The organism is uncultured Microbulbifer sp., assembly GCF_947504145.1.
Lineage (GTDB): Bacteria > Pseudomonadota > Gammaproteobacteria > Pseudomonadales > Cellvibrionaceae > Microbulbifer.
In genome coordinates this window covers 230,687-287,953 of sequence record NZ_CANNGQ010000001.1, presented here as the reverse complement: position 1 = coordinate 287,953, position 57,267 = coordinate 230,687, and the positions used below count along the sequence as shown (strand labels likewise).

Annotated in this window: 55 protein-coding genes and 4 tRNA genes (2 of these 59 only partly in view); 21 read left to right on the top strand and 38 right to left on the bottom strand. The window is 56.9% G+C overall.

From position 1 onward, the window contains the following. Positions 1–1,166, top strand: partial view of a serine/threonine-protein kinase gene (locus Q1A74_RS01290; RefSeq protein WP_299591653.1) — the 3' end only. 1,627 nt of this gene lie to the left of the window's left edge; the window shows 1,166 of its 2,793 coding nt (coding positions 1,628–2,793); the start codon falls outside the window, past its left edge; the stop codon is at positions 1,164–1,166. Between the two features lie 16 nt (positions 1,167–1,182). On the opposite strand, the gene Q1A74_RS01285 is transcribed toward Q1A74_RS01290, so the two are convergent. The 10 genes from Q1A74_RS01285 to msrB all read right to left on the bottom strand — a co-directional run bounded on the left by Q1A74_RS01285 (position 1,183) and on the right by msrB (position 6,951). Further along, a complete protein-coding gene (locus Q1A74_RS01285; RefSeq protein ID WP_299591650.1) occupies positions 1,183–2,007 on the bottom strand; it encodes a hypothetical protein in 825 nt (274 codons plus the stop codon). A gap of 173 nt (positions 2,008–2,180) precedes the next feature. Further along, positions 2,181–3,011 carry an NADPH-dependent 7-cyano-7-deazaguanine reductase QueF gene (gene queF, locus Q1A74_RS01280; RefSeq protein WP_299591647.1) on the bottom strand — a complete coding sequence of 277 codons (831 nt, stop codon included), beginning with the start codon at positions 3,009–3,011 and terminating at the stop codon, positions 2,181–2,183. Positions 3,012–3,088: 77 nt separating this feature from the next. After that, positions 3,089–3,862 (bottom strand): ABC transporter permease, encoded by a 774-nt coding sequence (locus Q1A74_RS01275; RefSeq protein WP_299591644.1) that lies wholly within the window; start codon positions 3,860–3,862, stop codon positions 3,089–3,091. Continuing rightward, positions 3,859–4,824 (bottom strand): ABC transporter ATP-binding protein, encoded by a 966-nt coding sequence (locus tag Q1A74_RS01270; protein ID WP_299591641.1) that lies wholly within the window; start codon positions 4,822–4,824, stop codon positions 3,859–3,861. Before Q1A74_RS01270 ends, Q1A74_RS01275 begins: the two co-directional genes overlap by 4 nt. A 162-nt stretch (positions 4,825–4,986) precedes the next feature. After that, positions 4,987–5,062 (bottom strand) — tRNA-Gly (locus Q1A74_RS01265). 76 nt (positions 5,063–5,138) lie between these two features. After that, positions 5,139–5,214 (bottom strand) — tRNA-Glu (locus Q1A74_RS01260). A gap of 8 nt (positions 5,215–5,222) precedes the next feature. Continuing rightward, positions 5,223–5,298 (bottom strand) — tRNA-Gly (locus tag Q1A74_RS01255). A 2-nt stretch (positions 5,299–5,300) separates the two neighbouring features. After that, a tRNA-Glu gene (locus Q1A74_RS01250) sits at positions 5,301–5,376 on the bottom strand. A 219-nt stretch (positions 5,377–5,595) separates the two neighbouring features. Beyond that, entirely contained in the window at positions 5,596–6,471 is an 876-nt protein-coding gene (locus tag Q1A74_RS01245; RefSeq protein WP_299591639.1) for a DUF1499 domain-containing protein, read from the bottom strand. A 78-nt stretch (positions 6,472–6,549) separates the two neighbouring features. Continuing rightward, positions 6,550–6,951, bottom strand: coding sequence for a peptide-methionine (R)-S-oxide reductase MsrB (gene msrB, locus Q1A74_RS01240; protein ID WP_299591636.1), 402 nt, complete (start codon positions 6,949–6,951; stop codon positions 6,550–6,552). A 284-nt stretch (positions 6,952–7,235) separates the two neighbouring features. Here msrB and Q1A74_RS01235 point away from each other — a divergent pair, with 284 nt between their 5' ends. Together Q1A74_RS01235 and Q1A74_RS01230 are read left to right on the top strand one after the other, a co-directional pair. After that, entirely contained in the window at positions 7,236–8,450 is a 1,215-nt protein-coding gene (locus Q1A74_RS01235) for a pyridoxal phosphate-dependent aminotransferase (protein ID WP_299591633.1), read from the top strand. A 93-nt stretch (positions 8,451–8,543) separates the two neighbouring features. Next, positions 8,544–8,939, top strand: a complete 396-nt coding sequence (locus tag Q1A74_RS01230) for a hypothetical protein (RefSeq protein WP_299591630.1) — start codon at positions 8,544–8,546, stop codon at positions 8,937–8,939. Between the two features lie 10 nt (positions 8,940–8,949). Here the strand turns inward: Q1A74_RS01230 and Q1A74_RS01225 are convergent, their stop codons facing one another. The 5 genes from Q1A74_RS01225 to Q1A74_RS01205 are packed head-to-tail and all read right to left on the bottom strand — an operon-like array spanning position 8,950 to position 13,707. Beyond that, complete coding sequence (locus Q1A74_RS01225) at positions 8,950–9,906, bottom strand: class I SAM-dependent methyltransferase (protein WP_299591627.1); 957 nt, start codon at positions 9,904–9,906, stop codon at positions 8,950–8,952. A 21-nt stretch (positions 9,907–9,927) separates the two neighbouring features. Then, entirely contained in the window at positions 9,928–11,115 is a 1,188-nt protein-coding gene (locus Q1A74_RS01220; RefSeq protein WP_299591624.1) for an ATP-NAD kinase family protein, read from the bottom strand. Then, entirely contained in the window at positions 11,112–12,230 is a 1,119-nt protein-coding gene (locus Q1A74_RS01215; RefSeq protein ID WP_299591621.1) for a 4-phosphoerythronate dehydrogenase, read from the bottom strand. Before Q1A74_RS01215 ends, Q1A74_RS01220 begins: the two co-directional genes overlap by 4 nt. Next, positions 12,227–13,159, bottom strand: a complete 933-nt coding sequence (locus Q1A74_RS01210) for a 5'-3' exonuclease H3TH domain-containing protein (RefSeq protein WP_299591618.1) — start codon at positions 13,157–13,159, stop codon at positions 12,227–12,229. The genes Q1A74_RS01215 and Q1A74_RS01210 overlap by 4 nt, the downstream gene beginning before the upstream one ends. Next, positions 13,156–13,707 carry an elongation factor P hydroxylase gene (locus Q1A74_RS01205; RefSeq protein ID WP_299591615.1) on the bottom strand — a complete coding sequence of 184 codons (552 nt, stop codon included), beginning with the start codon at positions 13,705–13,707 and terminating at the stop codon, positions 13,156–13,158. The genes Q1A74_RS01210 and Q1A74_RS01205 overlap by 4 nt, the downstream gene beginning before the upstream one ends. A gap of 625 nt (positions 13,708–14,332) precedes the next feature. Here Q1A74_RS01205 and Q1A74_RS01200 point away from each other — a divergent pair. Continuing rightward, entirely contained in the window at positions 14,333–15,019 is a 687-nt protein-coding gene (locus tag Q1A74_RS01200; protein ID WP_299591612.1) for a hypothetical protein, read from the top strand. A 106-nt stretch (positions 15,020–15,125) separates the two neighbouring features. Here the strand turns inward: Q1A74_RS01200 and tusA are convergent, their stop codons facing one another. After that, positions 15,126–15,356, bottom strand: coding sequence for a sulfurtransferase TusA (gene tusA, locus Q1A74_RS01195; protein WP_299591609.1), 231 nt, complete (start codon positions 15,354–15,356; stop codon positions 15,126–15,128). Positions 15,357–15,552: 196 nt separating this feature from the next. Between tusA and Q1A74_RS01190 the strand changes: the two genes are divergently transcribed. Continuing rightward, entirely contained in the window at positions 15,553–15,837 is a 285-nt protein-coding gene (locus Q1A74_RS01190; RefSeq protein WP_299591606.1) for an antibiotic biosynthesis monooxygenase, read from the top strand. Here the strand turns inward: Q1A74_RS01190 and Q1A74_RS01185 are convergent. From Q1A74_RS01185 to Q1A74_RS01175, 3 genes are all read right to left on the bottom strand, one after another. Beyond that, positions 15,815–16,465: an alpha/beta family hydrolase gene (locus tag Q1A74_RS01185; protein ID WP_299591603.1), complete on the bottom strand. Its 651-nt coding sequence runs from the start codon at positions 16,463–16,465 to the stop codon at positions 15,815–15,817. The two genes, Q1A74_RS01190 and Q1A74_RS01185, sit on opposite strands and share 23 nt — an antisense overlap. Beyond that, positions 16,465–16,710: a YheU family protein gene (locus tag Q1A74_RS01180; RefSeq protein WP_299591601.1), complete on the bottom strand. Its 246-nt coding sequence runs from the start codon at positions 16,708–16,710 to the stop codon at positions 16,465–16,467. The genes Q1A74_RS01185 and Q1A74_RS01180 overlap by 1 nt, the downstream gene beginning before the upstream one ends. Positions 16,711–16,773: 63 nt before the next feature. After that, positions 16,774–17,580: a methyltransferase gene (locus Q1A74_RS01175; RefSeq protein ID WP_299591600.1), complete on the bottom strand. Its 807-nt coding sequence runs from the start codon at positions 17,578–17,580 to the stop codon at positions 16,774–16,776. 187 nt (positions 17,581–17,767) lie between these two features. On the opposite strand from Q1A74_RS01175, the gene Q1A74_RS01170 reads away from it, so the two are divergent. From Q1A74_RS01170 to mnmC, 4 genes are all read left to right on the top strand, one after another. Continuing rightward, positions 17,768–18,298, top strand: coding sequence for an ACT domain-containing protein (locus tag Q1A74_RS01170; RefSeq protein WP_299591598.1), 531 nt, complete (start codon positions 17,768–17,770; stop codon positions 18,296–18,298). Between the two features lie 215 nt (positions 18,299–18,513). Continuing rightward, a complete protein-coding gene (trmL, locus tag Q1A74_RS01165) occupies positions 18,514–18,981 on the top strand; it encodes a tRNA (uridine(34)/cytosine(34)/5-carboxymethylaminomethyluridine(34)-2'-O)-methyltransferase TrmL (RefSeq protein WP_299591596.1) in 468 nt (155 codons plus the stop codon). 18 nt (positions 18,982–18,999) lie between these two features. Then, complete coding sequence (gene fldB, locus Q1A74_RS01160) at positions 19,000–19,521, top strand: flavodoxin FldB (RefSeq protein ID WP_299591593.1); 522 nt, start codon at positions 19,000–19,002, stop codon at positions 19,519–19,521. A gap of 23 nt (positions 19,522–19,544) precedes the next feature. Beyond that, positions 19,545–21,575, top strand: coding sequence for a bifunctional tRNA (5-methylaminomethyl-2-thiouridine)(34)-methyltransferase MnmD/FAD-dependent 5-carboxymethylaminomethyl-2-thiouridine(34) oxidoreductase MnmC (gene mnmC / locus Q1A74_RS01155; RefSeq protein ID WP_299591591.1), 2,031 nt, complete (start codon positions 19,545–19,547; stop codon positions 21,573–21,575). Here the strand turns inward: mnmC and Q1A74_RS01150 are convergent. Next, positions 21,572–22,201 (bottom strand): DUF502 domain-containing protein, encoded by a 630-nt coding sequence (locus tag Q1A74_RS01150; RefSeq protein ID WP_299591589.1) that lies wholly within the window; start codon positions 22,199–22,201, stop codon positions 21,572–21,574. The genes mnmC and Q1A74_RS01150 overlap by 4 nt on opposite strands. Positions 22,202–22,253: 52 nt before the next feature. Here Q1A74_RS01150 and Q1A74_RS01145 point away from each other — a divergent pair, with 52 nt between their 5' ends. Beyond that, positions 22,254–23,048, top strand: a complete 795-nt coding sequence (locus Q1A74_RS01145; RefSeq protein WP_299591587.1) for a glutaminyl-peptide cyclotransferase — start codon at positions 22,254–22,256, stop codon at positions 23,046–23,048. 34 nt (positions 23,049–23,082) lie between these two features. On the opposite strand, the gene Q1A74_RS01140 is transcribed toward Q1A74_RS01145, so the two are convergent. Further along, on the bottom strand, positions 23,083–23,529 hold the full coding sequence (locus Q1A74_RS01140; protein WP_299591585.1) for a hypothetical protein: 447 nt from the start codon (positions 23,527–23,529) through the stop codon (positions 23,083–23,085). Between the two features lie 169 nt (positions 23,530–23,698). On the opposite strand from Q1A74_RS01140, the gene recQ reads away from it, so the two are divergent. From recQ to Q1A74_RS01120, 4 genes are all read left to right on the top strand, one after another. Next, positions 23,699–25,540 carry a DNA helicase RecQ gene (gene recQ, locus Q1A74_RS01135; RefSeq protein WP_299591583.1) on the top strand — a complete coding sequence of 614 codons (1,842 nt, stop codon included), beginning with the start codon at positions 23,699–23,701 and terminating at the stop codon, positions 25,538–25,540. A 251-nt stretch (positions 25,541–25,791) separates the two neighbouring features. Then, positions 25,792–27,126 (top strand): aspartate aminotransferase family protein, encoded by a 1,335-nt coding sequence (locus Q1A74_RS01130; protein ID WP_299591581.1) that lies wholly within the window; start codon positions 25,792–25,794, stop codon positions 27,124–27,126. Between the two features lie 110 nt (positions 27,127–27,236). After that, the gene (locus tag Q1A74_RS01125; protein WP_299591579.1) at positions 27,237–28,733 is read left to right on the top strand and encodes a CoA-acylating methylmalonate-semialdehyde dehydrogenase; all 1,497 of its coding nucleotides are present in this window, start codon (positions 27,237–27,239) and stop codon (positions 28,731–28,733) included. A gap of 218 nt (positions 28,734–28,951) precedes the next feature. Then, positions 28,952–30,340, top strand: a complete 1,389-nt coding sequence (locus Q1A74_RS01120; protein ID WP_299591577.1) for a serine hydrolase — start codon at positions 28,952–28,954, stop codon at positions 30,338–30,340. Positions 30,341–30,361: 21 nt separating this feature from the next. Here the strand turns inward: Q1A74_RS01120 and Q1A74_RS01115 are convergent, their stop codons facing one another. Then, a complete protein-coding gene (locus Q1A74_RS01115) occupies positions 30,362–31,285 on the bottom strand; it encodes a DUF533 domain-containing protein (protein ID WP_299591575.1) in 924 nt (307 codons plus the stop codon). A gap of 239 nt (positions 31,286–31,524) precedes the next feature. Here Q1A74_RS01115 and Q1A74_RS01110 point away from each other — a divergent pair, with 239 nt between their 5' ends. Next, positions 31,525–32,508, top strand: a complete 984-nt coding sequence (locus Q1A74_RS01110; RefSeq protein WP_299591573.1) for a calcium/sodium antiporter — start codon at positions 31,525–31,527, stop codon at positions 32,506–32,508. A gap of 26 nt (positions 32,509–32,534) precedes the next feature. On the opposite strand, the gene Q1A74_RS01105 is transcribed toward Q1A74_RS01110, so the two are convergent. The 9 genes from Q1A74_RS01105 to Q1A74_RS01065 all read right to left on the bottom strand — a co-directional run bounded on the left by Q1A74_RS01105 (position 32,535) and on the right by Q1A74_RS01065 (position 42,999). Beyond that, the gene (locus tag Q1A74_RS01105; protein ID WP_299591571.1) at positions 32,535–32,843 is read right to left on the bottom strand and encodes a chaperone modulator CbpM; all 309 of its coding nucleotides are present in this window, start codon (positions 32,841–32,843) and stop codon (positions 32,535–32,537) included. A 23-nt stretch (positions 32,844–32,866) separates the two neighbouring features. After that, on the bottom strand, positions 32,867–33,838 hold the full coding sequence (locus Q1A74_RS01100; RefSeq protein WP_299591569.1) for a DnaJ C-terminal domain-containing protein: 972 nt from the start codon (positions 33,836–33,838) through the stop codon (positions 32,867–32,869). 114 nt (positions 33,839–33,952) lie between these two features. Beyond that, on the bottom strand, positions 33,953–34,705 hold the full coding sequence (locus Q1A74_RS01095; protein WP_299591567.1) for an OmpW family outer membrane protein: 753 nt from the start codon (positions 34,703–34,705) through the stop codon (positions 33,953–33,955). A 422-nt stretch (positions 34,706–35,127) separates the two neighbouring features. After that, a complete protein-coding gene (locus tag Q1A74_RS01090) occupies positions 35,128–36,501 on the bottom strand; it encodes a hypothetical protein (RefSeq protein ID WP_299591565.1) in 1,374 nt (457 codons plus the stop codon). Between the two features lie 108 nt (positions 36,502–36,609). After that, entirely contained in the window at positions 36,610–37,047 is a 438-nt protein-coding gene (locus Q1A74_RS01085; RefSeq protein WP_299591563.1) for an ion channel, read from the bottom strand. Positions 37,048–37,049: 2 nt separating this feature from the next. Further along, positions 37,050–37,478, bottom strand: coding sequence for a tRNA adenosine(34) deaminase TadA (gene tadA / locus Q1A74_RS01080; protein WP_367275363.1), 429 nt, complete (start codon positions 37,476–37,478; stop codon positions 37,050–37,052). Positions 37,479–37,508: 30 nt separating this feature from the next. Continuing rightward, positions 37,509–38,327 carry a 23S rRNA (guanine(745)-N(1))-methyltransferase gene (rlmA, locus tag Q1A74_RS01075; protein ID WP_299591559.1) on the bottom strand — a complete coding sequence of 273 codons (819 nt, stop codon included), beginning with the start codon at positions 38,325–38,327 and terminating at the stop codon, positions 37,509–37,511. Continuing rightward, positions 38,324–39,952: a GMC family oxidoreductase gene (locus tag Q1A74_RS01070; protein WP_299591557.1), complete on the bottom strand. Its 1,629-nt coding sequence runs from the start codon at positions 39,950–39,952 to the stop codon at positions 38,324–38,326. The genes rlmA and Q1A74_RS01070 overlap by 4 nt, the downstream gene beginning before the upstream one ends. A 341-nt stretch (positions 39,953–40,293) precedes the next feature. Beyond that, a complete protein-coding gene (locus tag Q1A74_RS01065) occupies positions 40,294–42,999 on the bottom strand; it encodes a family 20 glycosylhydrolase (protein WP_299591555.1) in 2,706 nt (901 codons plus the stop codon). 536 nt (positions 43,000–43,535) lie between these two features. Here Q1A74_RS01065 and Q1A74_RS01060 point away from each other — a divergent pair. Both Q1A74_RS01060 and Q1A74_RS01055 read left to right on the top strand, forming a co-directional pair. Continuing rightward, a complete protein-coding gene (locus tag Q1A74_RS01060; RefSeq protein ID WP_299591553.1) occupies positions 43,536–44,036 on the top strand; it encodes a hypothetical protein in 501 nt (166 codons plus the stop codon). Positions 44,037–44,139: 103 nt separating this feature from the next. Continuing rightward, positions 44,140–44,640, top strand: a complete 501-nt coding sequence (locus tag Q1A74_RS01055) for an RDD family protein (protein ID WP_299591551.1) — start codon at positions 44,140–44,142, stop codon at positions 44,638–44,640. A 183-nt stretch (positions 44,641–44,823) separates the two neighbouring features. Here the strand turns inward: Q1A74_RS01055 and lptG are convergent, their stop codons facing one another. Together lptG and lptF are read right to left on the bottom strand one after the other, a co-directional pair. Continuing rightward, positions 44,824–45,885 (bottom strand): LPS export ABC transporter permease LptG, encoded by a 1,062-nt coding sequence (gene lptG / locus Q1A74_RS01050; protein WP_299591549.1) that lies wholly within the window; start codon positions 45,883–45,885, stop codon positions 44,824–44,826. Then, positions 45,872–47,017, bottom strand: coding sequence for an LPS export ABC transporter permease LptF (gene lptF / locus Q1A74_RS01045; RefSeq protein ID WP_299591547.1), 1,146 nt, complete (start codon positions 47,015–47,017; stop codon positions 45,872–45,874). Before lptF ends, lptG begins: the two co-directional genes overlap by 14 nt. 253 nt (positions 47,018–47,270) lie before the next feature. Between lptF and Q1A74_RS01040 the strand changes: the two genes are divergently transcribed. Next, positions 47,271–48,740, top strand: a complete 1,470-nt coding sequence (locus Q1A74_RS01040; protein WP_299591545.1) for a leucyl aminopeptidase — start codon at positions 47,271–47,273, stop codon at positions 48,738–48,740. Positions 48,741–48,943: 203 nt separating this feature from the next. Next, on the top strand, positions 48,944–49,408 hold the full coding sequence (locus tag Q1A74_RS01035; RefSeq protein WP_299591543.1) for a DNA polymerase III subunit chi: 465 nt from the start codon (positions 48,944–48,946) through the stop codon (positions 49,406–49,408). Between the two features lie 122 nt (positions 49,409–49,530). Here the strand turns inward: Q1A74_RS01035 and Q1A74_RS01030 are convergent, their stop codons facing one another. From Q1A74_RS01030 to Q1A74_RS01015, 4 genes are all read right to left on the bottom strand, one after another. Beyond that, on the bottom strand, positions 49,531–49,896 hold the full coding sequence (locus Q1A74_RS01030; protein WP_299591541.1) for a hypothetical protein: 366 nt from the start codon (positions 49,894–49,896) through the stop codon (positions 49,531–49,533). 91 nt (positions 49,897–49,987) lie between these two features. After that, entirely contained in the window at positions 49,988–50,797 is an 810-nt protein-coding gene (locus Q1A74_RS01025; protein WP_299591539.1) for a hypothetical protein, read from the bottom strand. After that, positions 50,797–51,906: a hypothetical protein gene (locus Q1A74_RS01020; RefSeq protein WP_299591537.1), complete on the bottom strand. Its 1,110-nt coding sequence runs from the start codon at positions 51,904–51,906 to the stop codon at positions 50,797–50,799. The genes Q1A74_RS01025 and Q1A74_RS01020 overlap by 1 nt, the downstream gene beginning before the upstream one ends. A gap of 461 nt (positions 51,907–52,367) precedes the next feature. Continuing rightward, a complete protein-coding gene (locus Q1A74_RS01015; protein WP_299591535.1) occupies positions 52,368–52,913 on the bottom strand; it encodes a recombinase family protein in 546 nt (181 codons plus the stop codon). A 521-nt stretch (positions 52,914–53,434) separates the two neighbouring features. On the opposite strand from Q1A74_RS01015, the gene Q1A74_RS01010 reads away from it, so the two are divergent. Both Q1A74_RS01010 and Q1A74_RS01005 read left to right on the top strand, forming a co-directional pair. Next, the gene (locus Q1A74_RS01010; protein ID WP_299591533.1) at positions 53,435–54,769 is read left to right on the top strand and encodes a DNA cytosine methyltransferase; all 1,335 of its coding nucleotides are present in this window, start codon (positions 53,435–53,437) and stop codon (positions 54,767–54,769) included. Further along, positions 54,762–55,568, top strand: a complete 807-nt coding sequence (locus Q1A74_RS01005) for a hypothetical protein (protein ID WP_299591531.1) — start codon at positions 54,762–54,764, stop codon at positions 55,566–55,568. Before Q1A74_RS01010 ends, Q1A74_RS01005 begins: the two co-directional genes overlap by 8 nt. A 672-nt stretch (positions 55,569–56,240) precedes the next feature. Here the strand turns inward: Q1A74_RS01005 and Q1A74_RS01000 are convergent. After that, a protein-coding gene (locus Q1A74_RS01000; RefSeq protein WP_299591530.1) for a DUF6538 domain-containing protein crosses the window boundary here: on the bottom strand, positions 56,241–57,267 show its 3' portion. Its footprint extends 272 nt past the window's final position; the window shows 1,027 of its 1,299 coding nt (coding positions 273–1,299); the start codon falls outside the window, past its right edge; the stop codon is at positions 56,241–56,243.

Genomic DNA, 57,267 nt, shown 5'->3' with positions numbered 1-57,267 from the left:
TCGAAAACGCGGCCAGCGCCCTCTCTCACGCAAGCCGAGTGTTACATCAGTTTCCGAACCAACACCTTGCCGCCCTGGCTCTTTATAGAGAGGGAGAGCTTGAGTCCAAAGCGGGCAACCCAGACCGCGCTATCCACTTGTTAACGGAAGCTCAAAACACTTGGGAGCGGCTGCCTGACAAAGGAGGGAAACTCGGAATCGGCACTCGTCACAGCCTGTCTGGCGTATATTTTAACAAGGCCGAATTTAAGCAAGCAGCTCGCCTGGCGGAAACCGTATTATCAGATCGAATCGCGCTACTTGGGGAGTCACACCCGGAGACACTGAATAGTTACAGGCAACTCGCCAGATGCTATATGCGCACAGGTCGCTCGAATGAAGCACTCGAACAGTTAGAGCACGCCTACGAGGTCGGAAAACAGATATTCACCCCTGGCAACGAACTGTTCAGGAATATCGCAAGCCAGTACGCGCGCCTCGTGCGCCGCTTTGGTCACCACCAGTTCGCGATCGAGCTACTGAGCGAACTCATTCAGGGCGAAGCGCAATCACCAGAATCTACCGCACAGCTGCTCAACCATCGAGGGTTTACATACTTTGAAATGGGGTTGTACGCAGAGTCTCGAGAAGATTTGGAAAAAGCCAATGCAATCTTCGAGAAAATATACCCGGACGACTCTGAAGCAACCTATCTGCCTCGAGCGAACTTGGGGGAAGCGATGGCTGCTACAGGTGACCTTGAAGAAGGCATACGCATGATCAACGTTGTCATTGAGGAAAATATCGCTCAATTCGGCGAAAACGACTACGGTGTAGCCGCATGGAACCTGAAACTCGCCCGCATCGCACTGCAAGAGAAAGAACTGGAAAAAGCCCGCAGGTTAACCGATAAATCCCGGACCATTTACCTAAACACGTTTCCCCGTCACGCTCCCATCGTGCTTGAAACTGACCAGGCTGATGTAAACATTTCCATCGCTCAGGGCGACTTGCAGCGTGCGATTTCGCAATGTAAAACTCTCATTGAAAGCCTGAGAAAAACATTTCCCGAAGACGCACCAGTAATCGCCAAATACCAAACCCTACTGACTGAGCTGCGCGAACAAAACAAAAATTCCAGCCCGGGTTCGGTCGTAAACGCTGCGGTATTGCAGACCTCAACCTGAGCCCTCTCCTGCTCCGCTAGCCCACCAGGTACTTCTGCGTTTGCGGATAGTCTGACTGAAAGCGGACCAGCTGGCCGTCCGCCCGAATTTTCACCATCACCTGGCCGGCATCGCTGGTCGCCACCCAGATTTTATTCCGGTCCGTCGACTCTACCGTCTTGATGGCACCGGTATCGCGATCGAACTCTCCAGCCCGGACCGGGTAGTTATTCTGTTCCGCACAGGCATTGATCACCCGGGAGAGTGCCGCCGGCCAACGCCAGCTTTTACCGTGAAAATCACTGGGCACACGATACTGAAATCGCATATGTTGCGAATAGATGCCGGCATTCAGAATCAGAACTTCAAGCAACTGCCCCGCTGCCAGCGACTGACCGCCGATCGTCGTCATCTGTACAGGGTCTAGCCGTTCGATACTCGCGGTAAAATTCCCCTCCGGGCCCCATATCCAGTTCAGGCACGAAGAGCCGCTTGCGCGCAGAGAGCCATCCGCCTGGCGCTCCCCGGCGGAAATCGGGATATTTTTCTGGGTGTTGATCGCACTGGCGAGGTCGAGCGCGTATTCATATTGGTTCTGGTAACCCGCGCTTACCACATACTCCACCGAGCCGTACCCCACCGAGCCGCCCTGCTCCCCACCGCAATTGGCACCAGCAACGTTGACGCGCAGCAGGGTGCCCTCCCGCAGCTCGGCGCCGTCACTGATAGCGCGGGTTTTAATCTGCAGTAGCCTGTTGCTGTGTACGTCAGACCTGCCCCGCTTACGGCCGCGGTAACCCTGCGCCTGTATGGTCGCAGCCACCCGCTCTTGACCAAAATCCAATGTATTTGCGTTTTCCATCCGTACTATTCCAATTTGCGCTCAATGGCGGAAACAACGGCGATTCTGATGCATAGAGCGCCAATATTTCTCGAGCCGATAGAGTTAGTAACGGGATACGGATGCGAATCCCCTCATGGCGAGGGGATTATTTTGCAAATCTTTTCGTCTGTAGCGTTGCGCCAGTGCCGGCACTACTGCCGGGCGAAGCGTCCGGGAAAGTCGATTTCGCCGGTGGAGGTTCTTAAAGGGTTGATGTCCAGTCCGCCGCGACGGGTGTAGCGGGCGCAAACGGTCAGCTGTTTAAAGTCGGCCAGCTGCTGCAGATCGCAGTAGATGCGCTCCACGCAGTGCTCGTGGAAGTCCTGATGCTCACGGAAAGAGATGATGTAGGCCAGCAGGGAAGCGCGGTCAAGCGCCGGGCCGCGGTATGCAATGGAAACAGTCGCCCAGTCAGGCTGCCCCGTTACCGGGCAATTGCTGCGCAGCAGGTGGCTGTACAGGGTTTCTTCCACTGCATTTCCCCCTTCTGCCAGTTTCAGTAATCCGGCATCCGGCTGGTAGCTGCGCGCTTCAATATCCAGCTGGTCCACGCAAATCCCTTCAGGTGTATGTACCGCCAGCTGCGGGTCTTCCACATCAAACAGGGAAACCGCCACGTCACTACCGGCGGCAGCGCTCAGGTCTTTTTCAAGCGTTGCACGCACGGCATCTGCCGAGGCGAACTCGGTCTGGTTCAGGGAATTCAGATACAACTTGAAAGACTTGGACTCGATCATGGACGGACTGGAGGCCGCAAATCGGAAACGGGCCACGGCCACCCGGGGGACGCCTTTCGGATTGAGCCAGGACAGCTCAAAGCCCCACCACTCGTCTGCGCCGCTAAACGGCAGCGCCTGCCCATCCAGCCCCAGTTGCGCGCGGGACACCGAGCGTGGGATTGGGTGCAGTAACTGCGGGTTGTAGGTGGATTCGTAGTGTGTTTCCTTGCCCAGAGGCAGATTCTTCCAGTCTTCTCGATGCATGTTTTCACTCAAGCTTTTTACTCGCCTGCCGGGCAGGCTCCTGCGAAGCACCCTGTAGGCGAACCGTTAATATCCAATCAGTGACGCAGACGCTTGCCGTGACTCATCAGATGCAGCGCCCAGGCCGACAGCAGCGCAATAAACACCAGCACCCCGGCAAACGCCCAGCCAACGCTGATATCGGAAACTCCGAGCACGCCGTAGCGGAAAGCATTGACCATATACAGGATCGGGTTGAGCTTCGACAGCCCCTGCCAGAACGGAGACAACAGCTCGATGGAATAAAACACACCGCCGAGATAGGTCAGCGGCGTCAACACAAAGGTGGGAATGATCGAGATATCGTCAAAGCTGTTGGCAAAAATCGCATTGATAAACCCCGCCAACGCAAACAGCGTGGAGGTCAAGAACACGATCAGCACCGTGAGGCCGACATGCTGGATGGTCAGTGAGGTGAACACCAGCGCGATGATGGTTACGACCAACCCCACGATCAGGCCACGCGCCACGCCGCCGAGCACATAACCGGCCATCACTACCCAGTTGGGTGTGGGAGACACGAGCAACTCTTCCACACTGCGCTGGAACTTGGCACTGTAAAACGAGGACACCACATTGCCGTAGGAGTTGGTGATCACGGCCATCATGATCAGGCCGGGCACCACAAATTCCATATAGGAGTAGCCGCCCATTTCACCGATGCGACTGCCGATCAGCGAGCCAAAGATTACAAAATAGAGAGACATGGTGATTACCGGTGGCACCAGTGTCTGCGGCCAGATACGGGTAAAGCGGCGCACTTCCCGGCGGAAGATGGTAGAAAACGCAGTCCAGATCAATTGCGGGCTCACGACTGTACCTCCTTGCTTTCACCGCGGTCATCGTCGGCCTTCTGTTTCTTGTTCTCCGCCAGGAGGGAGACAAACAGCTCCTCCAGACGGTTGGCGCGGTTGCGCATACTGGTTACGGATATGTTCTGCGCGGTCAGGAGGGTAAACAGTTCACTGAGGGATTGCCCCTTCTCCACGGTCACCTCCAGGCTGTGCTCGTCCACCAGCCGGCCTTCAAAGCTGCCAAAATCCGGGGCGGCACTCAGGGACTCGCGAGTATCGAGAATAAATACCTCCCGGCTCAGGGTTTTGATCAGGGACTTGATCGACGTGTTCTCGACGATTTCTCCCTTATCGATAATCGCAATATTGCGACACAGACTCTCTGCCTCTTCCAGGTAGTGAGTGGTCAGAATAATGGTGGTGCCCTGGGCGTTGATCTCCTGCAGGAACTCCCACATGGAGCGGCGCAGTTCGATATCCACACCGGCGGTAGGCTCATCCAGAATCAGCAGCTTCGGCTCGTGGATCAGTGCGCGGGCAATCATTAGCCTGCGCTTCATGCCACCGGACAGCATACGGGCCTGGGTACTGCGTTTGTCCCACAGCCCCAGTTTGCGCAGGTACTTTTCCGTGCGCTCCTCCGCCAGCTTGCGCGGCATACCGTAAAAGCCGCCCTGGGTGCACACAATATCGAACACTTTTTCGAACTGGCTGAAATTAAACTCCTGCGGCACCACGCCCAGCGCCTGCTTGGCTTTGGGGAAGTCCTTGTCGATATCGATACCAAAAATCGACACACTGCCGCCGGTCTTGCGTACCAGGGAGCAGAGGATACCGATAGTGGTGGACTTGCCGGCACCGTTGGGGCCCAGCAGGGCGAAGAAATCACCGGGCTGCACCTCGAAACTGATGCCTTTCAGCGCCTGGAAGCCATTGTCGTAGGTTTTCTGCAAATCGCGTATGGATAGAGCGGCTGTCATACTTTCCACTATGTTCGCTGGAGGAAGGCGCTATTCAACGCCCTTGAGAGGCACAATTCAACCGGGGCTGGCAGGATGGATTGCCCATGTCGCCGGATTGCGCGCAGCGCCGCCAGCCAAACGACAGACAAAAAAAAGCCGCTCATTGAGCGGCTTTAATTTTGGAGCGGGAAACCGGGTTCGAACCGGCGACCTCAACCTTGGCAAGGTTGCGCTCTACCAACTGAGCTATTCCCGCGAAATTAGACCAGACCGAAAGTAAATCTTCCGGCCTGGTAATGCAAGGTCGTCGTTACGTTGCGACCTTGCAGTATTGGCATCCCCAAGGGGAGTCGAACCCCTGTTACCGCCGTGAAAGGGCGGTGTCCTAGGCCTCTAGACGATGGGGACATAGGAACTGGAGCGGGAAACCGGGTTCGAACCGGCGACCTCAACCTTGGCAAGGTTGCGCTCTACCAACTGAGCTATTCCCGCGATGGCATCCCCAAGGGGAGTCGAACCCCTGTTACCGCCGTGAAAGGGCGGTGTCCTAGGCCTCTAGACGATGGGGACCCAGAATCCTTCTTTGGCGCCGCTGAGTGCTTGTGAAAGTTCAGCAGTGCGTCAGAAGTGGGGCGCATTCTATGGACAGGCCGGGGGGCTGTCAACACCCGATTTAAAACTTTTCCTTAAATTTTTCCTTTCCATACAGGCACTTACATAACAGTGGACAAAATGGCCTGCGGCCGATAGCGATTTCCCCGCTCGCCCTCCCCGGCATCTATACAAGAATTACTGCGCCAGCTGGGTACGCGCCTCCAACTGACGCATGAATTCGCGAATTCTCGCGGCGTTACTGCCAAAATCGCGCTCGCCGGATCGGGACGCAGAGCGCATATCAATCACGGTATTCCCTTGAGCCTTGACTGGTTTATCCCCTGTTGCGCTCGATGATGTACGCGGCTTCTGATCGCCAGACGCGGTCTTGGACTGCTTGCCATCGCTATCTGCGCTAGCACTGTCAGTACTTTCGGGCCGGATTCTCACCACCACATCCTGGGTAATCCCCAGCAGTGGGGTGCGCACCACCGCTTCCAGGCGCCCCTGCCCCGCCTTTACCGCTATAACCCGCCAGCCAAGGTCCCGTGCCACGGCTTCTGCGGCGGCCATTACCTGATCCGCGGGAACGGGCAATACCAGAGTCTGGATGTCCCGGTACATGGGGGCCTCTTTCTGCACTGCCGCCGCAGCCGCCCCGGGGTAATCGGGGCTGTGATCGCTACTTTCCCGCAGCGACAGCAGCAGATCAAACTGAGGAGGGTCCGACAGGTCTGTCGTAATATCGTACAGCGCCGGTGTATTCAGGCTCTGCTGGCCCACCGTAAACAGGGGCAGTGCCACCGGGATTAGCCCCATGACCATGGCCCAGAGGGCCGCAGTGCGCGCCTCGCTGTGGCGGCGAACCAGCCCCCACAGGAACACCAGCATCGAAAAGAGCGCCACCGCCACCATGGCCAGCCCCAATGCGCCAAACACGGTAAAGGCGGCATCCAGGCCCAGCACCCCGGTGCGCACCGCCACCACCCCAAGGCCGATTGCGCCAAGCAAAAGCCACTGGACCCGGTACAACCAACGGCCCCAGTGGCGGGGACGGCCCGATCGAATCATCTCCGCTCTCCACAATTACCCTTCACACGCTCGCGCATGGCACACAAATGGTGACCGCCGTGCTCCGATACGTATCGGTCAGTCAGTGCCTTCTTCCGGATCGTGTTTTACCGACAGTGAATTAACACAATAGCGCAAGCCGGTGTCGGTCGGTCCATCGGGGAATACGTGGCCGAGGTGACAACCGCAGTTGGCGCACACAATTTCCGTGCGCTGCATCCCCAGGCTGCTATCCACCCGCTCTTCGACGACGCCCTGCTGTGCCGCGGCGTCGAAACTCGGCCAGCCACAGCCGGCGTCGAACTTGGATTCCGCATTGAACAGCGCCTCGCCACAACAGCGGCAGCGATACTTGCCATCCTCAAAGGTATCCCAGTATTCACCGGTAAACGGCCGCTCGGTCCCCGCCTCCCGGCAAACGCGATATTCCTCTTCGGTAAGGCGCTCGCGCCAGTAGTTATCGTCTTTTTCTTTTGACATACTGTGACTCCTTTTTTTGCCTGATAAGTCAGTATCCAGTGGCACTACCCTGCCCGGCACAACGCTTAGCGGCAGCACCCTCGCTACCCACGGTGTATTTCCCATCGCGCCCGGTTCACCCAAACCCCGCCCGGTGGTCAAACCCGATTCAGAAACTGGAAGCAAAGCCTACTAGACAACGGGCCCCGGTTAGAAGAATTTGCCTGCTGGCAAGCCTCTGTAAGGAAAAAACCTTGCAAGGCCATCCAGTTTACCGTTGAAACGCCTATTGAAAGAACACAGCAATGAAGGATATTCACAAGTCGGAAAAACTCCACGGCGTCTGTTACGAGATTCGCGGACCGGTGATGGAGCAGGCATCGCGCCTGGAAGAAGAAGGCCACCGGATCATGAAGCTGAACATCGGCAACCCGGCCCCCTTCGGCTTCGACGCACCGGATGAAATCCTTCAGGATGTGATTTACAACCTGTCTCAGGCGCAGGGCTATGTGGAATCTAAAGGACTGTTTGCCGCGCGCAAGGCCATCATGCACGAGTGCCAGGTCCTCGGTGTGCCCGGAGTAGAAATCGATGATATCTACCTGGGGAACGGGGTCTCCGAACTGATTTCCATGTCCACCCAGGCCCTGTTGAACACCGGTGACGAAATGTTGTTGCCGATGCCCAACTACCCCCTGTGGATGGCGGCAACCAACCTCACCGGTGCCAAACCGGTGCTCTACCGCTGCGACGAGCAGGCGGGCTGGCTGCCGGATATTGACGACATCAAATCCAAAATCACCCCACGCACCCGTGGCATCGTGGTGATCAACCCCAACAACCCCACCGGCGCGGTCTACCCGAAAGAACTGCTGCAGCAGATCGTTGAAGTGGCACGCCAGCACAACCTTGTGATTTTTGCCGACGAGATCTACAGCAAGATCCTGTACGACGACGCTGTATTCACGCCCATGGGCACCCTTGCCGACGATGTGTTGTGCCTGAGCTTTAACGGCCTGTCCAAGTCCTACCGCCTGGCCGGGTTTCGCTCCGGCTGGATGATTATCAGTGGGGCCAAGCACCGCGCGCGGGGATTTATCGAAGGCATGGATATCCTGTCTTCCATGCGCCTGTGCGGCAATGTGCCGGCGATGTTTGCAGTGCAAACAGCGCTCGGCGGCTACCAGAGCATCAAGGACCTGGTGCTGCCCGGCGGGCGCCTGCGCCAGCAGCGCGATCTCGCCTACCGAATGCTGAACGACATTCCCGGGGTGAGCTGTGTAAAACCCCAGGGCGCTATTTACCTGTTCCCGCGTATTGATCTGGACCGCCACAAAATCGACAACGATGAGAAATTCGTACTCGACTTCCTGCGCCAGGAAAAAATCCTGCTGGTACAGGGCAGCGCCTTCCACTGGGACGCGCCGGATCACCTGCGGATCGTATTCCTGCCCCGCGCCGACGACCTGTCGCACGCAGTAAATCGCCTGGGCAATTTCCTGGAACGCTACTCAAAATAGTTAAAAACAAATAACTATTGAGTGAATTTGCGTAAGTTGCGTGAACGGCATGCATTGCGTGAACTGAAAGAAAAGCAGTACCGAGACTAAGAGATGCTGGACGATTTACACATCCACGATTTCTACCGCGACGCGGGGCGCATACTGCTGGCACTGTTCCAGCAGTTCCCCGCGCCGGCCACGATTTATGTGGAAGATATTGCGGGCCCGGATACGCCGGACGAATTCGGACTGCACTCCCCCCGCCACCTCGCCTGCCTGGGCGCCATGACCTGGCTCAAGGAGTGCGGCTATATCCGCTTTTCACAACTGGTACGACAGGAAGCCGTCGAAGAAGCCGCGCTCTCCCATCACAGCTTTCTGTTGCTGGTCAGTCGGGGCGAAGACGGCACCAGTAACGCAGAGAAACTGGATCAGGTGGTGCGGGGCGGATCATCGCCCCAACTGGAAGAGTTGATGGTGGGACTGATGGCTCAACTAAGCCGCTAGCGAGCCGGAATCAACGCCGCTGAAATTTTACGTGCAACATCTTCAGGGCTGCGTCCGGATCGCTATCGGGGAAATCCGGGTTTTGCGGCAATCGCTCCACCACAGAATATCCCGGGTTTGCCGCAGCGACCAACTCACGAAAATACGCCTCATTGTGCGCCGGTGAATTCAACACCAGCAACAGATCCGCCTCATCCGCCAGACAGGCCGGGAGCTTTTCCAGCAGCTTCGCATAGTTGATCTCAACCTCAAACGCACCGCGCTGCCGGGTGGGCGGATCAACCACCGCCAACTGGAAAGGACCGCTGCGGTCGTAGCGCTTGAAATCCCGCAATGCATCCCGAGCAACGAAGCGGATACCTTTCATGGGCAAATTATTGAACTGGTGGTTCGCCTGCCCGCGCTTCAGCACCCCCTTGTTCAGATCGATATTCAGAATTTCGCAGGCTTCCTGATCCGCGGCCGCTCGCGCCACCACGGAAAATGCACAGGTAAAGGAAAACAGATTCAGCACCTTGAGGTTTTCCACCTTCCCGGCCTTTTCTCGTACCTGCCGTTCCAGCCACTGGCGGCCCGGCTCGATATCCAGAAAGAAACCCACATTCTGCCGGTCAAAGGTCAACGGAAACTGCAGCGCTCCGCGACGCGCCACCGGTGCCTCTACCGGCTCGCCGCACTCCCACACAATCGGTGCACGGGTCTGGTAGCGGCGCTGCACTGCCAATCCGGTGTAGCCGAACGGTTGCGCCATTGTCCAGAGCTGCTCTACAAGTCCGCTCTCGTCTTCGTGCTCCTCGAACAGCGTCACCAGAATGGCCGGGTAATAACTATCGACGCAGATGCGCTCGAGCCCTGCATAACAATTGCCGCGGCCGTGAAACAAACGGCGGCTGTCCAGCCGACTTTCCTCGGCACGCTCTTGTTCAAGTTGGCTGCGTACTGCCTGCAGCAGGGGTTCCCAGTTCAATGGTCTGTTCGCCTGTTCTATTTACGAGGGGTTTGTCTCGGGATACTCGCCACTGCCATCACCAGACAGCGGGTACAGAATTTCATCGCGGTAGCCGGTCACCACGGGAATAAAACCACTCCAGGCTTCATCCAGCGCCGGATCACCGCTGTCTACCAGCAACGGGCGGCCGCCCAGCTCGGTAATTTTGGTTTTGGTGGCTACCACCATCAGGTGCTCGCGCCCCACGGCGTTCAGTACGGCCGGGGATAACTGCTGGTTTCCACGGCCGATCAGGTGACCCTGGCCGCCGATCGCGGTAAGAATGATTTTTACCGGATTTTCCGGATTGTTTTTGCGGTGTTGCCTGATGGCCTCTTCGATCTGTACCGCATTGACATCAACCGCCCGCAGTGTGTCACCTTGCCAGAGATCCACCCCCAGTAACGTACCGTCTTCCCCTAATTCAGACAGTACCGCCAACGTAGTGGAGCCGGGGCCAAAAATGTACAGGGTGTGCGGATCCTGCTCGCTCATTTCTTCAATGACTCCAGCGGCAATGTCCGCCACCGCCAGCTCTTCCACTTCACGGCCCGCATTTTTCACCGCCTGTAAAAAGTGCCCTTCTTCCGGCACCAGCAGCTCGCCGTAATAGCGGGTACTTACCCGGCCTTCGCGAAAGGACTTTTCATCGATATCGCGTACTTCCCGCTGGTGCAGATCCACCAGCTCGCCGGCCATCAGACGCCGCAGCACTTCCCCGCCCGCTTTGGGGGAAATGGCAAAACAGGCCGAGTGCATCTTCACTCCAGCGGGAATACCCAGTACCGGAAAGCTGTCTCCCAGTGCATTCACCATATTGCGCGCAGTACCGTCGCCGCCGGCAAACACAATCAGGTCGGCGCCGGCAGCGCGGATCGCTTCTGCCGCGGCTTCACTGTCGGCGGGGGTGGAGCGGTCGCCTGCGGCTGCACCAACCACGTCAACCGAAAAGCCCAGATCGCGTGCCTGCGCCTCCCCCATATCCCCCGCGAATGTGACAATCTCCAATGTTTCAGTAAATGGCACCAGCGCCTGTAATGCGATTGCTACACGCTTGTGGGATTGCGGCTGGATACCCGTATTTAACGCTTGGGCTACGGTCTCAGCCCCATCGCTCCCTTTCAGCCCGGCGGGGCCACCGATACCGGCCCAGGGGTTGATGATCAATCCGAGTTTTTTGAGTTTCACTTGAGCCCCAGAATTTCCAGTTGCTGCCGCACTGCTGCGTCCAGACGCGAGTCGACAAGGCTATAGTGCGAAAACTCCAGGCGCTTGGGGTACTGCTTACGCAACTGGTCAAAGGCGGCGGCCATGGGCTGACCTCCGGCTCGAGCCTCCGCTGCGGCGACGCGCAGACGCTGATCGTCGGCGCGGGGATCGTAGATTTTCAATAACAGATCGCGGATGGCGGAAAAGCCCTGCTCACCGGTGGTAATTGTCTGCGTTTGCCCGGCAGAATTCTCAGCCGATTCCACCAACGGCAGAGACAGGGCTCGGCTCAGCGCTTCGCGCACCAGGCGCGTCCCCGCCAGTTTGCCGTCGTGGCTATAGCCGGCAATATGCGGGCTGCCAAGATCGACTTTTTCAAGCAGCTCCAGATTGATATCCGGTTCGCCTTCCCACACGTCCAGCGCACAGGTAAACGGCGTCGATGATGTCAACAGGGATAGCAGCGCCGTGTTATCAATGACCGCGCCGCGCCCGGCACTGATGAGCACTGCCCCGGGTTTGATCCGCGCCAGCGCCCCTTCATCAATCAGGTGCAAACTGGGATGTGCGCCCTCTTTCACCAGCGGCGCGTGCAGGCATATTACATCCTGCTGCAGGACCGTAGTCAGGTCCGCGGCATCGGGGTTGTCCGCCAACCAGGGATCGTAAATCTTGCAGGGGATACCCAGCGTACGCAGCCTGCTCTGCAGTGTGCCGCCCACATTGCCGCAACCCACAATGCCGAAACTGCGACCACGCCAATCGATGTTCAGCGCAGCCAATACACAGAATACGTATTCCACCACCGAGTTGGCGTTGCAGCCCGGTGCCGCGCTCCAGGCAATACCCTGCTGTTCCAACCACCGGGTATCCAGGTGATCGGTACCAATAGTGCAACTACCCACAAAGCGCACCGGCGTGCCTTCAAGCAGCGCCTGATTGACGTTGGTGACAGAACGCACCAGTAATATATCGGCTTCGGCCAATTGCTCCCGGGTGACATTGCGCCCGGGCACGCGGGTAATGGTACCCAGGTCCGCAAACCAGGTTTCCAGCCCGGGGATATTTTCGTCGGCAACGATGTTCATGGTCATACGATCACAGGACTCACTGTTTCAGCACTTTGCGGCGCAGGCTCCAGAGTGCGGCGGATTTTTTTGGCGAGGCCACCAATTCCAAATTCTTCCGCCAGCGCCACGGCCAGACCCGGCTCTACCGGCCTACATTCGAGGTCCGCAGTACCCGGGTTACGCATCTTCAACGGCACGGTGTAATTCAGCTCGGCCAGCCGCAATGCCATGCGCATCTGCTCGGCGAACTCGGCAAGCTTATTACCAATGCCCGCTGCGCCACGGATTTTCAGGGTGGCGACCTGTTCAACATTGGCAATCAGCGATTCGATCCCGTCGAACTCTGCCAACAAACGTGCGGCCGACTTGGCACCGATACCGGGAACACCGGGAATATCGTCGATCGTATCCCCCACCAGCGCCAGGTAATCGGCAATCTGGCCGGGGCGCACGCCAAACTTCTGCTCTATTTCCGCGCGCCCGAGGTGCTGGTCGGCGGCGAAGTCCCACAGGCTGGCAGCGCCACGATCCAGCAACTGCCCCAGATCTTTGTCGCGGGTGATGATGACCGGTGCACAACCATTTTCCGCACAGCGACGTGTCAGAGTTGCCAGAATGTCGTCGGCCTCAAATCGATCGCTGGCGTAGCTGGCAATGCCCAAGGCTTCCGCCATTTCACGACAGGCAGCCAGCTGGTAGGCGAGCGCCTCATCGGGCAGTGCGCGGCTGCACTTGTACTCGGGATAGATCTCGTTGCGAAAACAACTGCCCAGGGATTCGTCGAAGGCACAGGCAATATGGGACGGCTTACGGGCCAGCAGGTCGAGTAAAAAGTTACTGAACCCGTATACCGCTTCTGTCGTATATCCACTGCGGCTTTCCCAGTTGGGAGGCAAGGCAAAGTAATAGCGAAAAATATAGACCGAGGCATCCACCAGGTAGGCTTGGCTCACTCCAGATCCTCCAGGTGGTAATAATCCGCCTGCAACGGGTGGGGGCGACCGAACGCCTGAGCAAGAGCGCGGGCAAACCGCACGGCCCGATTTATACCCCGTGCGTTGGCGCCCTGCTCGCAATAATGCTGCGCCTGTGCCCAAATGTTGCGCTTGAAATCCTCGCTCGGGCCCAGCCCAGCATCCAGGTTGTCGGCACTCACGCGAAATTTCATGCCGCAGGCAACGGAAAAAATCCACTCCAATGCCTGGGGTTTCACTTCCACACGCTCAAATTCCGCCTGCTGCTCAGCAGTGCGGCCATCCGGCGCGTACCAGTAGCCATAGTCCGGCTGCTGGCGGCGCGCGGTGCCAGCCACACACCAGTGCGCGGCCTCATGGAGCGCGCTGGCGGCATAATCCCGGGTGAACTCAACCTGATGCCAGGCAGCCGCCCTGTCTCCTGCAGGGCGGTAATAGGGCTCTTCCTGCCCACCTTGCAGGCGGGTGTTCAGCCCATCAACGTCGGAAAAACATTGATTGAAGACGATGACTATCCGTTCAGTCACGGATAAAGCCCGGCCACAGGGCAATACCTCACCCGCAGGGGAGTGATGGTATGGAACTTGCTCGTCATAAACAGTGACTGGCGAGGCTTGTGACAACTCTGGCTCCTGGCAATGTCTTGGCGATGAAGGAAGCGATCGGGGAATTTACCGTTTTTCGGCCCCCAACGCCCGGATGGCGCGGACTATAACAGCGGCTTGCGGCGGATCAAGCGCGAAGCCTGCGTCACGCATCGCGGTGGCGTTCTCACCAGCTGGCCGACTCGGCCAGCCTGGCGTGACCGATGATCACACCCGCTGCGGTCGATTCACCACCCACTCACTGCCAAAGGAGGAAATTCAACGCAAAGAACACCCTTCCGCTGGTTGTATTTCTGCGGATCAGAATATACCTTTGAACATAGGGATACCGGAAACCAGCTATCGCTCAGCGCAATCGCCCCGAGAGCTTTGAGTGGTTGTTTTCGGTTGCGGTACCGGCTTCCCAGGGAGGCAAAAAAGTTGCTTCCGGAGTCTGGATTCGGCGATTGGCCGCCCGGCCCTCGCACGCTATCCCTACGCCGGTTGTATCTCAATAAGTAGTACAAGACCTTCCCGCCCCATTACCGGCCCTGCAAGGAGGTGCTCTATGACCGACCACAGTTCTAACAACGTGGTTGACCTCTTCACCGGCAAGCCAATCGAGACTTCTGAGAACCTGCGGTTTATCCGCCTGTCTCCGGAGCTGGACGGCTTGGAAATGCTCTACTCCAACAATTCCAGTGGAACTGACCTCTACAGCCTGAAAATCTTATGCTGGGGCCTGCGTGCCAACGGCGAGATTGTCGGACTGGTTCCCTGGTTGAACAACATCGTGGCCTGCCCGGACATTCAGGATCCTCTGGATGGACGATTTGAAGGCTACTATGACCCGGGTATCGAGGAAATTTTCCACGAGCCTCCCATCCATAAAATTGTCGAGCTGGAGACTGCGGCAGAATACTTCGAGTACGAAAGCAATCAGGCGGATGAGGTTGTCCAGGAGATCCCCGACACCATTGGTACCCACGCGGTATTCATGGATGCAGGCAAGGAAAACCTGACCCTTACCGAAGTGGTGAGCTGGCGGCTTTTCGCCAGTGGTGAGATCCACGGCATGCTGATTGATCACAACAGTGTGGAGACCACACCGGTTCTTCCCGGGGACGATTGCCTCTACCCGGCACAGGAATCGGAATGTTTCCGCTACTTCTTCCAACACCACATCGCCAACAAGATCAAATCCGAAGACCCGGAGGCCCTGGCTGCGATCGCGGCGCTTGTCACCTCGCCCTAACAAATCCCCTAAAATCCAGACACGGCAAGGGCGACCAGTGGTCGCCCTTGTTATTTCTGCACTCTTTGTATCTCACCCATGGCGAGCTACCGCAACCAATACAGGATCAACCCGCCTTCCTGATCCAGTACACAAACTCATCGTTCTCCTCTGCGTGCTTCACCAGCTCATAGCCGAGAAACTGGCAGAACTTCGGTACATCGCGCTGAGTTGATGGATCTGTGGCGAACATCTGCAATACTTCACCTTCCGCGACTTTACGTACCGCGGCGTGGAGCATCATGACGGGTTCCGGGCACAGCAGGCCACGGGCATCGAGGGTATGGTGTGACTTCATGCGGGTATTGTCAGGGATTTGCGTCGGCGCGTCATCTGCAATCCGTGCCTGCCCGGCCAGAACGCCCGGTCATTGTGCATAACTGGTTCGCCGAATCGCACAGGAAAAGACTAAACTACGCACATCCTGTTCGTCAGAATAGTTGGATTAAAGCCACCACAACCGTCGTTTCCATGAGAAGGATAAGAGAGCAGTCATGATTTACGTATTGATCGAGCGGGAAGTTGCCGAGGATCTGGAATCAACCTACGAGGAAGCGGCTCGCCAACTATTGACCAATGCCTATAAAACCACTGGCTTTGTGGATGGCCATACCTATACCGAAAAGAACAACCCCCGCCGCCGTTTCACCCTCTCAAAATGGAAATCCGTCCTCCATTGGCAACAGTGGTACGACAGCGAAGAGCGCCGGGACCAGATGGCACAACTGGCACCTATGCTAGCGCAGGACGAACGGATTACGATTCTCGAGCGCGCATAAACCCGACCGCCCGATCCGCGGCAGCCTGCCAGTGCTGCCGCTGGGTAAAACCGCTGGCCTTGCGCGGCTTGAAATCGTGATCGCCATCCTCCAGCCAGCAAAACTCAATATCCGGACACAGCGTATACCGCGCAACCTCTTCCTCAGCCCCCAGCTTGTCCCGCGTGCCCTGTACGATCAATGTCGGGCAGGTAATCGACTGGAGGTGCTCGGTGCGCAACTTCTCCGGTTTGCCCGGTGGATGGAACGGATACCCCAGGCACACCACACCAGCCACCCTGCCCCGCTCGAAGTTCTCCTGTGCGAGCATACTCGCAACCCGTCCACCCATGGACTTGCCGCCGATAAACAAAGGCGCAGCGGACAGCTCGACTTCAGCGCGATCGATCTGCGCCTGAAACGCCTCCAGCAACACATCCATTTTGTTCGGTGGCCGACGCTTGCCGGACGCCCGGCGCTCCTCCATATACGGGAATTCAAAGCGCGCCACCCCCACGCCCTGTGCTGCGAGCATCTCTGCCAATGACTGCATAAAGTCACTGTCCATCGGTGCACCGGCGCCGTGAGCAAAAAGATACCAGGCGATGGGCGCCTGCTCCGGCCGATCAATCAACCAGTCACTCGACATCAGGGCGCCTCACCGTGGCCCGGAAAGTCTCTGGGAATATCTTCTGCAAGAATCAGGTTCACCGACTCCTCACCGGGCTCAAACCAGATCACAACCACCTTGCTTTCCAGCTGCCGACGCAGATTGGCCACCTTGCTTTCCAGGCTCATTTCTCGCTCACCGTAATCGGTGCCGTCCCGGGTGGCGTATTCTTCCAGCAGGTTTTGCAGGGTTTCTGGGTCTAACTGAGAGTGCGGGATTATCATTTGTTACCTATAAAAAAATGCCCCGGAAATTCCGGGGCATTTTAACTTCGATCGACAGGGATATCAGGACTTGGGCTTGCGGAAGCGCAGTGTCATGCGGTCACTTTCGCCGATTTCCAGATACTTCTCCTTGTCCTCATCTCCAAGGCGCAGAGATGGCGGCAGGGTCCAGACACCTTTCGGGTGATCTGCGGAGTCTTTCGGGTTTGCGTTGATCTCACTGCTCTCTTCCAACTCGAAGCCCGCATTCTTCGCCAGCTTAACGACGTAGTCCTGCGTCATATAGCCGCTTTTGACCATGTCACCGCGGCTGGTGCCCGGCTTGGCCCGGTGCTCAACAACACCCAGAACACCACCCGGCTTCAGCGCCTCGTAAAAGGTCTGGAAAGCCGCTTGTTCATTATTGCCGCGCATCCAGTTGTGCACATTGCGGAAAGTGAGTACCGCGTCTGCAGAACCTTTGGGGGCAATTTCACTGTCGCCACCGGGCGCAAACTCGGTCAATTTAACCGCGCCATACGTGTCTTTCTCTTTCGACAGCATTTTTTCAAAGCCCTCGCGGGAGCGCTTGAAGTAGCCAACGTCGGTATCCTTGGGGAAGTGGGCCGCGTAAAACATGCCTTCGTCTTGCAGCGCCGGAGCCAGAATCTCGGTGTACCAGCCACCACCTGGCCAGATTTCCACCACAGTCATGTCCGGCTTCACCTGAAAGAATTCCAGGGTTTCTGCAGGGTGACGGTACTTGTCCCGTGCCGCGTACTCCGGGGTACGTTGATCCCCTTTGATCGCGTCTTTCAGCGGCTCGGCTTGCGCCGCACCAACCAGTGATACTGCGCAGGCCATGCCCGCCAACCAATGAACCAGTTTCATGCAAGATCCTCCTGTTGATTGTTCTTCCTACCGCCAGTGATTCAACACTGCCCGCCCGGTGATGTAAAGAGGCGACTGCGCCGCCGAAGTTCCCCATTCGTTTAAAGGAGAACTTTGCCCACGGGGGGCCTCACTGGCTACAATTCAGCAGTTCAATTGATTTGGCAGCGCCAGTAAGGAAGCCCTTATGCAACAGCATCTTGTGATTTCGATCATCAGCGACGATAAGCCCGGTGTGGTGGAGATGCTCTCCGCTGCGGTGGCGGAAAACGGCGGCAACTGGGAAGACAGCCGGATGGCGCATTTTGCCGGTAAGTTTGCCGGTATCCTGCGGGTGAGTGTGGCGGCAGACGCCAGCGGGGATTTAAAGGCTGCTCTGCAGAATCTCGCTGGGGACGATTTCAAGCTGCAGATTGAGGATGCGATGGCCGTGGCTGCGGACAGCCGCCAAACGCTGCAGTTGAAGTTGGTGGGTAATGACCGCCCGGGTATCGTGAAGGAAATCTCCCGCGCACTGGCGGCCCGCAAGATCAATATGGAGACACTGGACACGCGCTATGGCAGCACGCCCTGGAGCGGCGAGCCTCTTTTTACCGCGGAGTGCACCATCAGTGTGGCGGAAGATGTGAGCATCGACGGCCTCCACGACGAGCTGGATGAGATCGCCGACGAGCTGGGAGTCGAGATCGACTGCGAAGAAACCTCCTCCGCGCTATAATCCCCGCCCCTTAGCTTTGCCGCACTGGATTCGTCCAGTGGCGGTGCCGCTACCGGGTATAGCCTTGGGAGACACGCCGTAAACCTTTCCCTGGGGGCTCTGCACCGCCATCCATGGCGGTGAAGGTCTCCCAAGGCTATACCCGCTATCGACACCTTCGCGCAAAGCCCCATCGCCGCTCCATTCGGCTTTAAGCGATTAACGTTGCAGTAATCATGTTCAAAATCGTGCTCTACCAGCCCGAAATTGCCCCCAATACCGGCAATATCATCCGCCTGTGCGCCAATACTGGTGCGGAGTTGCATCTGATCGAACCTCTCGGGTTCGCGATGGACGACAAGCGCCTGCGCCGGGCGGGACTGGACTATGCGGAATACAGCCGCGTGGTGCGTCACCGGGACTGGGAGGCGTTTGTGGACGCAGAGCAGCCCAAGCGGGTGCTGGCGCTTTCCACCAAGGGCAGCCGACCGCACTCGGAGATCGAGTTCCGCGCCGACGATGCGATCGTCTTCGGTCCGGAGACCCGCGGGCTGCCGGCAGCGTTTCTCGCTCAAACCGGGCAGGAGCACACCTTGCGCATTCCCATGTGCGCCAACAGCCGCAGCATCAACCTTTCCAACGCGGCGGCGATTGTCATATATGAGGCCTGGCGACAGCTGGGCTTTATTAACGCTCAAGACTGAATCAGTACTCACACTTTTATGCGCGCACCTATCGGACTTTTTTACGGTTCCAGCACTTGTTACACCGAAATGGCGGCGGAGAAAATCCGCGATCGGCTCGGCGAGGAGTGGGTGGATATCCACAATGTGGCGGACGATGACGTCGCCCTGATGCAGGAGTACGATTTTCTGATTCTGGGTATTCCCACCTGGGACTATGGCGAGCTTCAGGAGGACTGGGAAAACTGCTGGGATCAGCTGGCCACACTGGAGCTGGGTGGGAAAATGGTGGCGCTTTACGGGCTGGGCGATCAGGAGGGCTATCCGCAGTGGTACCAGGATGCCCTTGGTTACCTGCACGCGCAGGTAGTGGCGGTTGGCGCTAAGGCGGTGGGTTACTGGTCGGCGGACGGTTACGAGTTCGAGGAGTCCAAGGGGCTAACGCCAGACGGCAGTCAGTTTGTGGGCCTGGCGCTGGATGAGGAAAACGAATTCGACCGCAGCGACGAGCGCCTGGACCAGTGGTGCGAGCAGATCATGCGCGAGTTCGGTCTCAAGTAACAGGTCTCAAGTGACGGGCACTCATGTCTGAAAGCAAAAAAACATCTGTGCACCACGCCCAGCTGGAGTGGCGGGATAACGGCCAGCCGGTTTCCTGTGCTTTTGACGATATCTATTTCTCCACCGCATCCGGGCTAGAAGAAACCCGCCACGTTTTTTTAGGGGAAAACCACTTGCCCCAACGCTGGGCCGATTTGGCGGAGGGGGCTCGCTTTACCATTGGCGAAACCGGCTTTGGTACCGGGCTCAATTTTCTCGCCGCCTGGCAGTTGTGGAAGCAGGTTGCTCCCGCGAACGCGCAGTTACATTTTATCAGCGTGGAAAAATTTCCGTTACACCCTGGAGACCTGGTCCGCGCCCTGGAAATGTGGCCGGAAATATCAGACCTCAGCGAGCAACTGATCGCGCAGTACCCACCCTATCTCGCTTCCGGCGTTCACCGACTAAAGTTTTCCGACAGCGTTGCCCTCACACTGGTAATTGATGAGGCGAGCCGCGGCTTCGAGCGCCTGCGACAAGACGATCCAGGTCGGGATGGTGTGGTTGATGCCTGGTTTCTGGACGGTTTCGCGCCGTCGAAAAATCCGGAAATGTGGAGCCAGGACCTGTTTCAGGCCATTGCCGGATTGAGCGCGCCACAGGCCACCTTCGCCACGTTTACCTGTGCGGGCATCGTTAAGCGCGGGCTGAAATCTGCGGGCTTTGCCTTACAGAAGGTACCCGGCTTTGGCCGCAAACGAGAAATGTTGCGCGGCGAATTTGCACCACCACTGGCGGAAGAACCGCACAAGCACAAGTCCACCCCCTGGCACCTGCCGCCATCGCAGCAAGCCACCCATCCCAAGTCCGTCGCCATTATCGGCGCCGGTATCGCAGGCGCCACCGCTGCCCGTGCGCTGGCGGCGCGCAATATCCAAGTCACGGTTTTCGAACAGGGCTGCGCCCCGGGCAGTGGTGCTTCCGGCAATGATCAGGGCATTCTCTACGCGAAGCTCTCTCCCAAGCCCGGCCCCAATGGCGACTTCAACCTGTTGGCACTCCAGTTCGCCCAGCGCTTTTATCCAACACATTGTCCGCAAGCCGTGCACTTCAATGGGCTGCTGCAACTGGCTCAGACGGAAAAGGAACAACAGCTGCAACAGCAGATCGTTGATCAACTGGCACTCGACAAGGGCTCGTCACTGGCGCAGCCCGTCACCGCTCCCGAGGCCACAAAATTAGCGGGCGTACACCTGAACACGCCGGGCCTGTATTTCCCTAAGGCAGGATGGCTCCGCCCGAAACAGGTGTGCACGGCGTTACTCGACCACCCCAACATCCAAACCCGATTCGACACAACCATCGATTGTGCCAACGAAAAAGACAATCGCTGGCAGCTAGATATTTCGGGTAGTTCGGAGCAACCAGTATTCGACGCTCTGATTCTCTGCACCGCCAACTTCAATCGCCAGTTCCCGCAATCCGCTCCGCTACCCCTGCGCCCGATACGCGGGCAGGTTTCATTTGCGGCGACAACGGAAGCATCGAAAAAGCTGAAACTCGCCCTGTGCGGAGAAGGCTACATCGCTCCCGCCGATACCCGCGAAGAGCCGTCGAGCCACAGCTTCGGCGCCACCTTCAAACTGAAGCAAACCGACACTGAAATCCGTAGCGAAGAGCACGAGGAGAACCTGCACACGCTCGCCTCCCTGCTCCCGGACGTCGCAGATTCTTTTCGCCAGCAATCCCTGCGCGGCCGCGCCGCCCTGCGCGCCGCTACTCCGGACTATCTGCCGATGGCGGGTCCGGTGGCAAACTGGGATCAACTGGAAAACACCTATCAACCACTGCGCAAAAATCGCAAACAGCTGATCGATCAACGCACCCCCTACCAGCCAAACCTGTTTGTGCTGGCCGGGCTGGGATCGCGCGGGTTTACCTACGCGCCATTGGCGGCGGAAGTGCTTGCAGGTTGGATCACCGGAGAAGTAATGCCGGTATCGGAAGAGCTAGTGAAGGCGCTGCACCCAATGCGCTTTGCGATTCGCGCACTGGGCAAAAACAGGGATTTTTAGCTGGTTTCTTTCAACGCTGGCGGGGCGAGTAGCGGTCCACTGCCGGAACCGCAGGCGACGATGGATTTCATGGCCGCTTCTACGGTGACATGGGGCAGGATTTCCACGCACTCCGGCGGCAGGTGGAAAACAAACCCGGAAGTCGGCACCGGAGCGGTAGGCACATACACCGTGAAATCGCCGTTGGCGTGCTGCGAGGTCACGATGGCAGTTACCGACAGTGGATTCCCGACGCCGTGAATGCGCGCTCGCGCCACCGGCCCCGACAGTACCCCCTCACTGCCGCCACCGCCGATAAACTGCAACACCAGTTCCTTGATCGTGTTGTAGCCCGGCGCCAGCTTGCCCAGCCAGAAGTCCAGGTGCTTGTGCGCCCAGCGGCCCACACTGGTCTTTACCAGCAGGCCGATCAGGAAACACGCCCCGAGAATCAGCGCTATTACCACAAGGCGCGCAAGGTTATCCTTGAATTCCGTATGTGCCTGCATCCACTGAGTCGCCGGCGCCACCATGTCAGTGATCTGGCCAAACAGCCACTGGATCAGCATCACAAAAATCGCAATGGGCAACACAACGGCGAGGCCACCGAGCAACGTCAGCGTGACAAATGTTTTTATTCTGGTCATAACTTACTGCACTGATCTGAATAGGGTTGAACAGGGAAATCGATCTATCGCCATGGGAGCCGCACAGAAATTCACCATCTGGCCAGCCATCAAAGCCGCTGCCGCCGCACTGCTGCTTACCAGCAGTAGCCACGCGGTCGAGCCGGTGGAATACACACTGCTGGACAGCAAATCCCGGCCCGCCGACCACTTCACTCAGGGACTCTATTACGACGGCGAGCGCTGGCTGGAGAGCAGCGGGCTCTACGGCCGCTCCTGGCTTGCGGAGTATACCGACCCCGGCGGTAATCCCGTAAGACGCAAATGGCTCGCCGGCAACCGCTTTGCGGAGGGGCTCGCGGTACTGGAGGATCGGCTGTACCTACTGACCTATCGCGCCGGCGAAGCCCTGGTCTACAACCGCACGAAATTCACACAGGAAAAGGTGCTGCGCTACCAGGGGGAAGGCTGGGGGCTGACCAGCGACGGTCAGCAGCTGATCATGAGTAACGGCAGCGATACACTTACCTTTCGCGACCCGGAATCCTTCGAGATCACCCGGCAGATTCGGGTAAAAGGTGGTGACGAAAACTGGTCACGGCTCAACGAGCTGGAGTATGTACATGGCCTGGTGTGGGCGAATATCTGGCAGGACCCACGCATTATCGCCATCGACCCCGGAACGGGCGAAGTGAAAGGTATTTTAAATCTGGAGAAGCTGCGGCAGAGCAGCCTGAAGGGGCGGCGACACGTAGATGCCGTGGCCAACGGCATCGCCTGGGACAAGGCCCGCAACGGCCTTTGGGTAACAGGAAAGTACTGGCCGAACCTCTATCTGATCCGGCCAGACGGGCTGGGTTTCCAATAAATGGAGCCCCCAGCCCCCAGCCCCCAGCCAACGATCAGTTCCGGTAGTAATCGATCACCGTCAGATGACCGCCGCTGCGGATGGACTCCAACGCCGTCCCGCGCACCTGAAGCAGATAGCCCCGGTGCTGACGTTCCACCGTCACGCCGTCCATTCCCTCAGCGCCATCAAACAGCATGGCGTGATCGCCACTGGCACCACGCCACTGAATACCCTCGATATTGCGCATTCCGGGCAGCTCAATGGTTACTGCCTGCAGGTCCACCGGCAGCTCACGCATTTCCATTCGGGCGATGCCTGTAGAGGTCGCCAGTGAGTAGCTGAGCTGATTAGCGGGCGCTGGCTTCCAGCCGAGATGCGTATCGGCGACCGCGGACTGGGCTAGATTGCGAGGATTGATGGGTTCTGGGGCCTGGGAAACACAGCCCGCAAGTAAAGTAAGTACACCGACCAGTGCACTGGGGAATAGCACAGACTTCATTGTCGTTATCATTGTCATAGCGCGCATAGCTTTATCCCTGTCTATGTCTGCGGTGGAAGGATTATAGACCATCGTCACGAATTCATGAGGTAATGTACGCCAAGAATTGGACAACGGATCGGTGGTACCAGTTCGCCGCCGCAGCCACCCCGGGGGTATACTGCCGCCCATGACAGACACCCCCGCCACCAACAGCCCCCATTACATCCTCGAACACACCTTTGGCTACACCGGGTTCCGGGGTGACCAGCAGGCCATTATCGATACCCTGGTGACCGGTGAGGATGCTCTGGTACTGATGCCCACCGGTGGCGGCAAGTCCCTGTGCTACCAGATTCCGGCCCTGGCCCGCCCGGGCTGCGGCATCGTGATTTCGCCACTGATCGCGCTGATGCAAGATCAGGTGGAAGCCCTGCGGGCGGCGGGCGTTTCCGCCGCCTTTTTGAATTCCTCGCTGGATTTCCGCACCGCACAGGATATCGAGGCGCAATTACTGCGCGGCGATCTGCAAATGCTGTACCTCGCCCCGGAGCGGCTACTGCAGCCCCGCACCCTGGAGCTGCTGGAACAGACCAACATCGCCCTCTTCGCCATTGATGAGGCACACTGTGTAAGCCAGTGGGGGCACGACTTCCGCGCGGATTACCTGCAGCTTTCCTGCCTGCACCAGCGCTTTCCCGAGGTGCCGCGGGTGGCCCTGACCGCAACCGCGGATCAACGCACCCGACGAGAGATCGCGCAGCGTCTCGATCTCAACGATGCGCGGCACTTTATCAGCAGCTTCGATCGCCCGAACATCCAGTACCGCATCGCCCCCAAAAACAACCCCAAGCGCCAGCTGCTGCAATTCCTGAATACAGAACACCAGGGCCATGCAGGGGTCATCTACTGCCTTTCCCGCAACAAGGTGGAATCTACCGCCCAGTGGCTGCAGCAGCAGGGATTCAACGCACTGCCCTATCACGCCGGCCTCGCTGCCGAGGTGCGCGCCGAGCACCAGCGCCGTTTCCTGCGGGAAGAAGGCATCGTCATGGTGGCCACCATCGCCTTTGGCATGGGCATCGATAAACCGGACGTGCGCTTCGTGGCGCACCTGGACCTGCCAAAAAGTATCGAGGCCTATTACCAGGAAACCGGCCGCGCCGGTCGCGATGGCGAGCCGGCCACCGCACTGCTGTTGTACGGGCTGGAAGACGTGGTCAAACTCAGCCAGATGGCGGCCACATCCGAGGGCAGCGACGAACACAAACGGCAGGAGCGGCAACGGCTGGACGCGATGCTGGGCCTGTGTGAGATCACCAGTTGCCGCCGCCGCGCCCTGCTGCGCTACTTTAATGAGGAGCAGGATGCGGATTGCGGCAATTGCGATACTTGCGCGGAACCGCCCGCCACCTGGGATGCCAGTGACGCCTCGCGCAAGCTGATGTCCTGCATCTACCGCACCGGCCAGCGCTTTGGCGCCGCCCATGTGATCGACGTATTGCGCGGTGCGGATACCGAGAAAATCCGCCAGTTCAACCACAACCAGCTCTCCACCTACGGTATCGGCGCCGACCTCAGCGGTAATGAATGGCGCGCAGTCACTCGCCAGCTGGTGGTGCGCGGCTACCTGCGGGTGAATGCGGAAGCCTTCAACGCCCTGCAACTGACCGAGCAGTGCCGCCCGGTACTGCGCGGCGAAGAAAACCTGCAACTGCGCACCCTGCCCAAGACGCCAGCGAAATCGGCAAAAGGCACCGGCGAGTCGCGCTCCCGCGCACCGGTGGAAATTGCAGAAGAAGATCTCCCGCTGTGGGATGCCCTGCGTGCGCTGCGCAAATCCCTGGCCGAAGAGCGCGGCGTGCCACCGTATGTGGTATTCCACGATGCCACCCTGCGGGAGATGCTCTCAGCGCGCCCGCGCAACGAGGCAGAGATGCTGGCGATCTCCGGCATCGGCGACAGTAAGCTGGCCCGCTTTGGGGAACCGTTTCTCGATCTACTACGGGAATTTGAGCGCGAGACGGCCTGACGACTCTCTTCGGGTGTCCTCGCGCCCGGCACCACGCCCCGACGATCAATATATTTAACACCTGAGGTTAAAAGGTCGTCAGCTGGCCCCTATTCGTCCACCAAACAACCAAACCGCCTCCCCAAACACCAATAACCGAATCATTATTCAACTATTGTAAAGTTTATTGATCGCCCCTAAACTCGCCTCAAGCGCCAGCGCTCCGCAAGAACTGAACCACAATAATCATCGCTGAAGTCACGAGGTGAACCATGGCTGATCTAGACAGCCTCGCCGGCCTGAGCCCTGAAGAGCTCGAAGCCCACTGGATGCCGTTTACCGGCAACCGCCATTTCAAGTCCGACCCGCGCCTGTTTGTGGCCGCAGAGGGTATGCACTACACCACCGCCGATGGCCGTTCGGTGCTGGATGCCTTCTCCGGTCTCTGGTGCAGCAACCTGGGCCACGGCCGCAAGGAAATTGCCGATGCGGTAGCAAGCCAGCTTACCGGCCTCGACTATTCACCGGCCTTTCAGTTTGGCCACCCCGCCGCATTCAAACTCGCCAAGCGTCTCGCAGACATGGCACCGGGTGACCTGAACCGGGTGTTTTTCTGCAACTCCGGATCGGAAGCGGCAGATACCGCGCTGAAAATCGCCCGCGCCTACTGGCGGGCAAAAGGCCGCCCGGAAAAAATCCGTCTGGTGGGCCGCGCCCAGGGCTACCACGGCGTCAACTTCGGCGGTATCTCTGTGGGCGGCATGGTGGGCAACCGCAAAACCTTTGGCCCGGCCCTGGATGTCGATCACCTGCCCCACACCCTGCTGCCAGAAAATACGTTCTCTCGCGGCCTGCCGGAACACGGTGGTGAGGCGATGGCAAACCGTCTTCTGGACATCATCAATCTGCAGGGTGCAGAAAATATTGCAGCAGTCATGGTGGAGCCCTTTGCCGGCTCCGCGGGTGTGATTCTGCCGCCCAAGGGTTATCTGAAAACGTTGCGCGAACTGTGCAGTGCCCACGATATCCTGCTGATCTTTGACGAGGTCATTACCGGCTTCGGGCGCACCGGCTCTGCGTTTGCAGCGCAGGAATTTGCTGTGCAGCCGGATATCATCACTACAGCAAAAGGCATTACCAACGGTGCCATCCCCATGGGGGCGGTTATTGCCAGCGATGATATTTACCAGACCTTTATGCAGGGCCCGGAGCACATTCCGGAGCTCGCCCACGGTTACACCTATTCAGCCCACCCGGTGGCCTGCGCCGCGGCGATGGTGACACTGGACATTTACGAAAATGAAAAGCTGTTTGAGCGCGTAAATGAGATGGCGCCGTATTTTGAAGAGGCGCTGCACAGCCTGAACGATGCGGCCCATGTTGTGGATATTCGCAATTACGGCCTCGCCGGTGCGGTGCAGTTGCAGCCTCGCGAAGGCGAACCGGGCAAGCGCGCCATGGATGTAGTGCTGGAAGCGTACCGCCGCGGCATTCTGCTGCGCTGGACCGGCGACACCATTGCCATTGCGCCGCCGTTTATTATTGAGCGCAACCAGATTACGCAGATCGCGGAAACCCTGCGGGATATTTTGCAGGAAGTTCGCTAGTTTTTTACTTAGTCAGTGGCGGTGTCGATCCCGGGAAACCCTTGCGAGGCACCTTCATACCAGACACTTACAGCATTCGAATCGGGAGACATTCCCGTAGGAGAGAAATCATGCACACCGTCGGCCACCTGATCAACGGCGAAATGTATACAGGCGATGACCGCACTCAGGACATCGTCAATCCATCCACCAATACGGTGGAAAACAAAGTCGCACTTGCCAGCAAAGCGACTGTGGAAGAAGCGATCTCTGTTGCGCAGGCGGCGTATCCGGCCTGGCGCAACACGCCGCCGGTCAAGCGCGCGCGCATTATGTTCCGCCTCAAAGACCTGCTGGAGCAGAACAGCGACAGAATCTGTGCGTTGATTACCCGCGAGCACGGCAAGGTCCTGAACGATGCCATGGGCGAGCTGCAGCGCGGTATTGAAAATGTGGAATACGCATGCGGTGTCCCGGAATTGCTGAAAGGTGAGCACAGCAAAAATGTGGGCCCGGCCATCGATTCCTGGAGCGAGTTCCAGCCGCTTGGTGTGTGCGCCGGTATTACCCCGTTCAATTTCCCCGCCATGGTGCCTCTGTGGATGTGGCCGATGGCGGTTGCCTGTGGCAATACGTTTATTCTGAAACCCTCCGAGCGCGACCCCAGCTCCGCGCTGTTGATCGCCCAACTGGCCCAGGAGGCGGGCCTGCCCCCGGGTGTACTGAACGTGGTGAACGGCGATAAGGAAGCGGTAGATACGCTGCTTTCGGACAGCCGGGTACACGCGGTCAGCTTTGTCGGCTCGACGCCCATCGCCAGGTACGTTTATGAAACCGGCTGTAATAATGGCAAGCGTGTGCAGGCATTCGGCGGGGCAAAGAACCACGCGATCGTGATGCCGGATGCGGATCTCGACAATGCAGTGAGTGCGCTGATGGGTGCGGCTTACGGGTCCTGCGGTGAGCGCTGCATGGCAATTTCCGTTGCGGTGGCGGTGGGCGATGCCACCGCCGATGCACTGATCGATAAACTGAAAGCGCAGATCGCCAACCTCAAGGTGGGCGACGGCATGGACAACAGCAACGATATGGGCCCGGTGGTAACCCGTGCACAGCTGGAAAAAATCGTGGGTTATATCGCCAAGGGTGAGGAAGAAGGCGCAGAACTGGTTGTGGACGGCCGGGGCCTGAAGGTGCCCGGTTTTGAGAATGGCAACTACCTGGGCGCCAGCCTGTTCGACCGGGTGAAGGAAGGTATGGTCATTCATCAGGAAGAAATTTTTGGCCCGGTGTTGTGCGTGATGCGTGTGGACACCATGCAGGAAGCCATGGACATCATTAACGCCCACGAGTACGGCAACGGCACCTGTATTTTCACCCGCGATGGCGAAGCTGCACGCTATTTTGCCGACAATATCCTCGTGGGTATGGTGGGTGTAAACGTCCCCCTGCCCGTGCCGGCGGCCTACCACAGTTTTGGCGGTTGGAAGCAGTCCCTGTTTGGTGACCTGCATGCCTACGGTCCGGACGCCGTGCGCTTCTATACCAAGCGCAAAACCATCACCCAGCGCTGGCCCGCCAGCGGAGTGCGTGAAGGGGCGCAGTTCACCTTCCCAAGCAATGGCTGATCGTTAGAGCGTTCACGCTGCAAAGCCGGTGTCCGAATCGATTCGGGTACCGGCTTTTTTAATCCGTTTTTTCGCGGAATTTTCTGGCCTCGGATAACCTCCCCGCCCCGCTATACCCGTTGTTAAAATCCTCGCTTAACGGATGCTCTCCAGCCACTTACCCGTGACCGTGTATCCACCGTCTTTACCCATGATCTGTCACTCATGACCGGCTATCCATGAAAAAAATAATACTGACTTCTCTCGCCTCTCTTGCCGGCCTGCTGCTGGTACTCGCGCTGCTCGCACCGACTCTGCTGGGATTTTCCGTCACCCAGCTGGGCGATGCCGTGCGCGTTGCCACAGGCATGGGCGCGAAGCTGGCATGCTCCGGCTATTATGTTTCCGGCTTCAGCCCGTCGCGCAACCTCGAAGACCTTGCCTCTTACTCCCCGGCAAACCGCCTACTGGACCTGGAGTACGGCAATCGACGAGTCACTGCCACTATGTTCGGCATGGGTGAAACCAGTGCGACCTACCGCCCGGGGCTCGGCTGCACACTGGATATCGGTGACACCAGCGCGCTGGACCGGGTTTCGGTCGCATCGTCTAGTGCCGAGAGTACTGATGATAATACCGTTAGTGCCGACGAAAACGGCAGAGCACAGGAGTGGCCCGCGGGAAGCGCCGCCACACAGATTGACGCGAAACTGCAACACACCCTCGATGAGATTCTGGCCGCCGACAATCAGTCGGGACTGAACACCCGCGCCCTGCTGGTGGTACAAGACGGAAAACTGATAGCCGAGGCCTATGGCGACCGCATCGCCCCGGACACCCAGCTACTCGGCTGGTCCATGGGAAAAAGTGTGACTGCAATGATGGTGGGCAGGCTGCAGGCACTGAATCCAAAACTGGATATCACCACACCACTGTTTCCCGAATGGACCGACGAACGCAATCAGATCAGCCTGGAAAACCTGTTACAAATGTCGTCCGGGCTGGACTTTGATGAAACCTACGCACCGGGCAGCGACGCTACACAGATGTTATTCAACGCTCACAGCGCATCGGGTGTCGCCCTACAGAGCCCGCTGGCACACAAACCCGGTGCGTATTTCTCTTACTCCTCCGGCACCACCAATTTGTTGGCGCGATGGATTTACCAGCAAGTGGGCGGCAGCCCGCAGGCCAATGTGGATTTCTTCCAGCAGCAGATCCTCACGCCGCTGGGAATGCGCAACACCACGTTCGAGATGGATGCCGCTGGCGTATTTGTAGGGAGCTCTTACATTTATGCCTCCGCGCGCGACTGGGCGCGGCTCGGCCTGTTGATGCTGAACGACGGCGAGTGGAATGGCGAACGCCTGCTCCCCGAGGGTTGGGTGCAAGCTGCCAGCAGCCCCAACCAGAGCGATAACGATCCGGCCTATGGGTACCAGTTCTGGCTGAACCGCGGCGGTGAAACTTCGCTGTACCCCACACTGCCGGTAGACAGTTATTTCATGTCCGGCAACCGCAGCCAGGTGGTGATGGTGTCTCCCTCCACCAACACCGTGATCGTGCGCCTGGGTTGGACCGCTGGCAAATACCCGACCGAAGCAAACTTCGCCCGGCTTTTGCCTTAAGCCCCCAGGCGCTCGCAGCAGCTACCGCGGTAGCTGCTGCTCGATCACTTGCACTGCCTGTTCGGAAATTCCCAGCTTTTCTGCCAGTATTTCCAAGTACTGCTTCTCCTGCGGGTTGTCTGGATTGATCGTCATCGCGGAGACCAGATATAGATTGAACGCGGTGGCCGGGTCATGCGCCGCAGACACCACCTCATCCATGCTCACTGGCTGAGTGAGAAACTGGCGAAATGCATCCAGGGCCGATGCCTCCAGCTGCCCATCCAGGGCCTGCAGAATATTCCGCTGCTCGGCTTCATCGATTTTTCCATCTGCCTGCGCCGCTGCCACCATCGCCTTGAGCATGGCATCCGCCTGCCCTTCCCCACCGGCTGCATCGGCGCTGGCGGTGTTCACGAAACCGAACAGGCCACCCTTGCCGCCGGAGGACGGATTCTGCCAGTTACCGGGGTTGCTCTGAGGCCCCTCGGGGCCCTGTTGCCCAAATTTGCCGCCGGCACGGCCAAATATCTGCCCGAGAATATCCCCAAGGCCGCCACCTGCACCGCCGCCCAGGCCTCCGCCCGCATTCCCTCCGCCACTGGCGCCCGGTGACTGCTGCATTTGCGAAAAGATTCGGCGGGCAATTTCCATGAGCACCGCTGCGCCACCGGCACCCGCTCCTGCGGGCACCGCACCACCAAAGACATCACCGCCCGGTTTCTGTCCACCAGCGGTGTCTCCCGGGTTCAACCCACCCGGTTGGCCAGCGCGGGCGAGAATATCGTCCAGACTGGGGCCCGTTCCCGTGCCCTGCTGGTCAGGGGGCGGAACCTTGCTGAAATCCGGGCGATGGAAGTCTGGAGGCGGGGTACCGGGGGATGGCGCCGGCTGCTGGCGAATTTTCTTGTTCAACATCGACATACCTGCGCCAATCAGCGCGCCCAGTAGCAACTTCTTGTTCATACACTCACGGCCTCTGCCCAGTTCAACGGAATAAATGGCGGATTCGAAATCAGACCAAACTGTAGGGTCCCCGATTAGGTGCCACCAGCACCGTATCCGGGCAAACAGCGCTGCAAGGGGGCGAAAGAGCCGTTACAATCGCCCCCGATTTCGAACCTCCTCGCGGCAACCTGAAATCTGTGCCGCGACCGACTGGTTAGCAACACGACTGACACCAAGACCAACTACCAAGGATAGCCATGACCCTTGCCCTGATTGCGATTCTCGCCGGATTTGTCCTGCTGATGTGGAGCGCTGACCGCTTCGTCGACGGGGCGGCAGCCACCGCAAAACACGCGGGCATGCCGTCACTGCTGATCGGCATGGTGATCGTCGGCTTTGGTACTTCCGCGCCGGAAATGGTGGTATCCGCCATGGCGGCACTGGACGGCAGCCCCGGTCTCGCACTGGGTAATGCCTACGGCTCCAATATCGCCAACACGGGCCTGATACTCGGCGCCACCGCGATCATGATTCCGCTCACGGTCAACAGCAAAATCATCCACAAGGAGCTGCCGCTGCTACTGGTGCTAACCTGTGTGACCGCTGCCTTTTTCTGGAACGGCGGCCTCAGCCGCACCGAGTCCCTGATCCTACTGGGGGGCTTTTTCGGCCTGATCGGCTGGTCCATTTACTCCGCGCTGAAAGGTAAGGGGGATGTGATTGAATCGGATATGGACAGCCACCTCGAAGAGCACGATATGCCGCTCAACAAGGCGCTGTTCTGGGTGGTCGCCGGGCTGATTCTGCTGATCATCAGCTCACGCCTGCTGGTTTGGGGTGCAGTAACCATCGCCCATCAGCTGGGGGTCAGTGACCTGATTATTGGCCTCACCATCGTCGCTCTCGGCACCTCACTGCCGGAGCTTGCGGCTACGGTTGCGGCAGCGCGCAAGGGCGAACACGATATCGCCATCGGCAACGTGGTGGGCTCGAACATGTTCAACCTGCTGGCGGTAGTGGGTATCGCCGGCGCCATCGCACCCATGCCCACCGTCCCTCCGGAGTTGCTCACCCGCGACTGGCCGATGGTGATGGGGTTGACCATCGCGCTGTTTATTTTTGGCTACGGATTCCGCAAACGGCAGGGCCGCATCAACCGGTTTGAAGGCGCGGCACTGCTTTCCGCCTACTTGGCATACACCGGTTACCTGATTTACGAAATCACCAGCACTGCGATTTAGGCCCCGTCAGCGCTAATAGAACAAGACTAGCGCCGCTCCAGGCGGCGGATACGCGCGCGGAGTTGCTCGATTTCTTCCAGCAACTCCAGCGCCAGTGCCGCCCCCGCATGGTTCACCCCCAGGTCCCGCTCAAGGTGTACCACCCGTCTTACCCGCCGCACACAGACCCCGCTGAACTTCATGGGGTCGGTGGCCCGGTGGGGCTCGATGACCCCCTCCTCCATCAATGCCATCACCTGCTCGGCAGAGAGCGCACAGGCGATACATAGTTCGCGTAGTGTCAGCTGGCTGTTCTCATCCAGGATCACGGCTGTGGATTCAATTTCAGACGACATACTTTCGCTCTCCCGATCAAGACCTATGCCCGGCCCGCACTGCCACGCGGATCGAAGGTAAACGCATCGCGGAACTCGCCGTAAGCGGCGCGCTCGGCATCCGTATTTGCCGCTGGTGTGACGATATCCAATACCACATAGAGGTCGCCAGGCTCTTTCGCCGGTAAGCCGCGTCCTTTGAGGCGTAATTTACCGCCACTCTTACTGTTGGCGGGCAGCGTCAGGTTCACCGCGCCATCCGGTGTCTGCACCTCTACCTTGCCACCGAGTGCCGCCTCCCAGGGAGCCACCGGCAAATCCAGGTACACCGTCTTTCCCTCCACGCTGTAACGAGGGTGCGCGTTAAACACTATTTCCAGAAACAGGTCGCCGGCCTTGCCTTCGCCCATACCGGGCTCGCCCTGCCCCGCCAACCGAATCTGCTGCCCTTCCGTCACCCCTTTGGGAATGGTGACATTCAGCTTGCGCTCTTTGAGTACCGGGCGACCATCGGGCCCCAGCTCAGAGTGTTTCAGGGTGATCTGGCGTTTGCTGCCGGCATAACTGTCTTCGATATCAATGGCGATCCGCGCATGGGTATTTTGCCCCTGCCCGTGAAATTGCTGGCCACCGCGCTGGAAGCCCTCCCGGTTAAAACCGCCCTGGGTAAATCCGCCGCGCCCGAACAGGCTTTCAAAAAAATCACTGAACGCTTCCGGGTCCGCCTCGGTGTAACCACCACCATGGAACTCAAATCCCTGGTCCCAGTCCGGCGGTGGGTTGAAGTCCTGGCCGCTGTTCCAGTTTTTACCGAGCTGATCGTAAGCGGCGCGTTTTTCCGGATCCTTCAGCACTTCATAGGCTTCGTTTACTTCCTTGAAGCGATCTTCCGCGTCGTCTTCCTTGCTCACATCCGGATGATATTTACGTGCAAGCTTACGGTATGCGCGCTTGATTTCATCCTGCGCAGCACTGCGCTCCACACCCAGAATCTGGTAATAATCGCGATATTCCATGGTGAAACCGGTAGACAGTGAACAATCCGTTCAATAACCATCGAAACGAAAAAGGCACCCGAAGGTGCCTTTCCGTTCATCCTTGAACGTTACTCTTTAATCTCGTTTGCGAGATTAGAAAGAGTAACCAACACCCAGGTTGAACACCCAAGGGCTGTAGTCAATGTCGGTTACTTCACCAACAAAGCGCTCCGACGGCTGGAAGTTGTTGTCGGTGTAAGAGAAGCGATAATCGGTGTCCGCATCGATATACAGTACCGCAGCGTTCACCAGGAATGCGCTTTCATGACCGAACTTGAAGTCCACACCGAACTGACCGGTAAAGCCCCAGGAATGCGTCATTCGATTATCGAAATTCGTCAGCCCCAGGTCATTCAGGTCATCGCGGAAATCATTAGACAGACTAACGTCATTGAAGTCGGTGTAGTTAAGACCAATACCGATGTAGGGCTGGCCCATGCAATCGCGGCTCAGCGGATACCAGTTCAGATAGGCATTGGAATAGCTGGCATCAAAGTCACCAACTGTGTACTTGTCGATATCGTAATAGTCACCGGCATAGCCAATGCGCTTCAGGTCCATGTCGTGGTTAGTTGAACCGATATACATCAGTTCAACACCCCAATGCTCAACCGGAAGCCAGGCACCGGAAATATTCCAGGTGGTATCAGCGTCGATATCAAAATCTTCGTGAATGAAATCGTCGCTAAAGCGCAGATCATCACGGCTGTCATCTGGGTCTACCCAGCTGGCACCAACACGAACAATAAAATCACCATCACTCAACCAGTCCGCTGATGCCTGTTGGGCACTAACCATGGCAGCAAAAGCGATAGCAAGCGGTGTCAGAACGCGTGTCTTTTTCATTGAGAACTCCATCGTATTCGGCAAATTAAACAGCAATTAACCCAATCACTGTCAGTCTAGACACGGGAACAACCACCTGTAGAAAAAACAACCGAAAAAAATCTCCATCTGTGGAACTTTTGCACAATGTGGACGCCATACACCTCCATTAAAATAAATTATGCGCCAGGCGCAAAAATCGCCGAGGGTTCTGGAGACATTTAAAATGGAAAATAAGACGACAGAAAGGAGCTATTTGACGCCACACTTGTCCACAGAAGTGAGTTTCGGCGCCAGACCTGTGGACAACTCATGTCCGGAATATTCCAGATAGGAAAATTTCCGTCAGCTATTCAGACGACATTCAGGTCAGGAAATCTGGAAAAAAATAAAACGTTAAGAAGTGTTGGGGCGGAGATATTTCCACGCCCCAACCTCCGGTGCTACCAGTACAGGGACGAAGGCAAGCGGGGTGAGGACAACAACGTTGAAAATTTCTGCCAGCGCGCGTCAGTGGTTTCTGCATCGCGCTCCACATACTCCTTCACCAATGCTTTCCCCCAGTTGTAATTGATCACATAGGCACCGTAGGTATCCACGAAGCGGACACGCTGTGCTGCCTTTTCCGGGCTCATGACGGTGTACTTCTGAAAGCGCGCAATGGCTTCATCCCGGTCGAGCTTGCCATTGATGTATTCGCGCGCGACGATGTTTTCCGCGAATTTTAGCTGCGCCAGTAGCGAAAGCACCCGCTGGTACTTTTCCGCCGAGGGTGGGTCCAGGCCGGCCAGGGGATACAGCGTTTCCTGTTCAAAACGGGTTTTTTCATCCCCGGGAAAAGCCAGTTCAATACCGTAATTGGCACTGCCTTCCGCGATCAGTGACTGGGGGCTGAACAGTGGATAGACACTGTACTCCGGCCAGCCCTGATCCTTGACCAGCTTCTGCTCCAGCAGCGCATTGTAGGTATGGTGCCCCGGGTAGCCTTCGTGACAGCCCAGATCGACGGCGCGATCAATATAAATCGGCAGTTCAGAGTTGATCTGGATCAGGCTGTGTGCGTTGCCCTGATACCAGTTGTAGCCACTCCAGGGTTTGTCCTTCACGTACTCCAGCTTGAAACTTTCATTGGCCGGTAACTGAATATGCTCCAGGGACCGCTTCTTACACTCGGCAATGGCGGCGCTGAACACGGCATCCAGCTTGTCTTCCGGTATCCGATATTGCTGCTGGAACTGCTGAACCCGCAGGTGTAACGGCTCGCTGCCCGGCAGTTCCGTCTCCAGCTGCGCCAGTACGGGGTCAAACTCCGCGTACTCCTGCACCGGCGGCTCGGTGTCGTAGAGTAATTTGGCCTCCTGTTGAAAGTCGCGAAAGCTGGCGTCGGCAATATGATGGGCGTGGGCGGCAACCGCTTTCAACTGGGTTTTCAGGTAGTGCTTGCGCAGGGTCAGCAGATCTCCCGCTGGCTCGATATTCTGCGGCAGTCTGGACAGTAGCATTTCTGCGCGGCTCGCGAGTTCTGCCGGTGATGCGTTATCGGCCTCGGCTTCTGACTTCCACTCTGCCGGGCCGTAGTAGGCATCCACATAGCTTTTATCGTGCTTGCCAAGGGTCAGCACCAGACGCACGTAGTCTTGTGCGATCTGATCCAGCGCGGGATCAGCGCCTTCCTTTTGTGTACCTGTTATATCGGTGGAGGCGGAAACTGCTGTTTCTTCGCTGTCTTTCCCTTCCGGCGACTTGCTGTTGTCGCATGCCATCAGTATAGAAGTCACCAGTATTACAATCAGTACAATCGATATTCTATTTTTCACATCATTCCCTGTGTTTCGTTGAGCAAAGGTAACCAGTAAGAGGCTGCCCTGGCCGTGGTGTAATCAGAAAAAGCGCGTGCAGTATCAGAGCGAAGAAAATACGGCGCCTTAGCAGTTTTCCGTCTCCCGCTGCCAGTAACGCTGCATTTTCAGAAACAGGAAAGACGCGGTCCAGGTAATCAATACCAGCCCGGTGAGTGCCTCAAGCCCTACGGTAAAGCGCAGAGCTCCGTATGGCTCGATGTCACCGACACCAAGGGAGGTGTAAGTCGTAAAGGAAAAGTAAACACAATCGAGCAATGTTCCGTCGAAATTCCCCTCCAGTGTGCCGAAATAGGGTGAGTGATACATATACAGATACCCCACCGCAAACATCCAGATCTCGACGATGTGGGCAACCAGCGCCCCAAAAACGCCGATCAGTACGCCAATATTGCGTCGTACGCTGAGCCTCCGGCCCAACCAAAATAGAATATTGAGCGCTTCATGGTGAAGCACCACCGCCACTGCGACCAGCAGTGCATTGATCAGGATTGCCAAGAACATGGTTAACGTCGTTTCTGGAAAAAATCTCGCACCAGGGCACCAGCCTCGTCAGCCAGAACGCCCCCTTCTACTTCTATTTTGTGATTGAAAAACGTCTGATCAGCCAACTGTAACTGGCTTGCCACCACCCCGGCACGGGGCTCGGCTGCGCCGTAGACCAACCGCGCGATGCGCGCGTGAATCAGCGTGCCGAAACACATGGTGCACGGTTCTATGGTCACGTACAGGGTGGCGCCGGGTAAGCGGTAATTGCTCTGGTGCGCTGCTGCGGCACGCAGTGCTTTCACTTCCGCGTGCGCACTGGGGTCGGAGGCAGATATGGGCTGATTAAAACCCTCACCAATCACCTCACCGTCGAGCACCACCAGCGCCCCCACTGGCACTTCTCCGAGCTCGGCGCCTTTGCCTGCCAGCGCCAGTGCCTGATGCATAAACTGATAATCCCGCGGCGTTGCCACTTGTTAATCCCGCCCTGTATTTTTTTGATAAACCCGCAGCAGAAAATCCGCTTCCAGCGACAAAGTGTCCTGCTGCTCCAGCGCCTCGCGCGCCTCCGCACGCCCCTTCCACGCAAACGGGGTCATGGCGAGAAAATCCCGCACCTGTTGATTTGTGTTGATCTTGAGGGGGAACTCGCAACGCAACTCGCTGACCGCATCCAGCCCGGACAAGGGCCCCGGCGGCTCGTGGGTCTTGGGGGTTTCGTAAAGCCTGCTTTTCAGGCTCCACAAATGCACTGGCCCCGGCGACACGTCGACAACGATGCCGCCCGGCTTCAGTATCCGAACCAGCTCTTCCGTTGGCCCCGGGGCGAACACGCGCAAAATCGCATCCACGCTTACATCGGTCACAGGAAGATGGAAACTGCTCGCTACCGCAAAATGTGCCTCGGGTTGTTTTTTGGCCGCCAAACGCACACCGGCTTTGGCGATATCCACACCAAATACCTGCGCCGCCTGCCAACCGAGTTCGGTCAGTTTGCGCGCGTACCAGCCCTCGCCGCAGCCCACATCCAATATCCACCCGGGCGCCGTCGAAACACGTTGCAACTGCGCACCAATGGCATCCGCCAACGGCGCATAGTGCCCCGCCTCGAGAAAACGCCGGCGTGCATTGAGCATCTCCAGCGAGTCGCCCGGCTCCCGGCTGCGCTTTTGCTGAACCGGTAGCAGGTTTACGTAGCCCTCTTTGGCGCGATCGAAACTGTGGCCACTGGTACAGCGCCAGCTTCGCTCCAGTAATTCAAGGGGCTCTTTGCAATGAGGGCACTGCCAGATCATGCGTTTTCACTAACTTCCAGCGGCTTCTGTAGTGCGGGTTTGGCGAGGATCATTTCCGCCGCTTTTTCCGCGATGGCAATCACTGGCGCATTGGTATTGCCACTGATCAGGGTGGGCATTATGGAGGCATCCACCACGCGCAGTCCATTCACGCCGCGCACACGCAACTCATGATCCACCACAGCCATGTCATCCTGGCCCATCTTACAGGTGCCTACCGGATGATAAATTGACTCCGCCTTTTGCCGGATGAAATTGGCAATCTCCCCCTTGCTGACCAAGGATTGCTCGGGCTGCCACCAGCGTTTTTGCAGCTTTCTAAGCTCTGGTTGCTCGATAATTTCACGGGACATTTCGAAGCCTTCCATCAATACCTGCAGATCTTCCGGCTCTGCCAGATAATTGGGTTGGATGGATGGCAATTCCCGAGGGTCCCGAGACTTCAATGTTATCTTGCCCCGGCTTTTCGGCCGCAGGGCGCAGGCATGCAGCGAGTAGCCGTTGCCAGGTCGCTTGTCGAGCCCGTGATTGAACAACGGCACCGCGCTGAGATGGAATTGGACATCGGGGTACTCGCCGGCCAGGCTGGAGCTGGCGAACCCACCCGCTTCGGCTACGTTATTGGTCAGCTTTCCACGGTTCAGCAACAGATATTCGGGAAAGCGCAGGGCCGTCTTGAGCTTGGGCCAGAATCCATCGTTAAATCCGACCTCACAATTGGTTTCAACAACCTGAGTGATATCTAGGTGGTCCTGTAAATTTCTGCCAACGCCGGGAAGGTGGCACTGGGGTACGATACCCAATTTTTTCAGCTCATCCTCCGGGCCTATACCCGACAGCATCAACAACTGCGGCGACTGAATGGCGCCAGCACACAGAATAACTTCTTTATTGGCTACAACGCGCTGACCATTCCACAAGGTCACCGCACTGACTCTGCTGCCTTTAAATTCCAACCGAGCCACGGGGGAGCTGGTGTAAATACTCAGGTTGGGGCGAGCCTTTGCGGAGTAGAGATAGGCAGTAGCGGAAGAGCAACGACGACCGGATTTCTGTGTTACCTGATAAAAGCCGACACCGTTCTGGTGATGGCCATTGAAATCGTGGTTGGGTCTATGTCCGGCTTCATGCGCAGCGCGCACAAACGCCTTGCCCGCCGGTGACTTCCACTTGAGATCCGAAACCGCCAATGGGCCAAAACCGCTATGCCAGGCGTCACTGCCACGCTGATTGCCCTCCGCCAGAAGGAAGTAAGGCAAGATACCATCCCAGCCCCAGCCCGGATTTCCCTCGCGCTCCCAGGCATTAAAGTCTCCGGCATTACCGCGGATATACAGCATCGCATTGATGGCGCTGCTTCCACCAACTACTCGCCCTCGGGGCCAGAACAAGCGGCGGTTATCGAGGTTGGCCTGGGGTTCCGTGTAGTGATGAAGATTGAAGCGCTTGCCCGGCACCAGATATCCGATACCGACGGGCATCTGGATCAGCAGGTTGTGATCGGAGGGGCCGGACTCCAGAAGGCAGACGCGATTCTGCTCATCCTCACTGAGGCGATTGGCCAGCACACAGCCGGCTGATCCGCCTCCGACAATCACGTAGTCGTACACTTTGCTTCTCGCCATGGTCTTCTCTCGCTGAAATTTATGCTTTTTATATTGAGCGACAGGTTCACGCGGTGACCTGCGCTGCCCAATCTAGCACCGAACGTCCTTCAACGTGCCCACATCCACGGGGAATACACGAGTAATTCCGAAATCCGTGAGAAATATACCCGTTGCTGCAGCCGTTAATTCAGCAAGTGTAGACCCGGGGCGCGATGCGCTTTGAAGGGAAGACGGAGATAAGTGCCGGGAATAGCGGGAAGAGTGCAGGAAAAGGATCCCGCAATAACAAAAAAGGGACACCTGACAAGACGTCCCTTTTGACCGCAGTCGTGTGGACTGCGGTATCCGAGTCACGCGATTTACAGTGCCACAGCACGCCCTTTGCGCTGGCCATCCGCACTCAGTGCGCGGACGGATTTCACGGTTTGTGGAGCCACATCGCTAGAAAGCGGCTTCCACTGTTCACCGTCAAAATACTCCAGTGCCAGCCCGGGGTACGGCAGGGCAGTTTTTACACGGCCATCCTCGACCACGGCACCGGGCACGGGTACCCGGTAGCCAATACCGGCGCGATCCAGCTTCAACAGTTCTTTCTGCCCCAGCGCAGCGGAAAAGTCTGCCCAATCCCGCGCCAGAGCCTGCTTGTCCACAAAGGAGGTCTCACCCGAGAACTGTTGGCCCTCACGGATCGGCAACTCCCACTCGGCCTGATGCCAGGCGCGTTCGGCCAGTGCCAGCAGACGTGGGAAGACCTGGTACTCCACCGCTTCGTCGGTGCGCACCACTTCACTCCACAGCTGCCCCTGAATACCGCGCACGCTATAGGCAAACTGCTCGGATGGGGAGGTCGCGTTCCAGTCGTGACCGTCGCGGTTGGGGTACACCTCGGCCAACTGCGCGGTATTCAACGGTGCGTAGCTGAAGGTTTTACGCGCATCGGTATAGCGAGACGCCCAGTAGTAACCGCGCTCTTTCGGATCCACTTCCTGGGGCATATCGAAGTAGAGGTAGTCCGAGTGGGACTGCACCAGGTCGAAACCGGCATCAGCGAGATGGGTGCTCTCATCACCGCCACCCCAGAACAGCGGTGCCCATGAGTTGACGTAGTTCTGCTCAGTTGCCAGCTCTTCGTCTGCATTGGTGATCTTCTTCACACCGTCGTTCCAGGCCGCCATGGTGGGAATACCTTCCGCAGCAACCAGCTTGCTCACGCGTTTGGCGTACAGCTCGCCCAACTCGTCGAGGGCTTTGACTTCGCCGCTCGCAATCAACTTCTGGCACTGGGGAGAATTGCTCCAGGGCTTGTTGCGTTTTTCCGCAGATACATCGCCCTTTTCAGGGTTTTCCCCGGGGCCGACCTCGAAAGAACCGGATGCGAGAATATTGATTGCCTCATCGCCACCGAAGTGCCAGCTCTCCAGCGGATGGCCCGCCGTGTCGTGCATGGTTTTGACTTCGCGGATCAGCTTGCCCACAAAGTTGTAGGTGGAATCCACACAGGGGTTGATATAGCTGTCGTCGTAGAACTGTACCGAGAGATATTGGGTGTCGTCTTCCGGGTCGATCAGACGATAGGCCTCTGCAGCGGCCGGATCTGAATCTTTGAGTTTACGGTAACGCGCCTCCATGGCCACTACGGCAGAGCGGGCGTGGGCGGGCATGTCAAACTCCGGCACCACTTCAATCTGGCGATCAGCGGCATAGCGCAGAATTTCGACATAGTCGTCCACGCTGTAGAAACCGCTGCCAAAATTGTCCGCCTTGGGGCCAGAGCCCAACTGGGGCAGCAGGCAGCGGTTCTCTTCCAGATCAAAACAGCGCTGGCTGCCTACCTCGGTCAACTCCGGCAGGCCCGGGATTTCCAGCCGCCAGCCTTCGTCATCGGAGAGGTGAAAGTGGAAGCGGTTCAGTTTGTAGGCGGCCATCTGGTCCAGCAGTTTCAGCACCACTTCTTTGCTGTGGAAGTTGCGCCCCACGTCGAGAAACATACCGCGGTGGGGAAAGCGCGGCGCGTCTTCCACAACAGCCTGGGGCAGGCTACCGCTTTGCAGGTCTACCAGGGCCAGCAGAGACTGGACGCCGTAGAAAGCGCCGCTTTCATCGGCGCCAAGCACTTCCGCGCCCTTTCTGCCGACGGAAAGCCGGTAGGCGCCCGCCGGCTGGCTTTCAAATTCTTCGGCACTGACGGCAACGGCCACCGGATAGGCCGCGGAATCGTCGCCAGCCGCCAGACCCAGGGTTTCGATACGCTGCTGCAGCGCAGCGACACTGCCCTCATTCAGCGCTTCTGTCTGTATAGAAAGACCCTGTGCCAGTTTTACCGGCACCCCTTTCAAAAGCTTCATGGAAGCGGGCTTGGGAATGATCCGGCTGCGCCAGGTGTTTCCTGCCTCGGCCACGGTATCCGCGGTAAATTGCTCAAAGCGGCTGCTGGCAGTGGCCAGGGTGTTGCCATCGTCGTCGGCCCGTTTCCAGTTGTCCGGGTCATTTTTGTCGATGGGTAGGACAATCTCACTCAGATCGTCGGTGTCTGTAGACTGGATGACCAGCGCCTCACCCTCGGCATCCACGACGAACAGGCGCGGCTGAAAATCGGACTCGAACTGCACCCAGCTCTCGGCAAGAAAATCGAGAGGTAGCGTTTCCCCACTTTCTATACCGGCAAAGGACTCGGTGGGGATCAGGCGGTGCAGGTCGCCGTTGACCCGCTCAAGTTTGAAAGCATCGCTGTTCAGCAGGGCCAGAGAGCGGCGCACACTGTGGAAATACAGCTGCCAATTGCGCTCGTCAGCGGCGATTGCCGGGCCATTGTTGATCAGGCTGATCCGGTAGGTGAAACAGGCTGCCGCACTGCCCCCGGCTTTTTTGCACTGGGCCCGCAGCTCATCGTCTGCGCCCTGGAAGTTAGTGAGCACCTCCTGGGTGACATCAAAATGCGCGGCAATGCGCTCCGGTGCCGCTGCACTGTGCGCAGCAGAGTCAGACGGGCTGGCAGACTCCGGGTCTGCACAGGAGGTAATAAAGGCGGACAGCGCCAGACTGGCAAAAAGGGGAAGCCGTTTCATCGATCTTCTCTTTATAGATGGAAGCACCGTGAGCCGATGCCGATTGTATTCTTATGTCTCACGCCCGGAAATTCACAGTCCGGGCAACCGTCCACCCTACCGAAAAAGACAGCGCTGTCAACCGCTTGTGGATCCATCGCATATTACGGCCCACACCACTGCTCGTATCGCGGCCGCAAACTCGACTATTATCGCGCCATCAGTCAGGTGACCAATGAACCACCTTCCACCTTAGGGATCCAACCCCCGGGCGACTAGACAAAGTTTTTATAAAGCGGTGCTCGACCCAATGGTTTTGATCTTAAAAAACATTGGCGGAATCCTCCCCGCAGCCCCCGTGAACTGGGCAAAACTCTAGATATCCAACAACTGCGGGCATTAGAGAGAAATGACTAGAAAGAGCGCCAAAGTCAGAATTTCCATTGGCAAAGCGTCAGAAATTGTGAGATACCACAGTTTATAAAGGGTGAGCCATAATAAATTCAGTAGCTGTTCATCAGCTGCCTGAGCCAAGTAAAACGCCCCGGGGTGGAAAAATGGAAACTCGCAGTACTCAGTTTCGTTCCAATAAGCGTCTCGCGCCCAGCCTGCCGGTTGCGGCCGCGCTTGCCCTTTTGTCCGTTCCAACCGCTTTGCTCGCCGACGATATTTTCATTCCCGATTCCACCAGCGCTCTGAACCTCCAGGCCGACAACGCATTTTTCATCGATAGCGCCTTCGGCATGGACAACCAGGCTCTGTTCGAGTCCGCGGAAAACATGCGCAACAATTCCATGGACATGGTGCAGCGGCGCCTGAACCACCAGTGGCTGGAACTCCATACCCGCCCGGAAGAATCGCAGAATGTCACCGGCGGGCGCGCAGTAAACGAAATCCTGAAAATGGGTTTCAAGACTTACATGGAACAACACAAACGCAGTAAACAGCACCCGCTGTTGCGCTACACCAATAGCGGTGGTCGCCTGAACAACGCACTGGATTACGACTTCCGCCTGTCGGACGATAAGTTCAAAATTTCCGTCCAGTACGAATTCTGATCAGAACAAGCCTTGCATGGGGGCTCCGCCCCCTGCACTGCTTTCCCCTCTCCGCATACCTTTTTGCTAGAATCGCCGCCAACTCTTACCGGCGGAGATCCCCGTGCCCGAATCAGTCAAGGCGCCCACCCAGTTCAACCAGCTTCCCCACGCGGGCGTGTTGCCGCGTATCATGGCGCTGGTCTACGACCTTCTGATCGTCGCCGGCTTGTGGATGGTGTACGGCTTCTTCGCCATGCTGGTGGCGTCCACTTTCGGCGGCCTGCAATGTCAGCCAGAGCACGTGGACTATACCCCCTGCGTGGGTGGCCCCCTGTATCAATCTGGGCTGCTACTGGTCACTGCGGGCTATTTCTTCTGGTCCTGGCGGGCGGCCGGGCAGACCATCGGCATGCGCGCCTGGCGGTTGATGGTGGCGAACAATAACGGGATGCAATTGAGCTGGTACCAGTGCTTTATCCGCGCCCTGGTCGGCCCGATCTCTCTGGGACTGTTCTGCGCGGGGTTTCTGTGGGGCTATCTGCGAGTCGATGGCGCCAGCTGGCACGACATGGCATCGGACTCGGAAGTGCGACGCTTGCCGAAAAAGAAGAAAAAGCTGTAGATATTCAGCAAGGACAGGCTCGTACCTGCAAAGAAAAGTGACGGTGCCGCTAACGGGTACTGCCTTGGGAGGCTCGCCGCGAACCTATCCCTGGGAGCCCCGCAAAAACATCCTGTTTTTGGCGGGCTCACAAGACAGCACCCGGCAGCAGTACCTTCGCAATAACCGCTGAGATTTTAAGGCTTATCTCGCCCGCTTGAGCAACAGCCAGCCGAGTAAAAAGCTCGCCAGAATCGGAATCAACACCGCGATAAATGGCGGGAACCCGAATACCACGGAAGACGGCCCGAGCATGTCCTGCACCGTCTGAAACACAATCCCCACAATCACCCCGGTAAACACCCGCAGCCCGGTAGTCACCTCTCGCAGAGGCCCGAAGATAAACGAGATCGCCATCATCACCAGGCCGGCGATGGTCAGCGGTTGTAGCACTTTACGCCAGAAAGCCAGCCAGTAGCGGGCCGAATCCTCACCCTTGCGGTCAAGGAATTTACCGTAGGACCAAAGGTTGCGGGGCGAGAGGTCCGAGGGCATGGGCACGACCAGAGAAAACAGATCCGGCGACATATCCGAGCCCCAGTATGAACGGGCCTCCAGGCTGCTGGATGCGCGCTCCGGTGTGAGGCTGGTCTGACGGCTGTTCTGCAATTCCCAGCGGCCTCCTTCGTAATGGCCGCGCTCAGAAAATACCACACGCTCCAACTGTCGATCCTGGTCAAACCGGTAGCGGGTAATTCCGAACAACGTGCCACCGGGCAGTGCGGCATTGAAGTGAACAAACTCGCCACTGTCGTGTAACCACAACCCCTGTTCCAGGCCGGAGTTTTCCAGCTCTCCCTGCGCGATGGCCTTGCGGCTCTCGGCGGTCTGGTTTGTCACCGGAATCACCAGTTCGGCCAGAACCAGGCCCAGCACAATCAATACCAGCACCGGCTTCATTACAGCCCAGGCAATGCGGCCGATGGAGACACCGGCGGCGCGCATTACCGTCAATTCACTGGTACTTGCGAGAGTGCCCAGCCCCACCATACATCCCACCAGCGCAGAGAACCCGAGCTGACTGTACATACGGTCCGGCAGTGACCAGAGAACGTATTCCAGCAGATTGGTGAATTGGTACCCGCCGCCCAGGTCCTCTAGCTGATCAACGATGGCGGAGATCACGTCCAGTCCGATGATAACCAGCAGCACCGCAAGGATCGCCATGGTAATGGTGCGGGCGATATAACCATCAAGCCGGGACATTGGCACCTCCATTTCCGTTGCCTGCCGGTGGATCCAGGCGCTTGCGCGGTTTGCGGCGGTTGCGCCCACCCAGTAGCAGCAGCCCCAGTATCAGGAATGGCGGATGTACCAGCCAGATCGTCCAGGCCTGTTCAATCTTGCCGTCTTCAATCGCGCCGCGAACGCCCTGCAGGGCCACCAGATAAATGATGTACAACAACACCGCCGGAATCATTTTGGCGTAGCGGCCCTGGCGGGGATTGGTGCGGCTCAGGGGCACGGCAAGAATCGCCACCACCAGTACCAGTACCGGGAGGCTGAAACGCCAGTGCAGGTTTACCCGCTCCCGTGGGGTTTCACTTTTCCACAGGGCGGCGGTAGACATGGACTGCAATTTTTCACTGGCCTTGGAGCGCAGGCGCGGGATATCCAGCAGCACTTCGTAACTATCAAACGCCATCTGGCGGTAATCGCTCTGCCCGGGCACCCCTTCGTAGCGGTAACCGTCGCGGAGTACCAGGTAACGCAGCCCGGTTTCCGGATCTATCTGCTGCACCCCTTCCCGAGCAACGGTAACAATCTGGTGATCAGTCTCCATATTCCCGCGCGAATTACCCAGCTCGGCGAGAAACACGTCATTCATGGTGGAGCGGTCATCGCTTAATCCATCCGCGTAATAGACGGCGCGGCCGCCGCCAGTAGCGACAAATTTCTTGGGCACCAGATGATCGAACTCGTTGCGGGTTTTGTCGGCGGTCAGCAGGTGGGAGGTACGCTCGATACCGGTGGGAGTCAAATACAGGCTCATGGCCGCCACAAAAGCGGCCACCAGCAGTGCCGGCACCAGGGTGTAGCGCAACAATTGGCGCTCGCTGAAACCACAGGCGTGCAGCACTGTCATTTCACTTTCAATATAAAGGCGCCCGTAGGCCAGCAGGATGCCGACAAAAAAGCCCAGGGGAATCACCAGCTCAAGGAAGCCCGGCAGGCGGTAGCCCATCAGTGAAAACAGAATCCCCGCAGACATGTCGCCTGCAGCCGCTTCCGCCAGGTACTTTACAAAACGGCCACTCATCACCATGAGCAGCAGCACGGCACTGACTGCCAGCGTCGCACCGAGCAGCTCGCGACAGAGGTAGCGGAAAATAATCACTGAGCGTCCAGCTTCCCTGATTGCGGTTCGAAAAATAGAACAGGTGGAAATCGAATTTTCGATTTAACGTTCATCAGTGTCAGGATAGGACACCGAGCCAAGCAATCCGATCCTTCTCGGGTTAAACTTGTGCGGCGCATTATCACCAAAAAGCCCGGCAATGTCTCGGCCCGTACTAACGAGGGTGACGACATCCCGCTCTGACAGAGCGCCCGAAGCCGATGGCTCCCCAGAACATCAAGGAACCGTTTACATGCAGTTTACCGCCAAGGTCACCGATATCAGCAAACAGCGCAGCGCCTGCGCCATTCTCGCCGTCGACAATAAAAACCGCTTCACCGACAGCGGCAGCGTACTCGACAAGGCCAATGGCGGCACCCTGGCCAAGCTGCTCAAGCGCGGCGATCTCGGCAGTGCCGCCGGCAGTACTCTGCTGGTTCCCACAGTGGAAGGCAGCGCCGAACGCGTCCTGCTGGTGCGCAGCGGCAAAACACCGGTGTCCCAGACAGAATTCCGCCAACTGGCGATGCGCAGTGCAAACGCCGTCAAATCTCTGAAAGACGCCACCAGCTACCTCACGGAAGTTTCCGTGATAGACGCCGACGGTGCCTGGCAGGCGCAACAGCTGGCGCTGGCCGCAGGCCTCGCTGGGTATAAGTTCACTCGCTGCCACAGTGATTCAAAGCCTTATCCGCTGGCAAAATTCACGGTACATGCCGTGGACAAGAAACAACTGAAAAGCATTCAGAAAGGCGTCGAGTTTGGCAGCGGCCAGGCGGTTGGCAGCAATATCGCCCGCGAGCTGGGCAACCTGCCCGGCAACATCTGTACCCCCAGCTACCTGGCTTCGGAAGCCAAGACACTGGCGAAAAAACATACGAAGCTGACCACCACCGTGCTCGATAACAAGAAAATGGAATCCCTGGGTATGGGCGCCTTTATGAGCGTCGCCAAGGGCAGCGATGAGCCGGCCGCGATGATCGCGATGAACTACAAGGGCGGCAAAACCGGCCAGAAACCCATCGTGCTGGTGGGCAAAGGCATCACCTTTGATACCGGTGGCATCAGCCTGAAGCCCGGCGCCATGATGGACGAAATGAAGTTCGATATGTGCGGCGCTGCCAGTGTGTTCGGTGTAATGAATGCGCTCGTTGAGATGAATGCGCCGGTCAACGTAGTGGGTGTTGTCGCCGCCGCAGAAAACATGCCGAGTGGCCGCGCCAGCAAACCCGGCGACGTTGTCACTTCCATGAGCGGCAAAACCATCGAGATACTGAACACGGATGCAGAGGGCCGACTGGTACTCTGCGACGCGCTGACCTGGGCGGGCAAGTTCAAGCCGAGCGTGGTGATTGATGTGGCCACTCTTACCGGTGCCTGTGTAATCGCCCTGGGCCACCACGCCACTGGCCTGTATGCCAATCAGGACAAACTCGCAGAAGAGCTGATCAGTGCTGGCGAAACCGCCGGCGACCGCGCCTGGCGTATGCCGCTGTGGGACGAATACCAGCCCATGCTGAATTCCAATTTCGCCGACATGCAGAACATTGGCGGCCGCGAAGCTGGCTCCGTAACCGCTGCCTGCTTCCTCGCCCGCTTCGCCGAAGACTACAACTGGGCCCACCTGGACATCGCCGGCAGTGCCTGGAAATCCGGTGCCGCCAAAGGCGCTACCGGCCGTCCGGTACCGCTGCTGCTGCAATACATCATGAATAAAAAGTAAGCCAAACTAAAATCGAAGCCCAGAATTACGGGCTAAGGCCCTGATACCGGTAACGGTTCGCAGGACCTTCTGCGAGAGGGACCTCGCGGAAGAGCCCCATGGATGGGTTTACGGCGTGTCCTGCGAACCGTTACCGGTAGCAGGGCCGCCACTACGAATGCTTCAGTACGCTGGCCCTCGTAATGTGGCGGTGCCGCTACCGGGTGCAGCTTCGCATCAAGCCTCAGGACTCCGCTGCCACCAACATGACCCGTATCGACTTCTATGTTCTTTCCTCTGAGAACCCTGAGGAAATTTTGACGTTCGCCTGCCGTCTCGCAGAAAAGGCCTTCCGCAATGGTCTGCGAGTACTGATTGCCGTGGATGACGCCCAACAAGCGACCAGACTGGACGAGCTGCTGTGGACTTTCCGAGAAGACAGCTTCCTGCCCCACGCGCCGCAGAATCTCGACCAACAGGCCGCGATCGAAGTGAACAGTGGCGAAGATCCTGGTCAGCATCACGGCCTACTCATCAACCTCTGTACCGATATTCCAGGTTGGTTCAGCCGTTTCGACCGCCTTGCGGAAATCGTCTGCCAGCATCCCGACTCCCTCGCCCGCTCCAGAACGCGATACAGTCACTTCCGCGATCGGGGATATCCGTTACAATCGCACAAGATACCTTAACCCTTGAAAATCAATAACTTACAAATAAACGTAGCGCCGAAAGTAGACCCAAATGTAGAGCCTCACACGCAAGAATAACTTAGTCCTCACCCAGGCTGCCATCAGGAGCTCACCGAAAGTTGTTACTCTTTTAATTCTCTTCGCGACTTCGCTTCCGCTACTGTGCGTGCTGCGGCCTCCATTTCAGACTTCAGTTTCTCCTCCCGCTCAACTTTGAGCTCTTCGGCAAGTTGAAGTAGTCCCGGAGATGAATCAAACATCACCTCCAAAAATTTCGACATGGAACTGTGCTTCAGCCTCCTATAAGAATTGGCAGAGCCTCCTGACTCTATGCAGTAATAAGCTTCTCCAGGCGTAATCTCCTTGCCAAACTCATCAACATGGAAGTTCCTCGCGATGGTGCTCTTCCAGTCGTGATAACCGGTTCCCAGAGCATTTAGGAGCTTTACAGACTCCTCAAGCGATTTCTCTACATTATCGTTAGCCAATTGCGTACCCTTTTCTCTCAAATAGTGGTCAAAATTGTTTATGTTTTCTTAGACGGCCCGGCAAAGATAACTACGACAAACATCACACGTTTCAAGCCGGTAGAATTTTTCCATCCGGGTATTGCCAGAAGTACTGACCGGTGGACATATCCCACATCAGGCGCCGTTCTTCCTGCTGCTTTTGAATGCGGCGCAACCGAGCACGAGCGCTGACCTCCGCCGCCAACTGTCGCTGAGCGGTCTTGTTGCTGACCGACTGCTTCAAGCTCAGGTGCTCGGACTTTACAAGCCCCTCAAAGTGCCCAGTGATCGCCTGCGCCCCAACCGCCTCCAGACGCTGTCCGACCCAACGAGCAAACGAGAGTGATAGTTGGCCATACGGCTGTGTCTTACCGCTGTAGGCGTCCTTGTTGTGACGGGGCAGCGGCTTCAGGGCCAGCAGCCGTTTCACGAAGAAGATGTGTGTGAAGTCCTCTCCATGAAAACTCTCGGGGTTAGAGGCACAGGCCCAGCTCAGGCCGACCAGCCGCACTGCGAGGTCTTGAGGCTGGACCGAGTGCTTCTCGAGGTGCTGCAGGTGGAAGGCCCACAGCACTTCCCTGCTGTACTCCCGCTTGTGCCGGTGCTCGCTGAAAGTGTACTTGGCAGCTTCACGGTACTGCTGGGCAAACCAGTCGACCAGTTTGGAGATATCATTGCGCTTGGCCCAGCGTTGCCCTGCCAAGAAGGACACACGGATGTTGGCGTCAGCCTTCAGGCTCGGCTGCTTCCTCGTGGGATGGCCGTGGCGCTTGTTGTGGGTGTTGTGTCGCTCGCAGTACCTGCTGCGCTGAACACCATTCGCGTCTGATAGTCGCGGCTTCTGGCAACCGGGAGCATCACAGAGCACTATTGGTTCCATTACTGACCCTCAAGCTCTGCGAAGAAGTCGCCTATGTCTTCGCGGCTGTCTTGTCCAATAGCTGCAGGGAACCCAAAGCGGTTCATGTAGCAACTATTCATAATTTCTCGCAGTGTGTGAGCATGTTTTGTGGTGGTGACAAAGCTGTCATGTATCGGGAGCAGGGGAATTGCAGCCGCATAGGCTGCGTCCAATACATCCATGGTTAATTGACTCTCCGCATAAAACAGCTCCCCCCACTTGGCTTGAAAAAACTTGTCAGCAATGCCGCTATGCTGGTCGCTGTAGTCGCAGAGAAACTGTTTCGCTTCCGCCCAGTCGACTTCCAAGTGGTTAACCAATGTCGTCAGCGCCTGTCTACGGCTCTTGCAGTACAACACAATCACCGCAACTTTCTTCCAGATTGAGCGAGATTGACCAGGTATGTCGTAGCAGTCTTCTGGAGCATCAAGCCCGCACAGGTGGTAGAGGATGCGTGTTTGATGACTACTGTAATCAAGCTCAATTGTGGGGAGACCATCGACAGTGATAGTGCTCCGCTCAACCTTTCTTAGCTGCTGCGCTTTGCAGAAATACCTCCCGCCAGTCTCAAAGCTCTCCCTGAAGTCTCTATGGCACTCCAAGTCAACAGACGGCAATGCGACCTGTACATCGGCATAGACCCACTCAGCATTGCCTTCTTTGCCGCTCTGCTCCAAATCAACGGGCGAATAACCCCATGAGTAACCGGCCCTTGATTCGTTGGTTCGCTGTACTTGGGCTTTCAGCATTACTGTGTTGTCGTCATCTTCAAACTCAATTGGTTTCTTTTTGTCAGACTTCAAGAGCAGCAAGTCTTTCCCCTCTGAGAACGGCACACCGATAGCACCGCTCTGAGCCTGCTGTACCCACTCTCTGCCACTTCCTGTAAGCATCCATAGAGTTGTAAGGCCATTTTTAATGGTGCCCTTGTGCTGCCTTAGAAAGCCGTGCTCGGCAATCTCTTGCAGTACCTCACCGAATACACGGGCTTGGAACTTTCCCGGCCAGTGGCGCTTGTATTTCGGATTGGTCGCTCTCGATGTAGCCTGAAGGAACCCAACGTTCTGATATGGGCCGCAACAGGCCATTGCGAATACAGCGCATTGAAGCGCTTGCCTGCGAGGTGTCTTCCCCTTATTGCCAACCTTTGAGTAAAGTCTTGAGTACAGTTGCTCAACAACCTTACTTGATAGCCCTACATCCGTTCTCGGGCGAAAGGAAAACAGGTCTGACTCAGCGCCCGTGTTTAGACGTAGACCTGTCTCACGGCGTAGCTCGATTGCCCACCTCTGGTTTGGGTCGATTCTCGGCGGCATGAAAGGGAGATAAATCATGGGCAAATACAGCTTGACTTCCTATACGGGCACTATATGAACATAAAGACGACTCTGAGACTCCCTGAGCCAGCAGCTGAGAACCTTGTAGCCATCAATTGAGTATTGGTAACTGAGATAATTACCTATGAAGTACAGCCCATCTACTCAACCAATAGGCAGTAGTCGCTTTGGCATTAGATAGACCAAGCAGGGCAGTCATCCCCCAGAAACACTCAACCTTTCGCTAATCGCTGCACACTACTCACAGCAATCCCGAGCTTCTTCGCGGTGGCTCTGTAGGACAGCTTCTCAACCTCCAGACAATGACGGACAGCCTCAGGGTCAATTGTCGTTGGTCGCCCCTTGTAGCGCCCTTCAGCCTTTGCTTTCGCGATACCAGCCATCTGCCGCTCCTTTCTGAGGTTAGTCTCGAACTCTGCAAAGACACCCAGCATCTGGAGGAAAGCTCGACCTGCCGCTGTACTGGTATCAATGTTCTGATCAAGTACCTGAAGGCTGGCTCCTTTGCCTTGTAGGTGATCAACGATAGCGAGCAGGTCAGCCATGTTCCTGGCGAGTCGATCCAGCTTCCACACGACCAGTGTGTCGCCCTCGTGGATGATATCCAGAATGATCTGAAGCATTGGCCGCTCCATCGTGGTAGCGCTGGCCTTTTCCTCTCGTAGCGTTCCACCTGGGTAAGCCTTGTACAGGGCGTCTACTTGGCTGGCTGTGTTCTGACCGGTGGTGGAAACACGGGCGTAGAGGAAAGCGGTCATCTTTATGTGCTCGTAAGGTCTAAGTTAATAATCGAACACTACTGCAATTCACTAATGAGTACAATAATCGGTACGATTTTTTCGCGTACCCGTGTGGGTATACCTATATCGATACAGAAGTCCAGCGCAAACATACAACCAAAGATGTTTAGTGATTGATGAACGCACTCGTAGCGAACGAAGACTGAACAAAAAATAAGCAGACCCAATAACGCTTAGTTCAGTGAATCATTAATACACGCGTGACCAACAATTTCACTTGGAGCACACGTAAAGTGCACAGCATCAAAAGCAAGTACCAGCACAAAATCGTTGAACTTCCGATCACGGAACCAAGGGGGGTAAGGGGGAAATCAGAATTGAAGCGACCTCAAGAAACCGCGCACTAATTTTTGCGATAGAAAAGTACGCACCCACCAAAGCTAATTGGTATCATCCCGGCCAATCTGAGACAGGAGCGCATCGAGGCCGTCTCACGAGTAAAAGAACGATTTTTTTAGTCGGCGCAATTAGGCTAAAAAGTGAATATACAGTCTATTTCCGTAGACTACTTGGGCAAAGCGTGGGGAAAAGTTTTGGGTAAGCGTCCAATTGCTATCGATCTATTTGCGGGGGCTGGAGGTCTAAGTCTCGGGCTTGAGCAAGCTGGCTTCGATGTGGTAGCTGCAGTAGAAATTGACCCAGTTCATGCAAGTGTTCACAAGTACAATTTTCCACACTGTAGCGTACTCCCTCAATCCGTTGAAACCGTCTCTGGGCAAATAATCAGGAAGGCTGCGGGGCTGAAAGCCAATACGAAAATTAACCTCGTCGCGGGTGGTGCTCCTTGTCAAGGCTTTTCAATGATTGGGCAAAGAGCGTTAGACGACCCCCGCAATGGCTTAGTCCGTGAATTTATACGCATTGTCGAAGAACTTAAGCCTTCTTACTTCTTATTTGAAAATGTAAAAGGGCTTACCGTCGGGAAGCACAAGAAGTTTCTCGAAGAGATCATTAGTGAAATGGAATCAATTGGGTACCAGGTATTGAAGCCGTGGAGGGTATTGAATGCCAAGCATTTCGGGGTACCACAAAGCCGTGAGCGCCTTTTCCTAATTGGTGCAAACAAAGGCCTCTCATTACCTGAGTACCCGCAGTCACAGGAAGGAATTGTGACCTGTGAAGAGGCCCTGGGTGACCTTCCAGACGCGGAAGAATTTCCTGAACTAATTCACAGTGACAACGTCAGCTTTAAATACTCTAAACGGGCAAGCGGATATTCAGCATTAGCACGATGTACACACGATAACGCTTGGCGCCTTGGCTACAAGAGAAGGTGGCCAAAGAATATACTCACCAGCAGCCTAAGAACCGATCATACGGACATTTCTCGACGCAGATTCGCTGCGACTGAAGAAGGTACTGTCGAGCCCATATCCCGCTTCTTCAAACTCTCTTCGCAGGGAGTTTCCAATACACTTCGCGCTGGCACCGACTCAGCACGGGGTGCATTCACAAGCCCGAGGCCGATTCATTATAAGTATGCTCGCTGCGTCACAGTAAGAGAGATGGCTCGCCTGCACGGCTTCCCTGATTGGTTCAGATTTCATGAAACCAAGTGGCATGGCGCAAGACAGGTAGGAAACGCAGTCCCACCTCCCCTTGCCTACCACATCGGGCGGAAAATCATCGAGGCGGGCAGCTTTAAAGCAGAGAGACCTACAGAAACTCTGGAGCTCGGCGAAAGCAAACTACTACATCTCGACATGTCGAACGCCTCGAAATTCTGGGGCGTGCCCGTACCAATTCAAAAACGAGACAGAAAGAGTGGCGCCAAAAAGCGAACCCAACAGGAAATAGAGCAGGCCAATGTCTAAGAAAGCCAACGCGTACGAACAACTAATAGAACAGATTTTCTTCGACTCTTATTCCGATGGGGACACGCGGGTAGCTTTTGAACGAAGCGATATTGAAGGAGCTGCCGACCACTTGGGGATTAATCTACCTAAAAACTTGGGCGATGTAATCTACTCATTTCGCTACCGAAAACCTCTCCCTCAGTCCATTCTCAACTTGCAAACAGAAGAAATGGAGTGGGTAATTGAAGGGGTTGGACGCGCTAAATACGAGTTCAAACTGGTCCGAATCAATAGAATTCTTCCCAACCCCGACTTGATAACTATCAAGGTTCCAGATGCGACCCCTGAAATTGTCAACGAATATGCACTTTCGGACGAGCAGGCGCTTCTGGCAAAAGTGAGATACAACCGCCTCATCGATATTTTTCTGGGCATCACAACCTACTCCCTCCAAAACCATTTGCGAACCACCGTCAGACGAGGAGTGCAGATTGAAATCGATGAGTTGTACGCTGGGATAGACCCTGACGGGTGCCAGTACATAATCCCAGTGCAAGCGAAAGGCGGGTCAGATCAGTTAGGGGTAGTTCAAACAAAGCAGGATATTGACTGCTGCCAGGAAAAATTTCCTACTTTAGTTACTCGCGCAATTTCCACTCAGTTCATCGATGATGCTCGAATAGCTTTATTTGAGCTAACTGTGCAGGACGACCACGTCAGAATCGTTCACGAAAAGCACTATGAGCTTGTAAGTAGCGGTGACATCACAGAAGAAGACCTTCGGACATACCGAAATACCGCGAGAGCTCGACGCTAAGCATACCTCGTCGCACAGGGAGCGTGAGACCTAAGCGCTCCTCACCCACCTTTGAAGCGCATAATGAATCAAGCGCAATCGGCGCTCACTCTGGAAAAAAACCAATCGTCTTCACGATTAGCCCAGCTAGTCGAAATTGGCGCGAAATCAAACGAAACTTCCGGAACCGAAACACTGTACGTTTACACAGGCTCAAGCTTGGCAGTAGAATAGTTTGTCGCAGAGTATTAACTCGTTAGAACGGGGTTCTCATAGCTTTGAGAACTTTACTTGAAAGGCTGACGGAAGTGGTTGGACACCTCCGTAGCCAGCGACACCCGAGCGAGAGGTTGGTGTCGGTCTTTAGCGAGGCGCTATAGAACTATACTGGAAACACACCGTCAAGCGGTTTCATTTAGTACTGTAGCAACATGATACCCACTTCTCATATTTTTGTTTCCGATATGAGATCAGAACCATGATTAGGTACGTACTAAACCGCAACCCCCAGTCCACCGGGGAACATGAAGTGCACAAGGATGACGGCACTTGCCCTACGCCCCCGCAGTACCAGAACAAAATTGACCTGGGCTATCACTCCAACTGCTTTTCCGCCGTTGAGAAAGCTCGCGCATTGTACTCTGGAGCAGCAATTGATGGATGTAAATACTGCTCACCTTTATGTCACACACGCTAAGTTGACGAGGTAGGAGACGGGGAGTTATCTCCCCCCTCTTTCGATACGCCACCGCGAAACGCCCGATAACAGCCCGCATCGCACAGCGTTTCAACCGCCTCCTTAAGCTCACGCAGCGTCAAACCTTTTGAGTAGTCACTGAAAGCGAGGTCTTCCTGCACATGTCCCATCAGACGCTTTATCGTTTCCGAGCGGACACCAGCTTGCTCAAGGCCAGTAGCAAACAGTCCACGCAGAGAATGCGTTGTAGCGCTGCACTGAATACTTGCCCTCTCCTTTCGCCTATTCATGAACTCAGTTGGGCGCTGTGGCTTATCCGGTTTAATTTTACCCTGATACAGGAGACCGGGGTCACCAGCCTTACTTGATGCCCACTCAATCAATGAAGGATGCACAGGAATCTTGCGTATACCGGCGCTGGTCTTCGACTTGGTTATATCGAAGTACATGATGCCCGTCTCTTCGTCGGTCTTAATGTCAGCCCCACGGAGAGCGCAAAGCTCACCCCCACGCATACCACTAAACGCCAGCGCACGAGTGAAGTAGTCATCATCGACCGCAAGTAGAGCTTTAAGCTCACTGTCGGTGAATGGTGTCTTGCCTTCCTTCGCCTTACCAATGATGTCGACACGTGAGAAGGGGTTAGCCACGGTCAGATCATCGTGCTGCCGCTGGGCATCATCAAAGATGGTCTTCAGGGTTCCCACCTTGAGCTGAATTGTGCCCTTCTTACCGCCAGCGCTTGCCATAGCCTCAACCCAAGCATTCACCTGTGACCGCTTGATCTCCGCCAATGGGATATCCACCAGACACAGATGTTCAAGGAACTGTTTGGCGTGGAGCTTACGATTACCGATAACCTTCCGTGTCGCGCCTTTCAGTTCTGCGCGCTTCTGAGACAGCTCTATGCCATCCAACAGAGTGACGCCGTACTGGGTACCCTCATAGCCAACTGTTTTGGTAGCGATTGCATCCATTGCCGCTGTGCCGCCCCGCTGTACCATCTCGGCATACAAATTGATG

Coding starts and splice junctions, on each gene's coding strand:
- Q1A74_RS01285 (WP_299591650.1), bottom strand. CDS start 2,007: ATGGAAAACGCAAATACATTGGATTTTGGTCAAGAGCGGGTGGCTGCG.
- queF (WP_299591647.1), bottom strand. CDS start 3,011: ATGCATCGAGAAGACTGGAAGAATCTGCCTCTGGGCAAGGAAACACAC.
- Q1A74_RS01270 (WP_299591641.1), bottom strand. CDS start 4,824: ATGACAGCCGCTCTATCCATACGCGATTTGCAGAAAACCTACGACAAT.
- Q1A74_RS01245 (WP_299591639.1), bottom strand. CDS start 6,471: ATGATTCGATCGGGCCGTCCCCGCCACTGGGGCCGTTGGTTGTACCGG.
- msrB (WP_299591636.1), bottom strand. CDS start 6,951: ATGTCAAAAGAAAAAGACGATAACTACTGGCGCGAGCGCCTTACCGAA.
- Q1A74_RS01235 (WP_299591633.1), top strand. CDS start 7,236: ATGAAGGATATTCACAAGTCGGAAAAACTCCACGGCGTCTGTTACGAG.
- Q1A74_RS01230 (WP_299591630.1), top strand. CDS start 8,544: ATGCTGGACGATTTACACATCCACGATTTCTACCGCGACGCGGGGCGC.
- Q1A74_RS01215 (WP_299591621.1), bottom strand. CDS start 12,230: ATGACCATGAACATCGTTGCCGACGAAAATATCCCCGGGCTGGAAACC.
- Q1A74_RS01200 (WP_299591612.1), top strand. CDS start 14,333: ATGACCGACCACAGTTCTAACAACGTGGTTGACCTCTTCACCGGCAAG.
- tusA (WP_299591609.1), bottom strand. CDS start 15,356: ATGAAGTCACACCATACCCTCGATGCCCGTGGCCTGCTGTGCCCGGAA.
- Q1A74_RS01190 (WP_299591606.1), top strand. CDS start 15,553: ATGATTTACGTATTGATCGAGCGGGAAGTTGCCGAGGATCTGGAATCA.
- Q1A74_RS01185 (WP_299591603.1), bottom strand. CDS start 16,465: ATGTCGAGTGACTGGTTGATTGATCGGCCGGAGCAGGCGCCCATCGCC.
- Q1A74_RS01180 (WP_299591601.1), bottom strand. CDS start 16,710: ATGATAATCCCGCACTCTCAGTTAGACCCAGAAACCCTGCAAAACCTG.
- Q1A74_RS01175 (WP_299591600.1), bottom strand. CDS start 17,580: ATGAAACTGGTTCATTGGTTGGCGGGCATGGCCTGCGCAGTATCACTG.
- Q1A74_RS01170 (WP_299591598.1), top strand. CDS start 17,768: ATGCAACAGCATCTTGTGATTTCGATCATCAGCGACGATAAGCCCGGT.
- trmL (WP_299591596.1), top strand. CDS start 18,514: ATGTTCAAAATCGTGCTCTACCAGCCCGAAATTGCCCCCAATACCGGC.
- fldB (WP_299591593.1), top strand. CDS start 19,000: ATGCGCGCACCTATCGGACTTTTTTACGGTTCCAGCACTTGTTACACC.
- mnmC (WP_299591591.1), top strand. CDS start 19,545: ATGTCTGAAAGCAAAAAAACATCTGTGCACCACGCCCAGCTGGAGTGG.
- Q1A74_RS01150 (WP_299591589.1), bottom strand. CDS start 22,201: ATGACCAGAATAAAAACATTTGTCACGCTGACGTTGCTCGGTGGCCTC.
- Q1A74_RS01145 (WP_299591587.1), top strand. CDS start 22,254: ATGGGAGCCGCACAGAAATTCACCATCTGGCCAGCCATCAAAGCCGCT.
- Q1A74_RS01140 (WP_299591585.1), bottom strand. CDS start 23,529: ATGAAGTCTGTGCTATTCCCCAGTGCACTGGTCGGTGTACTTACTTTA.
- recQ (WP_299591583.1), top strand. CDS start 23,699: ATGACAGACACCCCCGCCACCAACAGCCCCCATTACATCCTCGAACAC.
- Q1A74_RS01130 (WP_299591581.1), top strand. CDS start 25,792: ATGGCTGATCTAGACAGCCTCGCCGGCCTGAGCCCTGAAGAGCTCGAA.
- Q1A74_RS01125 (WP_299591579.1), top strand. CDS start 27,237: ATGCACACCGTCGGCCACCTGATCAACGGCGAAATGTATACAGGCGAT.
- Q1A74_RS01120 (WP_299591577.1), top strand. CDS start 28,952: ATGAAAAAAATAATACTGACTTCTCTCGCCTCTCTTGCCGGCCTGCTG.
- Q1A74_RS01115 (WP_299591575.1), bottom strand. CDS start 31,285: ATGAACAAGAAGTTGCTACTGGGCGCGCTGATTGGCGCAGGTATGTCG.
- Q1A74_RS01110 (WP_299591573.1), top strand. CDS start 31,525: ATGACCCTTGCCCTGATTGCGATTCTCGCCGGATTTGTCCTGCTGATG.
- Q1A74_RS01105 (WP_299591571.1), bottom strand. CDS start 32,843: ATGTCGTCTGAAATTGAATCCACAGCCGTGATCCTGGATGAGAACAGC.
- Q1A74_RS01100 (WP_299591569.1), bottom strand. CDS start 33,838: ATGGAATATCGCGATTATTACCAGATTCTGGGTGTGGAGCGCAGTGCT.
- Q1A74_RS01095 (WP_299591567.1), bottom strand. CDS start 34,705: ATGAAAAAGACACGCGTTCTGACACCGCTTGCTATCGCTTTTGCTGCC.
- Q1A74_RS01085 (WP_299591563.1), bottom strand. CDS start 37,047: ATGTTCTTGGCAATCCTGATCAATGCACTGCTGGTCGCAGTGGCGGTG.
- tadA (WP_367275363.1), bottom strand. CDS start 37,478: ATGCATCAGGCACTGGCGCTGGCAGGCAAAGGCGCCGAGCTCGGAGAA.
- rlmA (WP_299591559.1), bottom strand. CDS start 38,327: ATGATCTGGCAGTGCCCTCATTGCAAAGAGCCCCTTGAATTACTGGAG.
- Q1A74_RS01070 (WP_299591557.1), bottom strand. CDS start 39,952: ATGGCGAGAAGCAAAGTGTACGACTACGTGATTGTCGGAGGCGGATCA.
- Q1A74_RS01065 (WP_299591555.1), bottom strand. CDS start 42,999: ATGAAACGGCTTCCCCTTTTTGCCAGTCTGGCGCTGTCCGCCTTTATT.
- Q1A74_RS01060 (WP_299591553.1), top strand. CDS start 43,536: ATGGAAACTCGCAGTACTCAGTTTCGTTCCAATAAGCGTCTCGCGCCC.
- lptG (WP_299591549.1), bottom strand. CDS start 45,885: ATGTCCCGGCTTGATGGTTATATCGCCCGCACCATTACCATGGCGATC.
- Q1A74_RS01040 (WP_299591545.1), top strand. CDS start 47,271: ATGCAGTTTACCGCCAAGGTCACCGATATCAGCAAACAGCGCAGCGCC.
- Q1A74_RS01025 (WP_299591539.1), bottom strand. CDS start 50,797: ATGGAACCAATAGTGCTCTGTGATGCTCCCGGTTGCCAGAAGCCGCGA.
- Q1A74_RS01020 (WP_299591537.1), bottom strand. CDS start 51,906: ATGGCCTGTTGCGGCCCATATCAGAACGTTGGGTTCCTTCAGGCTACA.
- Q1A74_RS01015 (WP_299591535.1), bottom strand. CDS start 52,913: ATGACCGCTTTCCTCTACGCCCGTGTTTCCACCACCGGTCAGAACACA.
- Q1A74_RS01005 (WP_299591531.1), top strand. CDS start 54,762: ATGTCTAAGAAAGCCAACGCGTACGAACAACTAATAGAACAGATTTTC.